This window comes from uncultured Streptococcus sp. (assembly GCF_901875575.1).
Classification (GTDB): domain Bacteria; phylum Bacillota; class Bacilli; order Lactobacillales; family Streptococcaceae; genus Streptococcus.
The window spans coordinates 1-57671 of sequence record NZ_CABFMF010000002.1; the positions used below are offsets into that span (position 1 = coordinate 1).

Here is a 57671-nt window from a genome sequence, read left to right on the forward strand (position 1 = left end):
CACCATAGTCCGTACGGGATTCGAACCCGTGTTACCGCCGTGAAAAGGCGGTGTCTTAACCCCTTGACCAACGGACCCTAGAGTTGTTTTCAACTCTTTCTATTATACCCACTTTTTCTTCCTTGTCAACTACTTTTTTTATCTTTTTTCAAATATAAGTAAAAAGAGCCAGAATTATACTGACTCTTCTATTGATTATTAAACTTAGAAGCACGTTCTTCTCCCCACCAATATGGGATTAGTTCTGCTACTTTCACTGTCTTTCTCGTATCGTAGTCCATCATGAATTCTGCATCTTTATTTTCAGCGTTCAACTCCAAGAGAAATTCTCTGCAAGCTCCACAAGGCATGGCTGAACTTCCACCATAAGGTGGTTTGTTTCGAAAAGCTATTACTTTCTTAACCTTAGTTTGTCCTGAAAATTGGTACATATTGAAGAGTGCCGCCCGTTCTGCACAGAGATGGAACACACCACAGGTTCCCTCCATACAGAATCCTGTAAATACTTGTCCATTTTCTGCTTCTACTGCGGCTACAACATGGTTGGCATAGACAAAGTCTGATACTTCATGTGGATTATATAGTTTCTGTGCTTCTTCGTACATCTTTTCCCATATGTCCATTGTTGCATCCTTCTTATTTAGAGATTTCTTTTAACATATTTTCAATATGCTGGATTGATTTTTCACGGCCTAACAAAAAGATAGTATCTGGCAATTCTGGTCCATGCATTTCACCTGAAACTGCGATACGAATAGGCATGAAAAGATTTTTCCCTTTAATACCTATTTCTTTTTGAACAGCTTTGATTTGTGGGAAGATATTTTCTGTTACAAATTCATCATCTGTCATCGCTTCGAGTTTTGCTTTGAAGGCTTCAAGAACTGTTGGGACTGTTTCACCCGCCATGACTTCACGCTCTGCTTCTGTCAATTCTGGAAAATCTGAGAAGAAAAGGTCTGTCAATGGAACGATTTCGTCAACTGACTTCATTTGTGGTTTGTATAATTCAACTAATTTTTCAGCCTTATCAGTCAATCGACCTGCTTCCTCTAAGAATGGTTTTGCCATTTCAAAGATAGTTTTTAGGTCTGCATTCTTGATATAATCATTGCTCATCCAGTCGAGTTTCTTCTGATCAAAGGCTGCTGGAGACTTGCTGAGGCGGTTTTCATCAAAAAGTTTAATGAGTTCTTCACGAGAGAAGATTTCATCTTCGCCACCTGGGTTCCAACCAAGAAGAGCAATAAAGTTAAAGACTGCTTCTGGTAAATAACCTTTTTTACGGTAGTCTTCAATAAACTGGAGGGTGTTGGTATCGCGTTTAGACAATTTTTTCCCGGTTTCAGAGTTGATGATTAAGGTCATGTGACCGAACTCTGGGGCTTCCCAACCAAGTGCTTCATAGACCATAAGCTGTTTTGGTGTATTAGCAATGTGGTCGTCTCCACGGATTACGTGAGAAATTTGCATATCATGGTCATCGATGACAACGGCAAAGTTGTAAGTTGGGTAACCGTCTTTCTTTTGAATAACCCAGTCACCACCAATATTGCCACCTTCAAATTCGATATCGCCTTTGACCATATCATGCCACTTGTAGATACCTGACTCATTGACAGCCAAGCGCACAGTTGGGATAATTCCTGCTGCTTCACGTTCTGCGATGTAAGCCGCTTTTTCCTCTTCACTCATACCTAGGTATTCATTTACGTAGCGAGGGGTTTCACCAGCTGCTTCTTGGCGTTCGCGTTCAGATGCCAGCTCTTCTTCTGTAACGTAAGATTTATAGGCTTTTCCTTCAGCTAATAGTTGGTCAATGTATTTTTGATACAAGTCCAAACGTTCAGACTGGCGGTAATTTTCATGTGTTTCTGGGCTTTCATCCCAATCCATACCTAACCAACGAAGGTTTTCAAGTTGTGAACGTTCACCATCCTCAACATGACGTTTACGGTCAGTATCTTCGATACGAATGATAAAAGTTCCACCATGATGACGTGCGTAAAGGTAGTTGAACAATGCTGTACGGGCATTCCCGATGTGTAGTAGTCCTGTTGGACTTGGTGCGTAACGTACGCGGATATCTTTTGACATAGTTTCTCCTATAAAGTCTCTAGGCGTCTGCCTTTTTGCTTTCTATATTATATCACAAGTCTTGGCTGAGTCCAATCTCTATGAATAAAGAGAGTAAAAAGAGTGGACAAACCACTCTTTTCTTCTATTATAGACGTGCGTTAAGTTCTTTGCTCAATTCTTCAAATCCTGGTTTTCCAAGAAGGGCGAACATGTTACGTTTGTAATCTTCAACACCTGGTTGGTCAAATGGGTTGATGGCATTCAAGTAACCAGAAAGGGCAATTGCCAATTCGAAGAAGTAGATAGTGTAACCAAGAGTGAAAGCGTCTTGCTCTGGAAGAGTCACATACATGTTTGGTACATCACCATCTGTATGGGCAAGAAGAACACCGTCAGTCGCTTTTTTGTTTACAAAGTCAACGTCTTTTCCTTGAAGGTAACCAAGGCCGTCAAGGTCTTCTTCCAAAGTAGGAATAATCACATTCTTGCGCGGTTTGTCAACACGGACAACTGTTTCAAACATGATACGAGTTCCTTCTTGGATAAATTGACCAAGTGAGTGCAAGTCAGTTGAGAAGTTGGCTGAAGTTGGGTAGATACCTTTTTGGTCTTTTCCTTCTGATTCACCAGCCAATTGTTTCCACCATTCTGAGAAGTATTGAAGTGATGGCTCGTAGTTTACCAAGATTTCAGTTGCATAGCCTTTACGGTAAAGAATGTTACGAACAGCTGCGTATTGGTAAGCTTCGTTTTCAGAGATTTTATCTGAAGTGTAGTCTTTTCGAGCTGCATTCGCACCTTCCATAAGAGCTTTAATGTCAGCTCCTGATGCAGCGATTGGAAGCAAACCGACTGCTGTCAATACTGAGAAGCGTCCACCGATATCATCTGGAACAACAAATGTTTCCCAACCGTTAGCGTCTGCTTCAACCTTAACAGCACCTTTTTGGCGGTCAGTTGTTGCATAGATACGTTTGTTGGCTTCTTCTTGACCGTATTTCTTAACCAAGAGTTCTTTGAAGACACGGAAAGCGATAGCTGGTTCAGTTGTTGTACCTGATTTAGAAATCACGTTTACTGAGAAGTCTTTGTCAGCTACATACTCTACCAAGTCAGCAAGGTAAGTAGATGAGATTGAGTTTCCTGCGTAAAGGATTTGTGGAGCTTTGCGTTCTTCTTTTGTTTGCAAGTTTGCAAAGTGGTGGTTCAAGAAGTCGATTGCTGCTTTAGCACCAAGGTAAGATCCACCGATACCGATAACAACCAAAACATCGCTGTCTGACTTGATTTGCTCAGCAGCTTTCAAGATGCGGTCAAATTCTTCGCGGTCGTAGTTTTCAGGAAGGTCCAACCAGCCCAAGAAGTCGCTACCAGCACCAGTCCCTTTACGAATCATTTCGTCAGCAGCTGTAACTTGTGCTTGCATGTATTCCACTTCGTGTGGTGCAACAAATTTGTCTAAAACTTTTGAATAATCAAATTTAATATGTGACATGTTATTCCTCCAATATTTTTTCTTTTCTATCATAACGCTTGCCTTCGTTTTTTTCAAGTTTTTTTGTCGAATTTCTCCAATTTTTATCAGAATTCAAACGTTTGCGTAAAAACACAACATTCTAAAAATTTTGAAATAATAAAAGAAAGAACGACCAGATACACCAGTCGTTACAATTCATTCAATAAATACTCAAATAGTTCTAAATTGCCATCTTCTTCATTAACCAGAAATTCTGGATGCCACTGTAAACCGATAATGCGGTGTTCGTCGATAGACTCAATCGCTTCGATGGTTTGGTCTCTTGGATCAATAGCAGTTACACGGAAATTAGGTGCCAAATCTTTAATGCTTTGACGATGGACGGAATTGACCTGACTTTCTTTTCCAAATAGCTTAGCTACTACGCTTCCTTCTACCGTCTCAATAGAGTGAGATGTTCCGAAAGGTAGACCTTGCCAATGACCTTCAATTTCTTGATTGAGGGTTCCACCAAAGGCAACATTGACAAGTTGAACACCGCGACAGATTGCCATAATTGGTTTATTCTGACGGAGCGCTTCCTTCAAGAGTGCCAATTCAAATTCGTCACGGACTAGATTATAGTCATCGCTCTCAATGGTTTTTTTCTCTCCGTAAAATTGGGGATGAACATTTTGCCCACCTGTCAAGATGAGTTTGTCAATCATTTCTACATAATCGCGCACGACTGACTCATCACCAACAGGAATGACTAAAGGGAGACCACCGACTTGACGAATGCTCTCTGCGAATCTACAAGATACAGATGAATGAATGTTTTTGCCCTCTGCGTCTACGGGACATAGATTTGCAGCAACTCCTACAACCGTTCTAGGCATGATGTCTCTCCTTTCGAATGTTAATACTCTTCGAAAATCTCTTCAAACCACGTCAGCGTCGCCTTACCGTATATATGTTACTGACTTCGTCAGTTCTACCTACAACCTCAAAGCAGTGCTTTGAGCAACCTACGGCTAGCTTCCTAGTTTACTCTTTGATTTTCATTGAGTGATATGATAGTCCTATCATATCACTCAAGACACCTTTCGTCTAATATGTTTTTTTTAAGACTGTGATAAATATTTTTTATGGACAAGAAAAAGCTGCCCAAGAGGACAACTTCTTTCTTATTCAAAAACAAATTGATTGTGATAGAGTTCTGAGTAGAATCCACCTAGTTTTAGGAGTTCATGGTGGTTACCGCGTTCAATGACTTCTCCATCTTTAAGGACAATAATCTGATCTGCATCGAGAATGGTTTTCAAGCGATGGGCAATGACGAAACTGGTTCTACCTGCTACAACTGCCTCCATGGCATGCTGAATCTTGCTTTCGGTTACCGTATCTACATTTGAAGTGGCTTCATCGAGAATGAGAACTTCTGGATCTGTCATCAGGGTTCGAGCGATAGAAATCAATTGCTTTTGTCCTGTCGAGAAGATGCTCTGGTCATCATCTATAAGAGTATCGTACTTATCAGGTAAACTTTCGATATAGTCGTGAATGTGGGTTGCCTTGGCTGCTGCCTCAACCATTTCTTGACTAGCATCTGGCACACCGAAACGGATATTGTCTCGAATGGTTCCGCTAAAAAGAACGGAATCTTGCAAGACAATCCCCACCTTGCTTCTAAGACTATCTAAGTCATAGTCACGAATATCTTTACCATCAAAATAAATACCACCAGCATCAACATCATAAAAGCGATTGATAAGATTCATAATAGTCGTTTTCCCTGACCCAGTCGGACCAACAACCGCTATCATCTGTCCTTTTGGAGCAGAAATGCTGACATCTTTCAAAATAGGTTTATCAGGCAAGTATGAAAAATCGATATGACGGATTTCGACACCTTCTTGCAACTTAGTAAAGGTCGGAGCCTTTTCAGGTCGGATTTCTTCCTCTGCGTCAAACATTTCCTGAATCCTCTCAGCACCTGTAAAGGCCAACTGAAGGCTTCCCCAACTAGCTGCAACTTGGATAATAGGCTGGTAGTAGTGCTGTGAAAATTGGGCAAACATAACAATCAAACCTAGGGCTGTACTTGTTTCGATAGACTTATCATTCAAAAGTACAGCTGAACCAGCAAAGATGACGATGGCTGTATTAACCAGACTCATCCCATTCATGACAGGGAAAAGAATTCCTGAGAACATTCTTCCTTTAAAGGTTGCCTTGCGCACGCGCTCATTTTGTTCAAGAAATCCTGCCATCATATCCTCTTGAATCCCTTGCACAATCACGACTTTTTGACCTGAGATACTCTCATCCATATAGGCGTTGAGCTTCCCTACCTCTTTCTGCTGGAGGTTGGTGTATTTGCGTGCCATTTTCACGATGAAAATTAGCATGAGGAAGGCCACTGGTGTGCTGGCAATGGTGATGAGCGCCAGTGTCACATTTCTCGAAAACATGACAAAAATCAGACCAATGTATAAAACAATATTGCTCATGACCTGAACCAAGCTTTCGTTAAAGGCTTGGAGGATATTATCTAAATCACTAGTAAAACGAGACAGGATATCGCCATCTTGTCGGCGGTCAAAGAAAGAAACCGTCAACCGAGCAAGCTTACCGAAGAGGCCTTTGCGCATCTCGTTGGTCGATTCTGCAATCACACGCGTCATAAGACACATGTATATCACACTGGAGATAAATAAAACCAAAACTAGCAGGCCAAGATTGACCATGATTCCTGATAGGCTCTGCCAAACAAGTTCTGGATCGCCATTTTGATAAGCTTGAACTAAATTGGCTAGCTCTGTTACCGCTTGTCCAGAAAAAACCGGAAAGAGGGCTTGGGCAAGAGTTGATAGAACCAGCATCAAGATAACAACCACAAATGAGAACTTATAGACCTTAAAGTAATGCCAAAAAAATTGAACTGTCTTCATTTTACTCCTCCTTTCCTTTCTGTGTTTCATAAATTTCACGATAAACGGCATTATTGGCAACCAAGTCTGCATGCGTGCCTTGGCCAATCAATCGTCCTTGATCTAGAACCAAAATCTTGTCTGCATGGACAACCGAGCTAATTTTTTGAGCAATAATAATGGTTGTCGTCCCTTTCAAGTCCTTATTCAGGGCTTCTTGGACCAAGCGCTCTGACTTGGCATCCAAGGCTGAGGTCGAATCGTCAAAAATCAGAATACGTGGATTGCTGACAATCCCTCGAGCAATCGACATCCGTTGCTTTTGCCCACCAGAGAAATTGGTTCCCCGTTCCTCAACTGGACTTTCAAAGCTTTTCCCCATACGATGAATGAATTCACTAGCCTGGGCAATATTGGCTGCGCGCTCCATTTCAAATAGAGTAGCATCTCCCTTACCCTGTCTCAAGTTATCTGCAATCGTTCCACTAAAGAGAATGGCACGTTGAAGAACGATAGAAACAGTTTTGCGCAGGGTTCCTCCACTCACTTCTCGAATATCCTTGCCTCCGATTTTGATAGCCCCTTCCTGCGGGTCAAAGAGACGTGGAATCAATTGAGCCAAGGTTGATTTTCCTGCACCAGTCGCTCCAACTACACCAACCATTTGACCAGGTTCAATAGTAAAGCTCACATCTTTCAGCATCGGTTCCTTGTCCATTGGATAGGTAAAGGTCACATTTTCAAAGCTAAGACTTCCGACCAACTCTTCATCTTGGACATCCTTAAAGGTCATGGCCGGCTCTGCGTCCAGAATTTCTCGAATACGACGCATGGAAATCACGGCACGACTGACAGAATTTCCCAAAAATCCAACCATAACAATAGTAAAGATAATCTGGCTTAGGTAATTGACAAAGGAAGCAATGGACCCAACAACTGACGGTTCCGACTGAACCATCCCCGTAACTAGCCAAATAGAGAGGAAGACCGCCCCGTAGCCGACCAACATCATAAAGGGTTCCACTACTGAAAAGGCATAACCGATGTAAAGATTTTGATCGAGAAGCTCGTCTGAAACCTCCGTAAACTTAGCAAACTGCTCTTTTTCTTGGACAAAGGACTTGACTACACGAACACCACGAAGATTCTCCTTAGCAATAGCATTGATGCGCTCAAGAAGGGTTTGAAACTTGGCAAAACGAGGTCCCATCATCCCCATCATAACAGCAGTCAAACCAAAAATTAAGACTACCATGAGAACAATTACCCACCACAGAGAAGGTAAGGTTTGAATCGCCAGGATAAACGAACCGATGAACAAAAGGGGAAGTCTGAAAAGGATTTGGAAGGCCATCATGACCACGTTCTGAATCTGGTTGATATCATTTGTCATGCGAACGACTAGATTTCCCGCATTAAATTGTTCAATATTGGCATAAGAAAAGGTTTGTATTTTACGGAAGGCATCCTCCCGAAGGTCAGATGAAACTCCTTGGGCAATATAGGCTGCAAGGACAACATTGAGCCCACCAGCAACCAGACCGACCAAGGCCACACCAATTAACCAAACCCCGATACTATAAATGGCTTCATATTTACCAGCAAGGAGTGCATCTAACACTTCCTGCAGGTAACGCGGTTGCAAAAGTGAACTAGCAACCATCAAGCCTGTCATCAGGAGCGAAGCCAAGGCCTGCCACTTGTAGGTTTTTATTTTCTGAATCAGCATACTTTCTCCTTAAAAAATAGACAAAAGGGAGCGACAATGCGTCAGCTCCTTTTCATTCTGTTTGTGTGATGCTATTCTAGCAAAAAAGTGGGGACTTGTCAAAGAAGTATCCTTGATACAGCTAGAATGATCAGCAATTCTTGGATTTATAGTTTCTGTTTTAACTCAACCAAAACATTCATAGCCTGCATAGGTGTCATATTGTAAACATCCAGTTTAGCTAATTCTGCTAGGATAGGATGCTCTTCTGCCATATCAAAGAGTGAAATCTGTTCAGTGACGGCACTTGTTTGCCTCACGGGAGCAGGACTTTCTGTCTCTTGATTCTCTAACTGAGTCAAAATCTTATCCGCCCTTGCTAAAAGGTCTGCTGGCAAGCCAGCAATCTTGGCAACATGGATACCGTAGGATTTATCAGCTGGTCCTGGTTCGATCTTGTGAAGGAAGGTGACCTGCCCATCCTGCTCCAAGGTTGCCACGTGGACATTGACCAAGTGTTCCAGACTAGACTCCAGACTAGTCAACTCATGGTAGTGGGTCGCAAATAGGGTCTTGGCTCCGATATGCTCATGGATGTATTCGATGATGGACTGGGCAAGAGCCATTCCGTCATAAGTTGCCGTTCCCCGTCCCAATTCATCAAAGAGAATGAGGGAATTCTTGGTTGCATGAGAGATGGCATTGTTGGCTTCCATCATTTCTACCATAAAGGTCGACTGACCCGAAACTAAATCATCTGCCGCTCCGATACGGGTAAAGATTGCATCAAAAATCGGTAAATAGGCGCTTTCTGCCGGTACATAGGAACCCATCTGGGCCATAATCGCCGTCATGGCTAACTGACGCATGTAGGTTGACTTCCCGCTCATGTTGGGTCCTGTAATCAGTTGAATACTGGTATCTTCTGCCATCTGAATCGTATTTGGAATATAGGTCTGAGCTCCCATGACCTTTTCAACGACAGCATGGCGTCCTTTCTGGATATCGATTTGTGAGTCATCGCCAAACTCAGGTCGAATCAGATGCTGAGTTTCAGCCACAACCGCCAGGCTCTGTAAGACATCAACCGTCGCAATTCCTTGGGCTAGAGCTTGTAAACGCTGGATGTACTTGCCGACCTCTTCACGAATGCACATAAAAATTTCGTACTCTAAGTTGGCTGACTTCTCACGTGCCTCTAGCATATCTCCTTCTATACGGGCTAATTCTTCGGTTCCAAAGCGTTCTGAGTTTTTCAGCGTTGCCTTGCGGAAAAAGTGGACAGGCACATTTCCCAGTTGCGAATTGGTCACATGGAAATAATAGCCATCCTTTTTATTGTATTCAATCTTGAGCGTACTGATACCAGATTTTTCTCGCTCCTTAGCCTCAATCTCAGCAATCCAACCAGTTCCTTCTCTGAGAACGCGACGGTACTTGTCTAAGGTCTCATCAAATCCAGTCCGTATAATACCACCTTCCGTAATCACATGAGGCGCTTCAGGAGCAATCGCTGCGCTAATCAAGTTCTCCAACTCAGGGATTCCATCCAGTTGTTCGATGAAATAGGCTAGAGCGGATTGCTCCATTCCTTCTAAAATCGCTCGAATCCGTGGTACACTAGATAAGGTGGTCGCCAACTGCAAGAGATCCTTTGGATTGATTTTGCCAAAAGAAACCCGACTAGCCAAGCGCTCAATGTCATAAACACCCTTGAGACTGTCTGTTAAATCACTACGCTCAAAGAAATGGTCAAGAAAGACCTGCACCACTTCTTGACGTTGGATGATTCGCTCCTTGTCAATCAAAGGACGATGAATCCAAGAACGTAACAGACGCATCCCCATAGCCGTCTTGGTTTCATCCAAAAGCCAGAAAAGACTACCTTGCTTCTTGCCTGAACGAGCATTCTCAACCAAATCCAAACTAGCCTTAGTCGCATAATCCATCTGCAAGAAATCCTTGATTTCATAGCGGATAACAGGTTTGAGGTGGTTCAATTCCCTCATCTGGGTCCGATGAACATACTGGAGCAGCTTACTAGATGCCGCTTGTTCTACGCTTACCAAACGCGAATCCAGTAGATGGACATCCTCAAAAGATTCTTTTTCATAGGAAAGAACTAGACTCATCTGACAGCTGAGAACTTGCTCTTCTTCCTCAGACAAGTCATAGCCTAACACCACTTCCCGTGCTTTCAAGTTACGAATTTCCCCACAGACCAACGTGAAATCCAGAAGCCCTGTTACATAAAAATCACCTGTCACCAAGTCCATATAAGCCAAGCCAAAGTGATTACCTTCACGGTCTAAAGCGACCAAAAAGTTATTTTGACTATCTGGTTTACTGCTATCGACCACTGTTCCAGGAGTAATGACCTGAACGACCTCTCGTTTAACAACCCCAACTGCTTGTTTAGGATCTTCCATCTGCTCCGCAATAGCAACCTTATATCCTTGCTCAATCAAGACATCAATGTACTGTTGGGCAGAATGGTGAGGAACGCCAGCCATGGGAATCGGATTGTCTGCATTCTTATTACGGCTAGTTAAGGAAATTTCTAGAATCTGCGCAGCATTAACCGCGTCTTCATAAAATAATTCATAAAAATCACCCATTCGAAAAAGCAAAAACGCATCTGGATATTGTTTCTTAATATCCACATACTGTTGCATGCCAGGTGATAGCTTTTCTGACGCCATATGCCGTCTCTCCTTGTCAAAAATAAGTCTTGAGAATAACTCCCAAGACCTTACTTATCTTTCATCAAATCTAGCAAACGATCTTCCATTAATTTGGCAACGTGCTGGTCTCGACAAATGACCAATAAGGTATTTGCACCAGCAACTGTTCCTAAAATCCATTCATCCTTGTTTGCGTCTACAATATTTGCTAAAACAGAGGCTTCTCCAAGTCTTGTATGAAGAACCAAAGTAAACTCTGCTCTCGCAACACCTTCTAAATGATGAGACAAAAACTCAACCAAATCGATTTTTTCTGTCTCATTTGCTAGTACATAGTACACCATACCATTTTTCTTGACCTTGGTCAAGCCGATTTCACGCAAATCACGTGATAAAGTTGTCTGAGTAACAAATACATTGTGCATTTCTAACCTATCTTGGATCTCTTTTTGTGTACCCAATTTCTCTTCAGTGATCATTTTTATAATTAACTGATGACGATCTCTTTTCCTCATAAAATCCTCTTATATGTATATTTATTAAAAATTTATAACTTTATTATACCAAAAAAATAGGAGATTTCAAATTTTTTATTTTCTTTCTTTGAATTTATGATAAAATAGTAGAAAAGTCCAAAAAGGAGCCTGTAATGAATACAAAAGAACTGATTGCTAGCGAGTTGGCTAGTGTCATTGATAGCCTAGACCAAGAGGCTATTTTAAATTTACTGGAAACCCCTAAAAACTCAGAAATGGGAGATATTGCATTTCCTGCTTTTTCACTTGCAAAAGTCGAACGTAAAGCACCTCAAATGATTGCGGCTGAACTGGCTGAAAAAATTAACAGTCAATCCTTTGAAAAGATTGTCGCAACAGGACCTTACGTCAACTTTTTCCTTGATAAAAATGCTATTTCTGCTCAAGTATTGCAAGCTGTTATCACTGAAAAAGAACACTATGCTGATCAACATATTGGTAAACAAGAAAATGTTGTTATCGACATGTCTAGTCCGAATATTGCTAAACCATTCTCTATTGGTCACTTGCGCTCAACTGTTATCGGAGATAGCTTGTCACATATTTTCCAAAAAATCGGTTATCAAACAGTTAAGGTCAACCATTTGGGAGACTGGGGTAAACAGTTTGGAATGCTGATTGTTGCCTATAAAAAATGGGGGAATGAAGAGGCTGTCAAAGCACATCCAATCGATGAACTTCTTAAACTCTACGTTCGTATCAACGCTGAAGCCGAAAATGATCCTAGCTTGGATGAAGAAGCACGCGAATGGTTCCGTAAACTTGAAAATGGAGATGAGGAAGCTCTTGCACTTTGGCAATGGTTCCGTGATGAAAGTTTGGTGGAATTTAACCGCCTTTACAATGAATTGAAAGTTGAATTTGACAGCTATAACGGAGAAGCCTTCTACAACGATAAGATGGATGCAGTTGTAGATATTCTTTCTGAAAAAGGCCTTCTTGTTGAATCAGAAGGGGCTCAAGTTGTCAATCTTGAGAAATATGGCATTGAACATCCAGCCCTTATCAAGAAATCTGATGGCGCAACTCTTTATATCACACGTGACTTGGCTGCAGCCCTTTACCGTAAAAAGGAATACCAATTTGCCAAATCTATCTACGTCGTTGGTCAAGAGCAATCTGCCCACTTTAAACAACTCAAAGCTGTCTTGCAAGAGATGGGCTACGACTGGAGTGACGACATTACTCACGTTCCTTGTGGTTTGGTTACAAAAGAAGGGAAAAAACTCTCTACTCGTAAAGGGAATGTCATCTTGCTAGAACCTACTATTGCAGAGGCTGTTAGTCGTGCCAAGGCCCAAATCGAGGCTAAAAATCCTGAACTAGAAAACAAAGACCAGGTGGCGCATGCTGTTGGGGTTGGAGCCATTAAATTCTATGACCTCAAGACCGACCGTACAAATGGATACGACTTCGACCTAGAGGCTATGGTATCCTTCGAGGGGGAAACTGGTCCTTATGTACAATATGCCTATGCTCGTATCCAATCTATCTTACGTAAAGCAGACTTCAAACCAAAAACAGAAGCTAATTACAGTTTAAATGATGCTGAAAGTTGGGAAATCATCAAACTCATCCAAGATTTCCCACGAATCATTAACCGTGCAGCTGATAATTTTGAACCTTCTATCATTGCAAAATTTGCTATTAATTTGGCTCAAGCCTTCAACAAATACTATGCACATACACGTATCTTGGATGAAAGCCCAGAACGTGACAGCCGTCTAGCCCTTAGCTACGCAACAGCCGTCGTTCTCAAAGAAGCTCTCCGTTTGTTAGGTGTAGAGGCTCCAGAGAAGATGTAAATCGTTACAAGAGACTGGAACTAAAGTTCCTAGTCTCTTGACGGCAATCGCTATATGGCGAATTGCCTAAACGCTTCACTAATTCACCAAACCGAATAATATCGATTTGATTAGGCTCATGTCGCAATCTTCAAGTTACTTGATTGCGAAGAAATCTAAGTAACTAACGCCAAATCCTATTCGGACTTTGGCTAGGCGCTTCACTAGTTTTAGGACATAAATATGATCGATTTATATTTCTTTACGTCGTAACCAGAGATACTTACCTAAACACTTGACTAGTCTTCAAATTACTTGATTGATAAGTAATCTAAGTACTTAAGCTAAATCTTGTACGGAATTTGACTTGGTATGATACTATTCTACCTAAACTATCCTTTCACTACTTCTTCACTATCCAAGGAGATATTCTATGAGTCAATATGCTTATATCCTCGTTGTTATTAGCTTGGTCTTCCTTTTTCTTCTCAACAAGTATGAAAAAGAGAGACTTCAGAAACTCTATCAAGAACAACTTTTAAAGGATGAAACATTCAGGGCTGACATCAAAGAGAAAATTCAAACGACTGAAAATATCAATGATGTCATTGCTTACATTAATAAAACTTACCATTTAGGAATGTTATTATCAAAAGACATCACCGATCAATTGAAATAAGAGATCTCACTTCTTCCAGAATCAGTCTCTTTTAGTTGATCAAATGGATATACTTAAACTTTTCAATAAAATAGACAAATGAGACTAAAGCTTTCTTTATTTAGTCTCATTTTTTATTTTTGATACAAGCTAAAAAGATTCATCTAACCAGCAACTCAAATGCAAAATTACACGGAATATGATAAAATGGTAAAAAGCGCTCTATAAAAAGGAGGGAAACATGGAAAAACAAACCATCGCCGTCTTGGGGCCTGGTTCGTGGGGAACTGCTCTTTCACAAGTCTTAAATGACAATGGACACGAGGTACGTATTTGGGGAAATATTCCCGAACAAATCAATGAAATTAATACACACCATACTAATAAGCACTACTTTAAAGATGTCGTTCTAGATAAAAATATCAGTGCCTACACTGACTTAGCAGAGGCACTGAAAGACGTAGATGCTATTTTATTCGTGGTCCCAACAAAAGTAACTCGTCTAGTTGCCCAACAAGTCGCACAGACATTAAATCACAAGGTTGTCATCATGCACGCTTCAAAGGGATTAGAACCCGATAGCCACAAACGCTTATCAACTATCCTTGAAGAAGAAATCCCAGAGCACCTCCGAAGCGAAATCGTTGTCGTCTCAGGTCCTAGTCATGCTGAGGAAACAATCGTTCGCGACCTCACCTTAATCACGGCTGCTTCTAAAGATTTACAAACAGCTCAATACGTGCAAGAACTCTTTAGTAATCATTACTTCCGCCTTTATACCAATACGGATGTTATCGGGGTAGAGACTGCTGGTGCACTTAAAAATATTATTGCGGTAGGCGCTGGTGCTTTACATGGTCTGGGATTTGGTGACAATGCCAAGGCAGCCATTATCGCTCGAGGTTTGGCAGAAATTACTCGCCTAGGGGTAGCACTCGGGGCTAGTCCACTGACCTATAGTGGCTTATCTGGTGTGGGAGATTTGATTGTAACGGGAACCTCCATCCACTCTCGGAACTGGAGAGCTGGCGATGCCCTTGGTCGCGGAGAATCCCTAACTGATATAGAAGCTAATATGGGCATGATCATCGAAGGAATCTCAACGACTAAAGCAGCCTATGAACTAGCGCAAGAACTTGGAGTCTATATGCCGATTACACAAGCCATTTACCAAGTTATTTACCACGGAACCAATATCAAAGATGCCATTTATGACATCATGAGCAATGAATTTAAAGCAGAAAATGAGTGGTCTTGACACTCTATAGAAAGGATTACTATGGCATCTAAAGTTAGAAAAGCAGTCATTCCTGCCGCTGGACTAGGGACTCGTTTCCTTCCAGCAACAAAGGCTCTTGCCAAAGAAATGTTGCCTATTGTAGACAAACCAACTATCCAATTCATCGTAGAAGAAGCCCTTAAATCCGGCATAGAAGATATTCTTGTTGTCACTGGTAAGTCAAAACGTTCTATTGAGGACCACTTCGACTCAAATTTTGAGCTTGAATACAACCTCAAAGAAAAAGGAAAACATGATTTATTAAAATTGGTAGATGAAACAACTGGAATTCGTCTTCATTTTATCCGTCAAAGTCATCCTCGTGGTCTAGGTGATGCTGTCTTACAAGCCAAAGCCTTTGTTGGAAATGAGCCTTTTATGGTCATGCTTGGAGATGATCTTATGGATATCACAGATGAAGATGCTATCCCTTTGACAAGACAATTGATGAATGATTATGAAAACACCCATGCATCAACCATTGCTGTTATGCCTGTACCTCATGATGAAGTATCTGCCTACGGAGTCATTGCTCCTCAAGGAGAAGGAATCAACGGACTCTATAGTGTAGAAACCTTCGTTGAAAAACCAGCTCCTGAAGATGCTCCAAGTGATTTAGCTATTATCGGGCGCTATCTTCTCACACCTGAAATTTTTGATATCTTAGAAAATCAAGCTCCTGGTGCTGGAAATGAAATCCAACTCACTGATGCCATTGATACTTTAAACAAAACACAACGCGTTTTCGCCCGTGAATTTAAAGGAGCTCGTTACGATGTAGGAGATAAGTTTGGCTTCATGAAAACATCCATTGACTATGCTCTCAAACACCCACAAGTCAAGGATGACTTGAAAAACTACCTCATCGAACTCGGAAAAGAGTTGGCTGGGGGAGAATAAATTTAAAAAGATAAGGTTCAAATAAAGTGATCTTATCTTTTTTATTATCTCAACTTTGCTTCTAACATCTGGTCATCTCATACCCTTATAGAGAAGTAAAATAGACAGACCTATAAAAAGCACTGCTGCTCCTAGTCGCTGAACCGGGTTATACATCTGTCTCTCACTTCTGACTGGAAAGAGTATTGCTAAAAAGGCTCCTCCCACTGCTCCTCCAATGTGGCCTGCGAGGCTGATCCCCGGAATTAAAATACTGCCAATAAGATTTACTATAAAAAGCGTCATATAGGATTGCCCCAACTGCTGAATATAAGGATTACGCGATGCATAGCGCAAAACAATAATGGCAGCAAATAGACCATAAAGAGCAGTCGATGCACCTGCAGCTAAAGCTCTAGGTGTATAAGCGAAGACAAATAGATTACCCAGCATCCCTGACAGAAGATAAAGAAAGAAAAACTGCTTAGAACCAAAAATCTCTTCGACTTGCCGTCCAAGAAAATAGAGAGAGAACATATTGACAATGAAATGTTCCCAACCAATATGGACAAAAATTGCAGAAAAGAGTCGCCAAATCTGACTAGGAACCAATCGAATAGCCGGACTATACATAGCCCCAAATCGAAATAGAGTATCTGCCCGATCAAAGTTCCCACCTGTAGTCAGTAACATTAAAGCAAAGACTAGAGCTGTTACTAGGAGAAAAAAACTCGTTACAGGGTAACGTTTATCAAAGATTTCCTTCATACATTAGAACCTCCTGAACAGGAATATCGTGATCATCAGGAATAAATTCCTGAATTTGAAACGGATAGAGAGTGCTTATCGTATGGCCTTTATATCCGATCAAATAGCGATCATAATAACCTCCACCGTAGCCAATCCGGTAACCCTCCGTCGTAAACACCAAACCAGGAACATGAATCACATCAATTTGACAACTATCAATCACTGTCAACTCTCCCTCTGGTTCCAATAAACCAAAGGAAGTTTTTACCAACTGCTGCGGATCATAGACTACAAACTCCATCCTTCCTCTGGGATAGGTTTTAGGGATCAGAACCTTCTTGCCGTCCTTTAGCGCCTGCTCGATGAGTTCCTGCGTTTGAAATTCGTGAGGAAAAGAGAGATAGGTTGCAATGCTCTGGGCTTCTTGGTACAAGGGATGATTCAAAAATCGCTCTGTTAAAGCTCGATCCATAGCCTGTTTTTGTTCTTGAGATAAAGCCTTCATTTCTTGCAAGACTTGCTTACGTAATTCTGCTTTCATACCTTTACTCTGATGCTTTCTTTTTTAGGAAACTAGAAACCGCATCAACACCAATGGCTAGAGCTTCTTCTCTAGGACTCATCTGAGGATGATGAAGGGCGTAGGGGCTATCAATACCTAGCCAAAACATAACACCGTCCACCTTGGATAGAAGATAACCAAAGTCCTCACCAGTCATAGCAGGTTCGATATCAATCAACTCAATTCCGTCTTTTTCTTCAAAGAAGGTCATCAACTCACGCGCCAAGGTTGGATCATTCTCAACTGGTAAATATCCCCCTTGTTTGAGTTCTACTTCGACTTCCATACCAAAGGCAGCTGCAACGCCTTCTGCAACTGTTTTGACCCGCTTTTGCACCAAGAGACTCATGTCCTGTGTCAAAGCCCGGATAGTCCCATGCAAAAAGGCTGTGTCTGTGATAACATTGTTGGTGGTTCCAGCTTGGAAAACTCCAAAAGTCACTACTGCTCCCTCAATCGGATTGACATTCCTACTGACCACAGACTGCACTTGAGTCACAAAATAGCTAGCAGCCACCAAGGCGTCATTTGCTTCATGTGGAAAGGCAGCGTGACCACCTTTCCCTTTAAAACGAATCTTGACCTCACAAGTCCCTGCAAAGAGAGTGTGGGTATTAGTCGCAATCTGCCCAACCTTCAAATCTGGTCGAACATGAAGACCATAAAATTGGTCTGGTAGCCAATCTCCAAAAGCCCCGTCCTCATACATGAGCATACCACCTGCTTCATTTTCTTCAGCAGGCTGAAACAGAAAGAGCAGATTGTTCTTGGGTTGCTGCTCAAGGGCGCTCTCAAGACAGCCTAAGGCAATGGTCATATGAAAATCATGACCACAGGCGTGCATACGACCTTGATGCTGGGAAGCGAAAGACAGTCCTGTTTGTTCGACGATAGGCAGACCGTCAATATCTGTTCTCCAACCAATGGTACGCTCAGGCTGACTTCCCTGCAAATAAACTAAGATACCTGTCCGCCATGTACGAATCTGAATAAAATCCTTGCCAGTAGTTAACTTCTCAATGGCATCTAACAAGTAAGCCTGTGTCTTGAACTCTTCCAAGCCAATTTCAGGAATCTGGTGTAAATCTCGTCTTGTTTGAATTAAATCTAACATCTATCTATCCTCCTAGTATATAAGAAAGAGGCTGGAAAAAAGGTTCCGCCTCTTTTTAACAATTACAAGGTACGAAGGGCATCTTCTAACGCTGTTTTCTGTTGGGTTTTTTCGTCAATCTCTTTGATGACGCGAGCTGGAACTCCTGCTACTACTACATTTTCTGGAACATCTTGAGTAACGATTGCTCCTGCAGCTACAACCGAACCACTACCGATTTGAACACCTTCGATTACCACTGCATTGGCACCGATGAGAACATTGTCCCCAACACGTACAGGATCTGCGCTAGCTGGCTCAATCACACCTGCAAGAACTGCGCCTGCACCAACGTGGCTGTTTTTCCCAACAATAGCACGGCCACCAAGGATAGCCCCCATGTCAATCATAGTCCCTGCGCCAATTTCTGCACCAATATTGATAACTGCTCCCATCATGATAACAGCATTGTCACCAATTTCGACCTGATCACGGATAATAGCACCTGGTTCGATACGAGCATTGATTGCACGTTTGTCTAGCAAAGGAACTGCAGAGTTACGGGCATCTTGTTCTACGACATAATCTTTATTTTCTACTAGGCCATCTAAAAGTGGAGCAACGTCCTTCCAATCACCAAAGAGAACATTTCCTAGTTTCACAACAGATCTAGGAACTGCAGAAGCTAGTTCTCCCTCAAAAGTAACCTTTACACTGGTTTTCTTTTCAGCATTAGCAATAAATTGGATGATTTCTTGAGCATTCATTTTTGTGGCAGTCATAGGCGCCTCCTAATTCGTTATAATGATAACTATTCTACCAAAAAAAACTCCAAATTTGAAGCTTTTTTATCTCTTTTTAGGATATAAGACTACACCTATTACCAATAAAATAAAATTTACTCTAATAAAAGCTTGAAATCTTTGTAGTCATCCTCTCAGCAATTCTTACTATTCAAGTATCATAATTGTTTTACAGTTAGAAAAACAATTTTAGTTGCTCCCCTTCGCTTCTTCTATGGATAAGAAAATCATTGGTGAAATAATCAAAATCATGGCTAAAACTAAAGACCAGTCTAATACCAAACCTAAAAATAATACACTCAACAGAGCAGAAGATAAGGGTTCACTAGCACTGACAACCGAAACCACCAAGGGAGAAACCAAAGAGACCGCCTTCATAGAGATAAAAAATGCAAAAGCTGTCCCAAAGAAGGCAATAATAAGACAAATCAAGACGCTCCAGATATCCACCACAAAGGAAATCTGATAAACCGGAGAGAGCATATTACTAAACAAACCTGCTAGAATCATTCCCCAGCCTACTGTAGGCACAAAGCCATAACGCTTAGCAAACGGTTGTGGCAAAATAACATTAAACATCACACCCATAGCACTCAACAAACCTGTGATAAGAGCTAGTAGTGTCATGGATAGCTGAGATACATCTCCCTTGGTCGCCATCAAAAACACTCCTAACATAGCAATTAAAACATAGAAAATAGCGCTTAGGGAAGCCTTTTTCTTATAAATGATTCGATTGTAGAGTAAGATAAAAATAGGACTGATAAACTGTAAAATAGTAGCAGTTGTAGCATTAGAATATTCAACACAGAGGTAAAAGAAAAATTGCACAGAAAAAATACCTAAAATAGCATAGGCAAAAAAAGGGAGATAATTTTTCTTATCTCGCCAGAGATCAAGCACTTGAGATTTGAGCTGTACAGAGGAGTATATCAAAACCAGACTACCAGCTAAACTTAAACGCATAGAAGTAATCCAGCCAGACGAAACCTGATAATGGGTAAAAAAATACTCTCCTAAAATTCCACAAATACCCCAGATTAAACCGGACAATAAGGAATAAATGGTTCCCTTTACAATTTTTTTCTGATACTGATTCATACCTTTTATTGTAACACGAAAAATTAAAAGAAAAAAGTGGCAATCAATTGATTAGCCACTTTATTTAGTTTCATGTTAAAAATATTATCTTCTTGACCTTGAGGAAGATGGTCTAGTCTCACTCGAATTGCTACTATCATTAGAATCACTTCTTGAGTCGCTACTTGAATCACTGCCTGAATCGCTACTTGAATCACTGTCTGAATCGCTACTTGAGCTCGATTCAGTTGGAAGATTGCCAATGATACTAGCCCAAGCATGTTGATAATCTGAGTCACTTCCTCCAATCGCAAAGTGATAGCTAGTAATAGGAGCGCCAGCTTTATTAGCCCAATAGCTAGTCACCGTATCCCCTGAAAGATCAACCTCTGCACCTTCAAAAGAAACTCTACCTATTTGTTGACCAGTAGACTTCAAAACTTGGGATTTCACTACACTAGAATCTAGTGAAAAACGATCATTCCCCCAAATAGTTGGGTTAGCTTGCTGAATGGCATTCACAAGTTGAGCCATGTATTTAGAATTGTTTTCATAACCCGCTAAACGCGATAGAGAATGATTGTCATCATGTCCAATCCACCCCCCTAATGTTAATTTCGGAGTAGAAACCATGAGCCACATATTTTCACTTTCATTCGTAGTTCCAGTCTTCCCAATCCAATCTGCATTTGCCAAACTAGGATTTAAAGAAGAAAGATTGTTCTTGAAAGTCGTTGTTATACGAGATGATAACACCTCTCTCAAAAGTCCCTGCATAATGGTCGCTGCCGCTTTAGAATAAACTTGAACCGGTTTATCTTGATACTCATAGATTACATTTCCTTCTCTAGATTCAATTTTAGAAATCATGTGTTTCTTATGATAAATACCATTATTTGCTAAGGTCTGATAACCGTTGGTATGTTGAGCTACCGTTACTTCAATACCACCACCCATCGGAAGACTCTCAATACTATAATCTGGAATTTCGTAACCCATTTTCTCCATATAAGACTTAACATCAACTCCTTTTTCACGGAGCATACGATAAGTCCAATAAGCCGGGATATTCCACGAATGGTTAAGAGCCTCTCCTAAGGTCATCATACCTGTACCCTTATTACCAGAATACAAAATGGGAGTTCCATTAGAAAATGTTGTAGGATAGTTAGACAATATACTAGCGCTTCCCATTAATCCCTGATCAATAGCAATGCCATAAGCTAACAATGGTTTTGTAGTAGATGCCGGTGATCGTTTCGTGTCAAAAGCATGATTATTTTGGTTTTCTTGATAATTTCTACCACCAACAAAACCTAGAATAGCACCCGTTTGATTATCCATTAAAACATTTCCGACTTCTACTTTACCAGTTCCATCATCTAACAGAGAACCATAGTTAGCAACTGCGCTTTGCATAGCAGAATGAATTTTCTCATCAATCGTAGTTGTAATTTTATAACCACCATTTTCAAGTTCTTTGACCGCCAAATCACGATAAAACTTCTGAGTTGCTTCATTTTTTAACTCTGCCGCTGATACATTATCTCGCTGTACCAAATACTCATACATATGTTCCTGAGTCTCAGCTAAGGCTGTATAGTATAAAAATCCTCTTGAAACACTTGTAACTGCACCTGAAGGTAGAAAGTCTTGTTTTAAATCGTAATCTTTATATTGATCATATTCGTCCTTGGTCAAAGTGCCCATACGGTACATATTATATAGGACAGCCTTGGCGCGTTTCAATCCAAGTTCTAACTCTTCATCACTTTTTATGACCCCCGTATTTTCATATGGAGAATAAACAATGGGACTCTGAGGTAAGCCTGCCAAAAAGGCAGCTTGAGGCACACTTAAGTTTCCGGCATTCACACCGAAAATTCCTTCTGCAGCTTGTTGAACTCCTGCAATATTTTGCCCTCTATTGTTACGACCAAAAGGTGCAACATTCAAATAAGCTGTCAAAATATCATCCTTACTCATGGCTCTCTCTAGAGCAAGGGCATCAACAATTTCAGTCGCCTTACGAGCCAAGGTAGGTGCATCTCCAACCACCTGTTGCTTAATCAACTGTTGAGTCAAGGTAGAGCCTCCACTAGAAGATCCAAGACCTAAAAAGTTCCCTAATGTTGCACGAATAACAGCCTTAGGAACCACACCTTTGTGCTCTTCAAAATGCTCATCCTCAGTTGCGATAATAGCCTTTTTTAAATTTTCTGCAATCTGCTCTGACGATACAGATGTTCTCAATAAGTCACTTTCTATAGAAGAAATGACAGTACCGTCCGCATAGGTCAATTCAGAAATAGATGAAATATCCTTAACCTGATGTACTAATTCTTCTGTTTGAGGCAAGCGAACCTTGTCAAACAAGGCAACCCCATAACCAAGTACTAGACCAGTCCCAAATAACCCCCCGATAAAAGCTAAAATAAAGAGAGTATTCAAAATCCCCTTGAAGACAGATAAAGAAGTCCCTAGGAGATGTAAAAATCCTTTCCTTCCCCCATCTGTTTTATCTTGTTCAGAGTGGTTCTGTGCTTTTTTTTGATTAAAGGTTAATCCTACTTGCTGGAAAATGTCCATCATTTTTCTTTTTAAATCATTTATTTTATTTTGCATGAATTTCCTCACTCTATCTATTATACCACAAAAGGTAAACTTTCAATAAAATAGCCACTTTCTTCCCTATTACACTAGGCTATTGCTCGAGTTTGTGATACAATAGGTAGAAACAATATTTTATAAAGGAGAAAAGACACATGCACATTTTTGATGAGCTAAAAGAGCGTGGTTTGATTTTTCAAACGACTGATGAAGAAGCTTTGCGTAAAGCCCTAGAAGAAGGTCAAGTTTCTTATTATACTGGCTACGATCCAACTGCTGACAGCCTTCACCTAGGCCACCTTGTCGCAATCTTAACAAGTCGTCGCCTGCAACTAGCAGGTCACAAACCTTATGCGCTCGTTGGCGGTGCTACAGGTCTCATCGGAGATCCGTCCTTCAAAGATGCTGAACGTAGTCTCCAAACAAAAGACACAGTGGATGGCTGGGTCAAGTCTATCCAAGGACAACTTTCTCGTTTTCTTGACTTTGAAAATGGCGAAAACAAGGCTGTCATGGTCAACAACTACGACTGGTTTGGCAGCATCAGCTTCATTGACTTCCTCCGTGATATCGGAAAATACTTTACTGTCAACTACATGATGAGTAAGGAATCTGTGAAAAAACGGATCGAAACAGGAATTTCATACACTGAGTTTGCTTACCAAATCATGCAAGGTTACGACTTCTTCGTTCTTAACCAAGACCACAACGTAACGCTACAAATCGGTGGTTCTGACCAGTGGGGAAATATGACAGCTGGTACTGAATTGCTTCGTCGTAAAGCTGACAAGACTGGCCACGTAATCACTGTTCCACTGATTACCGATGCAACTGGTAAGAAATTTGGTAAATCAGAAGGAAACGCAGTTTGGCTCAATCCTGAAAAGACTTCTCCATACGAAATGTACCAATTCTGGATGAACGTTATGGATGCTGACGCTGTTCGTTTCTTGAAAATCTTTACTTTCTTGTCACTTAATGAGATTGAAGACATCCGCAAACAATTTGAAGTGGCTCCACACGAACGCTTGGCCCAAAAAGTCTTGGCTCGTGAAGTCGTTACACTTGTTCACGGCGAAGAAGCTTACAAAGAAGCCCTCAATATCACTGAGCAACTCTTTGCAGGAAATATCAAAAATCTTTCTGTTAAAGAGCTCAAACAAGGACTTCGTGGAGTGCCAAACTACCACGTTCAAGCAGATGAAAACCACAATATCGTGGAACTGCTCGTATCAGCTGGTGTAGTTAACTCAAAACGCCAAGCCCGTGAAGACGTCCAAAACGGAGCTATCTACGTAAACGGTGACCGCATCCAAGACCTTGACTATGTCTTGAGTGACGCAGATAAGCTTGAGAACGAACTGACTGTTATCCGCCGTGGGAAGAAAAAATACTTTGTATTGACTTACTAAACTGTTCAACATTGATCTATAAAAAAAGGAGTTAACCTCTAGAAAGGTAACTCCTTTTTGTTGTTTAACCACATCTATCTAGCCTTAATAGACAGGCTACGCAGGACTATGCGTAAGGTTGTCAGATTATGTAAGATAGAGAGGTTTGAAGGGCTGAGCCAGTTAAACAAGCCAAAGCCAATTAAACTACTATTTACGACAACGGTATCTTGAATATTCTTCTTGATGAGTGTTTGCAAAGATGATGATAGCAAATCCAATTCTTGGAAGAAATCCAAGCGATTATCTAACAATAAGATATCACTCATCTGCTTAGAAATATCTGCACTCTCATTCATCACCACACCGATATCTGATAGGGTTAGAGCAGCTGAGTCATTCAATCCATCTCCAACCATCAAAATAGTATGACCTGCTTTCTGCAGTTTCTCTACTAACTCAAATTTCCCATCAGGTTTCAAGTCTGTATAGACTTGATCAAAGGGCAAATCTTTGACTAATTCCTCTGTCCTAACCAAGGTGTCCCCTGTTGCTAGAATCAATTTCTTCCCTTGTGCCTTAAGTTTCTCCAAGGCTGCTTTTGCTTCTTTTCTCAAAGGAGTATGGATGCAGAACATTCCAATTAATTCATTCTGATAAGCCAAGAATAAGAGATTATAGTGACTCTTGTACTCTTCAATTAAGGCATTTTGTTCCGAACTGATATGAATCTGCTCATCCTGCATCAAGACATAATTTCCAATAACAACTGGTTCGCCATCGATATGGGACTTAATCCCCTTGCTTGCAATATATTGGAGTTTCCCATGCATTTCCTCATGTTCAATCCCCTCTATCTCAGCTTGCTTAACAATGGCATTAGCAATAGGGTGATAAATGTGTTCCTCAAGACAGGCACTGATTCTGAGAATATCTTCCTCACTATAGTCTCCAAAAGGTAACACCTTTTCAACTATAGGATAGCTAGTTGTAATTGTTCCCGTCTTATCAAACAAGAAAGTATCGACTTCCAGATATTTCTCCAGAACATCCCCATCCTTAATCACCATTTCACGATTCAAACCCTCCTTGATAGCTGTTAAATAAGCTACAGGAGTAGAGATTTTCAAAGCGCAGGAGAAATCGACCAATAGAAAAGAAATAGCCTTAGAAAAAGAACCTGTTAATAGGTAAGTCAGACCAGCACCCAAGAAATTATATTTGACAACCTTGTCCGCCATCTTGATGAAATAGCGTTGTTTCGTTTTCTTGTTTTCTTCAGATTTCTTCATCAACTCAATCAGTTGTAAAATACGGCTGTTCATCTGATTATCGGTTACACGAATACGCAACTCTCCAGTTTCTAATACTGTATTTGCACAAACTAAATCAGACTCTCTTTTTTCAACTGGAAAACTCTCTCCCGTCAAGGAACTTTCGTTGACCATACCTAAACCTGAAACTACTTGTCCATCAAACAGAATTTCATTTCCTTGAGATAAAACCAAGACATCTCCTATTTGAACATCGGAACTCTTGATACTAACGACCGTATCGCCCTGTACTAAGAATACATCGCTCTCTTTTGCAAGAAGACTTTGTTCTAAATCTGTTGCAGTTTTTTTCAAGGACCACTGATCTAAATGATTCCCCAAATCAAGCATAAACATGATATTACTTGCCGTCTTGGATTGATTCATAAACAAAGATAATAAAATCGCCGAACAGTCCAAGACCTCCATCGTTAGTTCCTTACGCGCTAGGGTCTGATAGGCTTCTCTAACATAATCCAAAGCCTGATAACAAGTCCATATATAACGTATAGGAGACGGTACAAGACTACGAAAAAGCACACGCTTAATCGCTGCACCTGAAACAATAGAATAAGCACTATCTTCTCTACGAATGGGAAGAGTCATCAACTCCGAAACTTTCCCTTTATCAATTCTTTTTAAAAAGGCTTCTGCATTATCTAATACAGAGAAGCCTTCTTTTATACGTAGAGTAAAGTGCTGTTGATCCATGTAAAACTGGATAGATTCAATCCCCTTTTCATCTCTCGCCAAGGAACGAAGATAATCTTGAATATCCAAGGTGAGCGAGAAAGATGATGATAGTCGGATATGTTGGTATCCTCTATGTAGCACTTTAAAAGACATGTTATTCCCCTATAAGGCTATCTAATTGCTCTGCTTTTTTCTCTTGCTCATACAAATATTTGGCATCTTGCAAGACATCGTCTCCATGTTGCTTCACAACAGAAACAGATGCATCTAGCTCGTCTTTCAACTTGTAAGCCTTAGCCAAAGCTTTAGAATAACCTTTTTTAGCTTCCTTACTTGCTAAGATTTTCAAACCAAGGGTACCGAATGCAACACCACCCAAAAAGAGTGATGATTTTTTCGCAACTTTTGCGACGCTCAATACTTCTTTTAACATACTTATTTCCTCCTATCTATTATTATATATTAATTTATATATAAAAGCAATTTAATTTTAGTACTCTAAAAAGTAATTATACTACTATTTAATTCTATTATAAATCATCCTAAAGTTGCTTTCATTTACCTCTTTTGATACACTTAAACTATGAATACAAACCTCAAACCCAAACTCCAACGCTTTGCTTCTGCGACTGCCTTTGCCTGCCCTATCTGTCGAGAAAATCTGACCTTGGTAGAATCTAGTCTTAAATGTGAGAATCGGCATTCTTTTGACCTAGCAAAATTCGGCTATGTCAATCTAGCACCTCAAATCAAGCAATCTGCTAACTACGACAAGGAAAATTTTCAAAACCGCCAACAAATCCTAGAAGCTGGCTTTTATCAGGCTATTTTAGAAGCTGTATCGGACTTACTAGCAGCTAATCCATCTGCAAAAACTGTCTTAGATATTGGTTGTGGCGAAGGTTTCTATTCTCGCAAACTCCAAGAAAGCTACTCCGACAAGACCTTCTATGCCTTTGACATTTCAAAAGATTCCGTCCAAATCGCTGCCAAGAGTGAACCCAACTGGGCAGTCAATTGGTTTGTAGGCGACTTGGCACGACTTCCTATAAAAGACGCCAGTATGGATATCCTGCTTGATATCTTTTCGCCTGCCAACTATGGAGAATTTCGTCGCGTTTTATCCAAAGACGGCATCTTGATAAAGGTTATCCCAACTGAAAATCACCTCAAAGAAATCCGCCAGAAGGTACAAGACCAGCTGACAAACAAGGACTATTCCAACCAAGATATCAAAAATCATTTCCAAGAACACTTTACCATCCTATCTAGCCAAACAGCCTCTCTGACTAAGACTATCACAACAGAGCAACTCCAAGCCCTACTCAGCATGACTCCCTTACTCTTTCACGTTGATCAGAGCAAAATTGACTGGAGCCAACTAACAGAGATTACCATCGAAGCAGAGATACTTGTTGGGCAAGCACTATAATTGACACAAAAACCGCATTTCAAGAAGATATGCGGTTTTAAATTTCAATTTTTAAACTATCTATCCGAAAAATTTAGGAAATTTACCAATTCTAAGTTCTAATCTTTATTTTCGATTCGAGATAACAAACTTATCAATAAATAGTAAGTGATATAATGCAAGTGTAATTCCAAATAAGCACCCATGATAAGAGATTTCTTGATGAGTAAGCGGAAAAAGAGTATCATTACCCATCAAGAGGCATGTCAAAATAACAAATAGAATCCAAAATAAATCCGTCCATTTATATTTTGAAAAATATTTTTTCCACATAAGAACACCTTCTTTCCTATAATCATATTATAATACTTTATGTAAGCGAATACAAGCAATATGAGGTAAGCAACTCCAAAGAAACATGAGGCTGAAAGACAGTAAAAACCAGCATTTTAAGCGCTGGTTTATTGTTTTAAACTAGGTTTCTTACAAGCTTACTAACACTTAGCTTTTAAAAAAGTTAGTTTTTGAAGCGCTTGGATAAATAGAATCTAGAAAACAGAAAAAACTAAAAAGAATGTAGGGAAGTAAACCCTACATTCTTAAAATAACTTAGTACATAAATGATAATGCTGTCGCCGCCATCAATATTGCAAGAACTATTTTCCAAATTTTTTTATTTTTTCCAAAAATCTTATCAGGTAACAAGCTTATTACAAGAAAGGTAATAAACAACACCAATTTAAGTGTATATATCATAAAAACACCTTCTTTCCTATAATCATATTATAATACTTTATGTAAGCGAATTCAAGAGATTTGAGGTGTTCTAATCATGAGTATGAAAGAGCGTAAAAACCAGCATTTAAGCGCTGGTTTATTGTTTTAAACTAGGTTCCTTACAAAGCTTACTAACACTAATCTTTAAAAAAAGTTAGTTTTTGAAGTTGATTAATTGTTAGTTTCCCAAACTGTACTCTTTTTTTATTTTTTAAACCCCAATAACTAAGGGCAAGTAATGCTACAACCCAAGCAAAAGTGATTCCCAAACTGTCAAAATTCAACTTGAAATCTGGTTTATTAAAGAAATCTACATAAACTCCTAAGAAGGTTGTATCCATAAATTTCTTGATTTCTGAGCTAACTTGAGAAAACATCGGCAAGAATGAGAGACCAAGCATTGGAATCAAACCATAAACCTGAGCCTGAGTTTGTGTCTCTGAAATAGCTCCAATCACTAGATTTAAGAGGATTGTACATAATGCTACCAGAGAAGCTACTACAAGGTATACAGGATAATCTTTTGCGAAATCCACTTCAACCATAATAGGGAAGGAAATAACTGAAGCCAAAGCAAAGATTACAGGATAAAACAACACGGAAACAAGATATTCTCCACGGCGAACCCCACTTAAAATGAGAGTTTTAAAAATTCTTTTTTCTTTTTCCTCTGCAATAGAGTTTGAAATCATTGAACCAGAAGAAAATGAGAATGCCATTGTTAAAGAACTAAACAATAGTGTTTTCCCTTGAGTGCCATCTGTATTCATAAAACTTTGGAAGAGTAGAACCATAAAGAATGGGAATACTACCTGTACCAAAGTGTTTTTGTTTGTTAATAATACTTGTGTCCTCAACCAGATAAGGGCTAAAATTCTCTTAAACATCTAATTTTTCTCCTGTCAATTTAATAAAAATATCTTCTAAAGTTGGTTCACATGAGTGAATCGTCATCATTTTTTTATAATCTTCTTGCTGCAAATCTTCAAAGCGCACTACCTTTTTAGTAGAATCACTATAAGTTACTGCAACCTTTTTTTCCGTGTTGTATTTTTGGATAATTTCGCTTGGGCTTCCTTGTTCAATAAGATCACCTTTATTCAAAAGAGCTAGGTTATCACATAATAAAGTCGCCTCATTCATATCATGAGTAGTTAAGAAAATGGTTGTTCCTCTTTCCTTTAACTCCTGTAGTAATTTGTGAATCTTCTTTGAGGTGGTGGGATCTAACCCACTTGTAGGTTCATCTAAAAATAGAACTTTAGGATAATTGATCAAAGCACGAGCTAAAAGCATTCGTTGACGCATTCCTGTAGAAAGTTTCTCAGCTGGAGTGTCTTTACTATCATACAGACCAACTTGTTTTAGAATTTCTTCAATTCGAGATTTTGAAACTCCGTATAGTCTTGCAAATAGCAACAAGTTATTGTACAAACTTAATTTTTCGTAATAACCACTTGTGTCACCTACTAAACCTAACTCTTCAAAATCTGACGGAAGTAATTTTTGAGAATCTTTCCCTAATAATTCTGTCTTTCCGCTGTTAGCCTGTAGCTGTCCTGTCAGAATATTGATCATTGTTGTCTTTCCTGAACCAGATGGACCTAGGAATCCAAAAATTTCTCCTTCGTTTATTGAAAAACTAATTTGATTTAAAGCAATATTATCTCCAAATCGCTTTGTAACTCTTTCTACCTTAATCATTTTATTACCTCTTTCTAATGATAAATTGTGTTTTAGAAACTTCACTCACTCCCATCGGTTATGTCAACAACTCTAATTCTAGGCTTTAAGTTGGAGTCCATTTTGATTTCTCTCATTTCATTTGGAAGCAAGAGAACTAATTTTAGCAACTTCTCATCAAGTGTTACTTTACATAGGCGTCTGCTATCTAGACTATTTTTGATAATCAGATAGTCCTTCTTGACAAATTTTTCATCCATATAATAGTCAATTGTTTTTACCATATTTTCCTCCCGCCTGCTAATCTACACCCCTTTTAAATAGTAATGTTTCTAGCACTGCGTTCTGCTTAACTTATTTACAATAACAGTATATCCCTTATGAGAGTAAAAAAAACAGGACATTTATGTCCACTGACATTTATGTCCTGTTTTTAAATTGAAATTATGGAAAATCCTTATTTTTTTCTTCTATCACTCTATCCCTAAATGATTTATCATTTAATAATTCCGATCCGTTTATTGCTTTATTATAGTAGTCCAAAGCAAGATCTTTATTCTGATTAGTATGAATATAATATTTGGCTTCAAAAAAATCTACTGTAGGTAGTAAAGCAAAATCTTGGACTTCATCTATTATTTCTCGTACAGCACTTAGCGTTTGAGGCATTAAATCATAATATTCAATATTAAAGTGATATAAAACAATTGATACAATAACCCTTTGAATCAAATGAATATTGTTGGCATCAGAGAAATTAGTTTGCTCCAAGATGTTAGAATAGATATTTTCAAATACATTATCAATTGGCTTAGCATTCAAAGTACACTTTAAGAAATACAAGTGTAAAATTAATAAATCATTAGTATCATAATTTGTTTTTAAAAGTAACTGCTCAAAATACTCCTCAATCAATCCCTCTCCAAAGTCAGAGTTTTCAGAAACATACACATCATCAATAGCTTGTAAAACTTCAACTGCTACTTGCTCATCTTCAGGCAGTTGGTCATAAAAGCGTTCCTGAATTTCTTCAAAGATAGCCTCACGTTGGCGGATTTTTTCTTCATCTCCATGAATAGATTGACGAATCAATTTTGTTTTTAGTTTTAAATACTCTTTAGGAACAATTAACAATCCCTCGTCAATTAACTGAGATATTGGAACTCCCAATACTTTGGCTATATAGTCTAGTTTCGCTAAACTGGGCAAATTATTTCCAGTTTCAATTCGGCCCAACTGACGAACAGTAAGCTCTTTTTCATCTCCACAAAAGGCCTCTCTACTCAATCCTTTTTCAGTCCGTAAGGTACGAATCCGTTTTCCTATTTCTAAATTTTTCATCTCATTCCTCTATAAATAGACTTTTGCACACAAAAATAAAAGTACTTATCTATTTGTTAATATCTATTATTTCAAATATATTAAATTCTTACTAACAAAGCTCCCCATGTTGCCTATCAGCATCCCTTCATAATGAACAAAGAGTTTTTTTACATATCAGGAAACTCTTCTTTCATCTCTTCTATCACTCGATTTTTGAAATTTATATCATTAAAAAATTCTGCTCCACTGATAGCTTTTTCATAGTATTGTAGGGCTTTTTCTTTATCTTTTTCCCCGTATAGGTAATATTTGGCTTCTAAGTAGTCTACCGTTGGTTTTAAGTTTGAATCTTGAATTTCCATCATAATTTCTCTTAGAAAACTAAAAATGACAGAGATATCTTCGTAGTATTCGTTTCTCAATTGATACAACAGTATTGCAATTAATACTCTTTGTAACAGATGCATGTAAGTGTTATCTGAACAGTCAATTATGGTCACGATGTTATTTCTTACTTTTTTTAAAACGTCATCATTTCGTTTAAAACTAATAGCATTTGATAAAAAATATAAATATAAGATCAATAAATCATTTACAGAATACTCCGTTTGTAGCAAAGTTTGATTGAAATATTCCTCAATCAAGCCCTCTCCAAATTCGGCATTTTCAGAAACATATACATCATCAATAGCTTGTAGAACCTCAACTGATACTTGTTCATCCTCAGGCAGTTGGTCATAAAAGCGTTCCTGAATTTCTTCAAAGATAGCTTCACGTTGGTGGATTTTTTCTTCATCGCCATGAATAGATTGACGAATCAATTTCGTTTTTAGTTTTAAATACTCTTTAGGAACAATTAACAAGCCCTCGTCAATTAACTGAGACATCGGAACCCCTAACACTTCTGCTATATAGTCCAGTTTCGCTAAGCTAGGTAAGTTATTTCCAGTTTCAATTCGGCCCAACTGACGAACAGTAAGTTCTTTTTCATCTCCACAAAAGGCTTCTCTACTCAGTCCTTTTTCAGTTCGTAAGGTGCGAATTCGTTTCCCTATTTCTAAATTTTTCATCTCATTCCTCTATAAATAGACTTTTGCACACAAAAATAAAAGTACTTATGCTATTTGTTATCATCTATGATTTCAAATATATTAAATTCTTACTAACAAAGCTCCCCATATTGCCTATCAGCATCCCTTCATAATGAACAAAGAGTTTTTTTTACATATCAGGAAACTCTTCTTTCATCTCCTCTATCACTTGATTTTTGAAATTTATATCATTTAAAAACTCTGCTCCCATAATAGCTTTGTCGTAATACTGTAGGGCTTTTTCTTCATTTCCTTTACCATAGAGGTAATACTTTGCTTCTAAATAATCAACTGTGGGTTTTAAACTAGTGTCTCCTATTTCAATCATAATTTCTCTTAACATACTCAATATTTCAGGAATAAATTCATGATAATCAATATCGATTTGATAAAGAACTAATCCTATAAGTACCCTTTGCAATAGATGAGTATAACTGGCATCTTCGTAATTTGTTTGAGATACAATATTTAGACAAACTTTTTTTAAAGTTATTTCATCTCGTTCTGAATTAACAGCTAGAGATAAAAAATATAAGTACAATATCAGTAGATCATTTGTCGAATATTCTGTTCGTAACATTGTTTGTTCAAAATATTCCTCAATTAAACCCTCTCCAAATTCAACATTTTCGGAAACATATACATCGTCAATAGCTTGTAGAACCTCAACTGATACTTGTTCATCCTCAGGCAGTTGGTCATAAAAGCGTTCCTGAATTTCTTCAAAGATAGCTTCACGTTGGTGGATTTTTTCTTCATCGCCATGAATAGATTGACGAATCAATTTCGTTTTTAGTTTTAAATACTCTTTAGGAACAATTAACAAGCCCTCGTCAATTAACTGAGACATCGGAACCCCTAACACTTCTGCTATATAGTCCAGTTTCGCTAAGCTAGGTAAGTTATTTCCAGTTTCAATTCGGCCCAACTGACGAACAGTAAGTTCTTTTTCATCTCCACAAAAGGCCTCTCTACTCAACCCTTTTTCAGTTCGTAAGGTGCGAATCCGTTTCCCAATTTCCAAATTACTCATAATGACCTCTTTAAATTCTAATTTGATATCCAAATAACCAATTGTATACGTTCTCATTTTAACACACTTTCTTACAATTTTCAGAAAAAATAATGATAAGGAATAGTTTTTAAGCCACTACACTATATAAGTGACCCATTTCAGTATAGTATCTGAGGTCTATTTCCGCTCAAGTATTCAAAAAAGCGAATTTCATTCGAAACTCGCTTTTTTACAAAATGTATTAAGTATAAATTTGTATCTTATACTCAATGAAAATCAAAGAGCAAACTAGGAAGCTAGCCGCAGGCTGTACTTGAGTACGGCAAGGCAACGCTGACGTGGTTTGAAGAGATTTTCGAAGAGTATTAGTTCAAGTGCCAGATATCTTCGTTATACTGAGCGATTGTACGGTCAGATGAGAAGAATCCTGCTTTAGAAATGTTAACGATAACTTTATCCAACCATGCGTCACGGTCTTCGTAGTCAGCCAACATTTGCTCTTTGACTTTGATGTAGTCTTCTAAGTCAAGAAGAGTCATGAACCAGTCTTTGTTGATCAATTCATTGTAAAGACGTTCCAAGCGCTCTTTGTTTCCAGCTGCAAGAACTGCATCGCTAACGATGAAGTCAACCAATGGTTTGATAGCTTGACGAGCGTAGAATTCGCTTGATTTGTATGCTGCTTTTGCGTAAAGGTCGATAACAGTTTCTGAATCTTCACCAAAGATGTAGATATTTTCGTCTCCAACCAACTCAGCGATTTCCACGTTAGCTCCGTCCATAGTACCAAGAGTCAAAGCTCCGTTCAACATGAATTTCATGTTACCAGTACCTGAAGCTTCTTTAGAAGCAAGTGAGATTTGTTCTGAGATATCACATGCTGGGATAAGGAAGCTTGCTGCAGTAACGTTGTAGTTTTCAACCATAACTACTTGCAAATGTGGAGCTACCGCTGGATCGTTAGCAATCACTTCTGACATGCAAAGGATCAAGTGGATGATGTCTTGAGCGATTGTATAGGCTGGAGCTGCTTTACCACCAAAGAAGATTGTGATTGGGCGAGCAGGGATGTTACCAGCTTTGATGTCAAGGTATTTGTGGATCACATACAAAGCGTTCATTTGTTGGCGTTTGTACTCGTGAAGACGTTTGATTTGGATATCAAAGATAGAATTTGGATTGATTTCCACACCTTGGTGCTCTTTCAAGTGACGAGCCAATTTACGTTTGTTGTGAGCCTTGATATCTTCAAGTTTAGCTTTAAGGGCTGCTTTATCTTCGAATGATAAAAGTTTTTCAAGCTCATCTGCTTCATGGTGCCAACCGTCTCCAAGAATCTCGTCTAAGTAGTGAGACAAGCTTGGATTAGCATGCATGAGCCAACGACGGAAAGTGATACCGTTTGTTTTGTTGTTGAATTTTTCTGGGTAAAGGTCGTAGAAAGCTTTCAACTCAGAATTTTTCAAGATTTCAGTGTGAAGTGCTGCTACCCCGTTAACGCTGTATCCGTAGTGGATATCCATGTGGGCCATGTGAACACGTCCGCTCTCATCGATAATTTGAACAGCTGGATCTTTCACTTCTGCTTTCACACGACGGTCCAATTCTTCGATGATTGGTACCAAGTGAGGAACCACTTCTTGCAAGAATTCAAGAGGCCATTTTTCAAGGGCTTCAGCAAGGATTGTGTGGTTAGTGTAGGCAGTCATACTACGAACGATTGAGATTGCTTCGTCAAGCTCGATACCACGTGCAGTCAAAAGACGGAGCAATTCAGGAATCACCATTGATGGGTGAGTATCGTTGATTTGGACAACTGCGTAGTCAGCAAGGTCATGCAAGTTGCTTCCTTTTTCGATTGCTTCGTCGATGATCAATTGCGCACCGTTTGAAACCATGAAGTATTGTTGGAAGATACGGAGCAATTCACCTTGCTTGTCGCTATCGTCTGGGTAAAGGAAGAGAGTCAAGTTGCGAGCGATGTCTGTCTTGTCAAAGTTGATACCATCTTTGATGATAGAAGAATCAACTGAATCCAAGTCAAACAAACGCAAGCGGTTCTTCGTTTCTGTCTTGTAACCAGGAACATCAATATCATAAAGAGTTGATGTCAAAGTAAAGTGAGCAAATGGTACTTGGTAGCTACGGCTTGAGCGAACCAACCAGTTTTGCTCTGTCAACCATGCATTTGGAATTGTTTCTTGTTGGTTGTTTTTAAGAACTTGTTGGAAAAGACCATAGTGGTAGTTCAAACCAACACCGTCACCATTCAAACCAAGAGTCGCAATTGAGTCGATAAAGCAGGCAGCCAAACGTCCCAAACCACCATTACCAAGAGATGGTTCCAATTCAACTTCTTCGACTTCGATCAAGTCTTTACCTGCAGCAGCAAGTTCTTTTTTAACATCGTCGTAAAGTCCAAGGTTGATTAAGTTGTTTGACAAAAGTTTACCAATCAAGAACTCAGCTGAGATGTAGTAAACTTTCTTTTTACCAGTATTAACTGGTTTTTTGCTACTTGCAAGCTTGCTATAGTTAAGAAGCGCAAGGTAAAGCTCTTCGTTACTACACTCTGAAATGGTTTTATTGTAACAGTTTTGTACAAATTCTTGTAGTGATAACATGTTTAAGTGTCTCCTGATATTATCTTATTTCTTTAATTCTACCAAATTTTCGTTGATTCGGCGATAAATTGTCGTCAAGTCAAGCAAAGTTTCTTCGACAGCTGGTGTCAATTGATCTTCAGTCATACGCCAAGACCAGTTTCCACCAAGAGTAGATGGGAAGTTCATACGAGCTACCTCATCCAATTCTAGCAAATCTTGCATAGTTGCAATTGCCATAAAGCTAACTGATGAAAAGACTGTACGAAGCATAGCGTGTGGCACTGTTTCGTATTCTTTACGGTTAGTATAGCGAGCCATGTACTCACGAGTCGCATCATCGATTTCGTTACGGTACCAACCAAGGACCGTATTGTTATCGTGTGTTCCTGTGTACATAACTGAGTTAGCAGGTGCCAAGTGTGGGCTATCAATGCTTTCGTCTTCTGGGTTGAAGGCAAATTGAAGAATCTTCATCCCTGGGAAGCCAGTACGTTCACGCAATTCGATAACTTCATCTGTCATGAAACCAAGGTCTTCTGCAATGATGTTTAACTCACCAAGTTCTTCCTTAACGGCTGCAAAAAGCTTGTAGCCAGGACCTTTGACCCACTCACCAGGTGCTGCTGTATCGGAACCAGCAGGGATTTCCCAGTAAGATTCGAAACCACGGAAGTGGTCGATACGAACGATGTCGTAGATTTTGAAGCTTTCACGCAAGCGTTCAATCCACCATTTGTAACCATCTTTATCCATTGCTTCCCAGTCATAGATTGGGTTCCCCCAAAGCTGACCAGTTGCAGAAAACTCATCTGGTGGGCATCCTGCGATGCACGTCGCCTTACCGTTGACATCTGTCTTGAAGAGATGTGGATTTGCCCACATATCGCTTGAATCTTCCGCTACGTAGATTGGCATGTCCCCAACGATTTCAATATGGTTGTCGTTAGCGTAAGCTTTCAATTTTAACCATTGTTGGAAGAAGAAGTATTGAGTCACACGGTGGTAAACCAACTTGTCTGCTAATTGCTCACGGTAGCTTTCAAGTGCTGAAGCTTTACGAGCACGAGCATCAGCATCTGGCCATTCAGTCCAAGCAAGATTGTCAAAATGCTCTTTGATAGCCATATACTCTGCAAAGAGTTCAAGCCATGATTGGTTGTCTTGAGCAAATTTCTCAAAATCTTTAACATCTCCTACTTCCAAGAAACGTTTTACCGCTTTTTCTAAAAGAGGACGACGTGCATAGTAGATTTTCGCATAATCAACTTCAGACGCATCACTACCAAAGTCAACCCCTTCAAGGTCACTTGCTTGCAACAAGCCTTGTTCCACCAAGATATCTAAATCGATAAAATGAGTGTTCCCTGCAAAGGCTGAGAAAGATTGGTAAGGAGAGTCTCCGTAACTAGTTGTTCCTAGCGGAAGGATTTGCCAGTAACGTTGTTTTGTGCGAACCAAGAAATCAACGAAGTCGTAAGCACTTTTACCAAATGATCCGATTCCGTATGCCCCTGGAAGAGAAGAAATGTGCATCAACACACCACTTTGACGTTTTTTCATAATGAGCACCTCATGTGTTTATAGTTATATTATTACATTTTTACGAACGCAAACGTTTGCGCTATTATTAGTATAGCTCATTTTCTTGATAAATGCAAGCGGTTTTAAAAAACTTTTTTGGTTATTTTTTTAAAAGTTTTTTCTTCATACTTGTATATATTCTTTATAAAAAAATAAAATCCTCTAGATAATTTCTCTTGCTCCATCTAAAAAAACAGTAAGCCTATTTTCCATATATGGATCAAGCAATCGTTTTCTCTCTATTTGAATTATTCATAGGGGAAAAACATTTTATAATCTTTCTTCTATTATACGCCGTTTAAATGCCGTTTAAGCGTTTACCTTTCTGCCAAATTTTTTAAAATTTTTCAAAAAAATGCTTGCAACCGTTTTCTATTTGTGTTATACTAGTGCCATAAAGGAAAACGTTTGCGTTTACCTCATTAATAAATTTTGTTATTCTTTAGGAGGAATACACTATGTCATCTAAATTCATGAAGAGCGCTGCTGTTCTTGGAACTGTTACACTTGCTAGCTTGCTCTTGGTAGCTTGCGGAAGCAAACCAGCTGAAAAAGCTGCTGATTCTGGCTCATCTGCAGGAAAAGAAATCACTCTTTACGTTGAAGACCAATACAAAGCTTACGCTGAAACAGTTGCTAAAGCTTATGAAAAAGAATCAGGAACAAAAGTTAACATCAAATCTGGTGACCAACTTGGTGGACTTGACAAACTTGCTCTTGACAACCAATCAGGTCAAGCTGCTGACGTTATGATGGCACCATACGACCGCGTAGGTAGCCTTGGAACTGACGGACAACTTTCAGAAGTTAAAGTAAGCGACGGCGCTAAAGCAGATGATAAAACTAAATCTCTTGTAACAGCTGCTGACGGTAAAGTTTACGGTGCTCCTGCCGTTATCGAGTCACTTGTGATGTACTACAACAAAGACTTGGTAAAAGAAGCTCCAAAAACTTTTGCTGACTTAGAAAATCTTGCTAAAGATAGCAAATATGCCTTCGCTGGAGAAGATGGAAAAACTTCTGCTTTCCTAGCTGACTGGACAAACTTCTACTATGCATACGGTCTTCTTGCTGGTAACGGTGCTTACGTATTTGGACAAAACGGTAAAGACGCTAAAGACATCGGTCTTGCAAACGACGGTTCTATTGCAGGTATCAACTACGCTAAATCTTGGTATGAAAAATGGCCTAAAGGTATGCAAGATGGTACAGCTGCTGGAAACTTAATCCAAACTCAATTCCAAGAAGGTAAAACAGCTGCTATCATTGATGGACCTTGGAAAGCTAAAGCCTTCAAAGACGCTAAAGTAAACTACGGTGTTGCAACTATCCCAACTCTTCCAAACGGAAAAGACTACGCAGCATTCGGTGGTGGTAAAGCTTGGATCATCCCATCAAGCACTAAGAACCTTGAAGCTGCACAAAAATTTGTAGACTTCCTTGTTTCAACTGAACAACAAAAAGCCTTCTACGATGCAACTAACGAAATCCCAGCGAACACTGAAGCTCGTTCATACGCTGAAGGTAAAAATGATGAGTTGACAACAGCTGTTATCAAACAGTTCAAGAACGCTCAACCAATGCCAAACATCTCTCAAATGTCTGCAGTTTGGGAACCAGCTGCTAACATGCTCTTTGACTCAGTAAGCGGTAAGAAAGACGCTAAAACAGCTGCTAACGATGCTGTAACATTGATCAAAGAAACAATCAAACAAAAATTTGGTGAATAAAAAATTTGTTCAAGGGGGGTGGAAATCAAATCCCCCTTTGAATTTATCAATAGAAAAACATATATAGTTTAGGTTTTTGATTAGAAACCAGTATCCTATGAAAGGAGTTATTATGGAAAAGCAACAACCTAGTAAAGCAGCCCTGCTGTCTATCATTCCTGGGTTAGGACAGATTTACAATAAACAAAAAGCCAAAGGTTTTATCTTCCTTGGTGTCACTCTTGTTTTTGTCCTTTATTTCCTAGCACTTGCAGCCCCTGAATTGAGCAATTTAATTACTCTTGGTGACAAACCTGGTCGTGATAATTCCCTCTTTATGCTGATTCGTGGTGCCTTCCATTTAATCTTTGTAGTCGTTTATGTGCTCTTTTATTTCTCAAATATTAAAGATGCACATACAACTGCCAAACACATTAACAATGGCATACCAGTAGCACTTACCTTTAAAGAAATGGTCAAAGGAATCTATGAAAATGGCTTCCCTTACCTCTTGATTATCCCATCATATGTAGCTATGACATTTGCAATCATCTTCCCAGTTATTGTAACCTTGATGATTGCCTTTACAAACTACGACTTCCAACACTTACCTCCTAACAAATTGTTGGACTGGGTTGGTTTGACCAACTTTACGAACATCTGGAGCTTGAGTACCTTCCGTTCTGCCTTTGGTGCCGTTCTTTCTTGGACTATCATCTGGGCTTTGGCTGCCTCAACTTTACAGATCGTCATCGGTATCTTCACAGCTATCATTGCTAACCAACCATTTATCAAAGGAAAACGTATCTTTGGTGTTATTTTCCTTCTTCCTTGGGCTGTCCCAGCCTTCATCACTATCTTGACATTCTCAAACATGTTTAATGATAGTGTTGGTGCTATCAACACTCAAGTATTGCCAATCTTGGCTAAATTCCTTCCTTTCCTTGATGGTACTCTTATTCCTTGGAAAACAGACCCAACTTGGACTAAGATTGCCTTGATTATGATGCAAGGTTGGCTTGGATTCCCATACATTTACGTTTTAACTTTGGGTATCTTGCAATCTATTCCAAATGATCTTTACGAAGCAGCTTATATTGACGGTGCCAATGCTTGGCAAAAATTCCGCAACATCACTTTCCCAATGATTTTGGCTGTTGCGGCACCTACATTGATTAGCCAATACACCTTCAACTTTAACAACTTCTCTATCATGTACCTCTTCAATGCTGGTGGACCTGGTAGTGTCGGAGGTGGAGCTGGTTCAACTGACATCTTGATCTCATGGATTTACCGTTTGACTACAGGTACATCTCCTCAATACTCTATGGCGGCAGCTGTTACCTTGATTATCTCTATCATTGTTATCTCTATTTCTATGATTGCATTCAAGAAACTACACGCATTTGATATGGAGGATGTCTAAGATGAATAACTCAATCAAACTCAAACGTAGACTGACTCAAGCCCTTACTTACTTCTACTTGATCGGACTATCAATCGTGATTATCTATCCACTTTTGATTACCATTATGTCTGCTTTCAAGACTGGTAATGTGGTAGCCTTTAAGTTAGATAGCAACGTTGACTTTAGCTTTGCTAACTTCCAAGGACTCTTCTCTGAAACACTATACGGCACTTGGTACCTCAACACTTTGATTATTGCCTTGGTAACCATGGCTGTTCAAACAAGTATCATCGTCCTTGCTGGTTATGCATATAGCCGCTACAACTTCATCGCTCGTAAACAAAGTTTGGTCTTCTTCTTGATCATTCAAATGGTACCTACTATGGCTGCCTTAACTGCCTTCTTTGTTATGGCCCTTATGTTGAACGCTCTTAACCACAGTTGGTTCCTTATCTTCCTGTATGTAGGTGGAGGTATTCCGATGAATGCCTGGCTTATGAAAGGCTACTTTGATACAGTTCCAATGTCTCTCGACGAATCTGCAAAACTAGATGGTGCAGGACACTTCCGTCGATTCTGGCAGATCGTTCTACCTCTTGTTCGCCCAATGGTAGCTGTACAAGCTCTCTGGGCCTTCATGGGACCTTTCGGGGATTACATCCTCTCTAGTTTCTTGCTTCGTGAGAAAGAATACTTTACTGTTGCCGTTGGTCTCCAAACCTTCGTTAACAATGCAAAAAACATGAAGATTGCCTACTTCTCAGCAGGTGCTATCCTCATTGCCCTTCCAATCTGTATTCTCTTCTTCTTCCTACAAAAGAACTTTGTTTCAGGACTTACAAGTGGTGGCGACAAGGGATAATTTATCCCCGCCACCCTTTTTCTTTTAGAACTGCAGCATACTATTATGCTATAAAAAAGGAGCTTTCGCACAAGCAATTTGTCTCCTAGACTTGAAATAAAGCACATTTCTCTATATAATAATACTCATATAGAAAACACCTTTTAGAAAGATACAAATGCTTCCATATCCATTTTCATATTTTTCAAGTATTTGGGGATTTCGTAAGCCCCTTACCAAACGTTTTGGGCTTAACTGGTTTCAACTAATATTTACCAGTATCTTCCTCATTAGCTTGTCTATGGTTCCAATTGCCATTCAAAACAGCTCACAGGAAACCTATCCACTAGATACCTTTATTGACAATGTATACGCACCATTAACCGATGAAGCAATCAAGGATTTATCAGAACATGTAGAAATCGTGGAGGGGAAACTGACCTATTCGGGGGCTAAAAACAAGCAGCCTTCTCTCTTGATTGACTCTAGTCAAAGCAAGGAATTGCCAAAAGACTTACAACTGCATTTTGGTCCGGAGGAGCTTGTTATCAGTAAAGAAGGAAAAGAACTCACCCGCATTCGTTACCAGGCTATTCAAACTGAGAGCTTTAAAAGTAAGGAAAGCTTGACCCAAGCTATTTCTAAAGACTGGTACCAGCAAAATAGAGTCTATATCAGTCTCTTTCTCGTTCTTGGTGCTAGCTTCCTATTCGGACTCAACTTTTTTATCGTCTCTCTTGGAGCCAGTCTTCTTCTTTACATCACAAAAAAATCACGCCTCTTTTCATTTAGGACCTTTAAAGAGTGCTACCATTTTATCTTGAACTGTTTAGGATTACCAACTCTGATTACCCTTGTTTTAGGGTTATTTGGTCAAAATATGACAACCCTCATCACTGTACAAAACATTCTTTTTGTTCTTTATCTGGTCACTATTTTTTATAAAACCTACTTCCGTGATCCAGATTACCATAAATAGGAGATTTTTATGCCCGTTACGATTAAAGATGTGGCTAAGGCTGCAGGTGTTTCACCTTCAACCGTAACCCGTGTTATTCAAAACAAATCAACCATTAGCGACGAAACGAAAAAACGCGTTCGCAAGGCTATGAAGGAACTCAACTACCACCCCAACCTCAATGCTCGTAGCTTAGTGAGCAGCTATACTCAAGTTATCGGCTTGGTGCTTCCTGACGACTCAGATGCCTTCTATCAAAATCCTTTCTTCCCATCTGTCCTCCGTGGTATTGCCCAAGTCGCCTCTGAAAACCACTACGCCATTCAGATTGCGACAGGTAAAGATGCAAAAGAGCGTCTTAAAGCTATTTCTCAGATGGTCTATGGTAAGCGTGTAGATGGGTTGATTTTCCTTTATGCTGAAGAGGACGATCCCTTGGTCAAACTGGTTGCTGATGAGCAGTTCCCCTTCCTCATCTTAGGAAAATCTATTTCACCTTTTATTCCTCTTGTCGATAATGACAATGTCCAAGCTGGTTTGGATGCAACCGAATATTTCATCAAAAAAGGCTGCAAACGAATTGCCTTTATCGGAGGTTCTAAGAAACTCTTCGTTACACAAGACCGTCTAACTGGTTACGAATCCGCACTCAAGCAATACAAACTGCCTCTTGATGACAATCTGACCTACTTTGCAACTGAGTTCCTAGAAGAAAAAGGGTATCAATTTAGTCAACTCCTCTTTCAGCATGACCCGCAGATTGATGCGATCATTACAACCGATAGTCTCCTAGCCGAAGGGGTCTGTGACTATATTGCTAAGCACCAACTGGATGTCCCTGTTCTCAGCTTTGACTCGGTAAATCCCAAGCTCAACTTGGCGGCCTATGTTGATATCAATAGCTTAGAACTTGGTCGTGTTTCTCTTGAAACTATCCTCCAGATTATTAATGATAACAAAAACAATAAACAAATTTGTTACCGCCAGTTGATTGGACATAAAATTGTTGAAAAATAAAAACCAGCTCGCGCTGGTTTTTTTAGTTACTAATTGTCTGTTTCAACGAACCGTCCCAAAATATGAACATTCTCCGAGACAGAGACAAAGGCGCTTGGATCCACCTGTTTCATAATCTGTTTAAATTCATTAAACTCTGCACGTGTAATGACAGTAATTAAAACTGCCTTTCTCTCGTGATTATAGGTTCCTTCTGCATCGTGGATCATGGTTGCGCCACGGTGCAATTTTTTATGGATTTTCTCAATTACTTTATCTGGATGATTGGTCACAATCATGGCCTGCATGCGTTTTTGCTTGGTAAAGACAGCGTCTGTCACACGGCTAGAGACAAAGATGGTAATCATAGAGTAAAGAGCGTATTTCCAACCAAAGGTCAAACCTGCTATCAGCATGATTGTCCCATTTACCAAGAAAGAAATACTACCGACATTCTTACCCGTTTTCTTGCGAATAGTCAGACTGACAATATCCGTCCCACCACTGGAGATATTGTTGCGAAGAGCAAAACCAATCCCCAAGCCCATGACAACACCCCCAAAAAGGGCATTGATAATAGGATCCTCCGTCAAGGTCGCCACAGGGACAAACTGGATAAAGAAGGAACTCATGGATACCGTGATAAAGGTAAAGACGGTAAACTTATGCCCTATCTGATACCAAGCCAAGACCATCAAAGGAAAATTAATCGCGTAGAAAGCCAATGAAATCGGAATATGAAAACCAAACCAGTGATTACTTAAGGCAGAGATAATCTGTGCCAAACCTGTCGCACCACTCGAATACACATGTCCTGGTTGGAAAAAGAAATTGACCGCTACTGCTGATAAAAAACCATATACCAAAGAGGCCGAAATCTTCTCATCATACTTTTCGCGAGAGATGCTTTGTAAGACACGTAAAATTTTTATCTGATAAGCAAAGCGGCGCAGATAATAGCGCCACCGCTTAATTCGTTTTGCTTGTTTCATCTTCTTCTACTTGTAAGCTGAGTTCCTCTAGTTGTTTGAGAGCGACGGTTGAAGGAGCTTGTGTCATTGGGTCACTTGCCTTATTGTTCTTAGGAAAGGCAATAACTTCACGGATATTTTCTTCTCCTGCTAAGAGCATGACAAATCGATCAAGCCCGATAGCCAGACCACCGTGTGGTGGGAAACCATAGTCCATGGCTTCAAGAAGGAAACCAAACTGGTCATTTGCTTCTTCGGCTGAGAAACCAAGAGCCTTGAACATGCGTTCTTGAAGGTCTTTTTGGTTGATACGAAGACTACCACCACCAAGCTCATAACCGTTCAAGACGATATCGTAAGCAATGGCACGAACCTTAGCCAAATCACCTTCTAATTCGTGAGCAGTCTCTTCCTGTGGAAGTGTGAATGGATGGTGGGCGCTCATGTAACGGCCTTCTTCTTCAGACCATTCAAACATTGGCCAGTCAATCACCCAAAGGAAGTTAAATTTATCGTTATCAATCAAGCCAAGCTCTTTGGCAATACGTCCACGAAGGGCACCGAGCGTTGCATTGGCCACTTCAAGCGTATCTGCCACAAAGAGAACCAAATCCTTATCCTCAAGCGCAAGTGCTGCTGTCAATTCTGCTTGGATGCCAGTCAAGAACTTGGCAACTGGTCCGTTTAATTCTCCATCAACAACCTTGACCCAAGCAAGACCTTTGGCACCGTACTGCTTGGCTACTTCAGTCATCTTATCAATGTCTTTACGTGAATAGTTGTCCGCAGCTCCTTTGACCACAATGGCTTTTACAGCTGGTGCTTCTGAAAAGACTTTAAAGTCTACACCTTTGACCACTGCTGTCAAATCCTGAAGCAACATGTCAAAACGAGTATCAGGTTTATCAGAACCGTAAAGAGCCATAGCGTCATCGTATTTCATACGAGGGAAAGGCAAAGTGACTTCAATGCCTTTTGTTTCCTTCATGACACGCGCAATCAAGCCTTCTGTGATATCTTGGATTTCTTGCTCAGTAAGGAAGGATGTTTCCAAGTCGACCTGGGTAAACTCAGGTTGGCGATCTCCACGCAGGTCCTCATCACGGAAACATTTAACGATTTGGTAGTAACGGTCAAAACCAGCATTCATCAAGAGCTGTTTCGTGATTTGTGGACTTTGAGGGAGAGCATAGAAATGCCCTTTATTAACACGAGATGGCACCAAATAGTCACGCGCTCCTTCTGGTGTTGACTTAGAAAGGAATGGTGTCTCTACGTCGATAAATTCCAACTCATCCAAGTAATTTCGGATAGAGTGGGTCACCTTAGCACGAAGTTTAAGATTTTCCAACATTTCTGGACGACGAAGGTCAAGGTAACGGTAACGCAAACGCGTATCGTCATTTGCCTCAATCCCATCCTTAATCTCGAATGGGGTTGTCTTAGCTGTATTAAGCACAGTCAAAGCTGTCACGTTTAACTCAACTGCACCAGTTGGCAACTTATCATTGGCTTGCTCACGCGCAGCGACCTGACCAGTTACCTCGATAACAAATTCGCTACGAAGGCTTTCAGCTGTTGCCATGACCTCTGCAGAGACTTTTTCAGGGTTGATAACCAACTGCATGATTCCTTCACGGTCACGAAGGTCGATAAAGATCAAACCACCAAGGTCACGACGACGGCCAACCCATCCTTTCAAGGTCATTTCTTGTCCGATGTGTTCCTCACGAACACGACCAGCATACATACTACGTTTCATTGTTTCTCTCCTCTTTTATTCTGTTACTATTTTACCATAAAAGCGCAGGCTCTTCATGAAAATCAGCAGAAAAGTTTGCCAGTCTTTAAAAATCAAGTGAAGACTCTAAAAATTAGCGCTAATACAAAAATCCGATGAAGTTCACCGGACTCTTTTATTTTGAATTTTTGCCTGCTTTACGTTTTTCAGCAATTTCAGCTGCCTTTCGAGGCAAGACAATTTCCGTTGTGTAAGCTGTTCCAAAACGCCAGATACCGGCAATAGGGGCAAAGACCACTGCTAGATGGCTGTAGAAGAAATCACCTTTGAAGGCGTACGCTAGCGCTCCAATGATGAAAAATAGAACGACTGCTTGAATCACTGCTAATAAAATTACTCGTTTCATGTGACCTCCTGACTCTATTATAGCATGAGAATCATCAAAAAGCTGACTAAATTATTCAAAGCATGTAGAGAAATACTGTAGAGCAGACCTTTTCTGCTAATATAAGCCAAGCCCAAGCTAAAACCAAGACTAGCATAAACTAAAAACTGTTGCAAAGTTCCTGGAGAATGAATCAAGGCAAACAGAACACTCGATACCAGAAGGAAAAGCAGAGTTTGTTTACTATTGTCCTGCTTAGGAAAGAGATAGCGTGCTAACATCCCTCTAAAGATGAGTTCTTCCGTCAAAGGAGCAAAAATATTAATAGCAAAGAATGAGAAAAGTGGCTGAGCCAAGGTCAGGTCTGTCGCTGTTTGCTGATTTACCGAAGGATCATTTGGTAGGAAAAATTGAACGACAAGAGATAAGAACCAAACCAAGGCAGGGAGCCAAATAAATCGGTTAAAACTACTCTTCTCAATATGGACAGGAGCTTTCTGGTACCATTTATAAATGACGTACACATATACTCCAGCCAAGGCCACATAGAGCAAGGTAGTAGCATAGGGTGAAGCGCCTAGATTCAAAGCTTCTACAGCCCCACTCTGAACGGTACCATAGATAAACACAAAGGATAGAATGGCTAGAAGAAACCAGCCAAGGTTTTTAAGTAGTTTCATAAAGGTCTCCTATCTTGCTTTATAGCTGTTTTTCAATACAATGAGGTTTGCTATCCCTAACACAAGTACCCAGGCAAGTAACATGCCGATATTAGAAAAGGATATTTCTCCACCTTTTTTATTTAAAAGATTTACAATAGGACCGATGAACGAATAATCCAACACTTTTTGAGCCGTATCATTTTGAAGAGCAATCATGGGTAAAAAAGAGACGATAAACACAGGAAACATACTATAAACTTGCGCTTTAGACTGAGTATCTGACACTGCACCGATTAGAAGGTTGAGAAAAATAACACTAATAGCTGCTAAGACCAAATAGATAACATAGGCCAATAAGTAACCTGATACATCCACTTTAAAATAGATTGGTAGTAAAATCATTCCAAGCAACATAATCAACAGAGGGAGAATGAGCATACTGAAAGTATATTCTGTTGCTGTCACACCACTTAGGATGAGTGATTTAAGATTGCGCTTTTCCTTATCTTCTGCCATCATAATCGATACCATATAACCACTTCCCATACTCAAGACCATCGTCAAACTCATAGAAAGGAAATACGTACTCAATTCTCCACTCTTGTTTAAGAACTCATTATATAGAACAGCCAGTCCAAAAGGCAACAATAGAGTCGCCAACAAAGTTGAATTGCTGATAAGAACTTGTAATCTTAACCATAGTAGGGCATTTAATTTTCTAAACATCTAACTTTTCTCCTGTCAATCTGATAAAGATTTCTTCTAAAGTTGGCTCACAAGAGTGAACCATCATCAAATCTGTCGTGTCTAAATGTGGCAATTCTTCAAATGGAACTATCTGTTCTCGTCCATCATTATAAACCACACGTACTTTCTTATCCACATGGTACTTCTGGATGATATCTTGCGGACTTCCATACTCTATTAAGTTTCCCTTATTCAAAAGAGATAAGCGATCACAAAGCAGAGTTGCCTCATTCATATCATGCGTGGTCAGAAAGATAGTTGTCCCCGCTTGCTTTAATTCTTGAAGTAGGGTATGAATCATCTTAGATGTTGTAGGGTCTAAGCCACTAGTTGGCTCATCTAGGAAGAGAATCTTAGGAGCATTTAGAAGGGCACGAGCCAAGAACATTCGTTGTTTCATTCCTGTAGATAGTTTTTCTGCGATAATATCTTTAGCATCTGCCAATCCAACCTGTTGGAGTACCTGATTTACTCTATCTGACTTGAGACCATATAACTTAGCGTAAATGAGCAGATTTTTGTAAAGACTCATCTTTTCATAAAAACCACTGCCATCACTAACAATACCGATTTGTTCCAAATCGTTTGAGGTTAAATCTTGAGAATTCTTGCCTAACAAAACTGTTTCACCTTGATCTGCAGGCAACTGACCCGTCAAGACGTTGATCATGGTTGTTTTACCTGAGCCAGAAGGTCCAAGAAAACCAAAGATTTCACCTTCCTTAATCTCAAAAGAAATCTGATGAAGAGCTTTTTTGCTCCCAAAACTTTTACTTACATTTTCAACACGAATCATAGAAACTCCTTTATTTGAAATAGCGTGTCACCATAGGTAACTGCATCACATTGATATAAATATGGATAGCTCCGACAAGCAATAAGGCGAGTAACTGAATCTCTCCTGTCAGTAAGGAAAAGAGATCAATTAGAATGTAGAGACCTGGCAAGACATAGTTATTTAATTGGAATAAAATCCGAAAACTCTGTTCAAAATTAGCTTGGCGCTCCCCTTCATCGTAAGAATTGATATAGTCCAAGACATCCTTTGGTGTAGAGAAAAATGCCAAATCAAACTGACGAACAATCGAAATGGTTTTATAAAGATATTTTTGAACATTGAAAACCAACACTAATGCCAAAAAAGAAAGAGATAAGGTTAGATTGCTTCTATTTAGTACAATCTGTTCACTTGCTGAAATGAAGAGAGCCAATAAAATCGCTACACTTGCAATATTAAAAGCAATGGTTCCAAACTCGAGATTCCGATACATTTGCACATAATAGCTTTCATTCAGATCATCATCCATTTCCTCTTGATATAAGGAGTGAAATTTTCTGCTTTTCTTTAGGAAATTGAATGTCAAAAGAAGACTAATGAGACCTATCAGTAAACAAATAGCTGATATCCATGGTATCAAGACTTTCACATCTAAAATGATTCCGTGGGATTCGGAAACAGCCTTAAACATCCCTACAAAACTGCCCAAGAAACCTCCCAAGACAACAGACATTAAAAATAACAATCCACGTTTCTTTTTCTTTTCCATATTCATTCTCCTTCTAAATTAAACCAATCCAACTAACCACTGACCAAAGACTTTACCTGATTCATAAATTGCTGTCAAGCCCTCTGTTCCAAGTGATACTAAAATCAAACAAACAGCAAACAAGAGAATAGCTTGATTTCTTGCTTTTTTCGCCCCTTCTCCTAAAGGGTCTCTCCCAAGCCAACCTGCTAGATAAGCATATAGGATGACTGTTAAAATCCCAAACTCCGTTGACCAAAGAAACAACAAAATGGCTACTAAACGGATGACGTTAGTCTTGATATTAAAATAATTTCCTAAACCTGCACAGACACCTGCAAGTTCTTTTTGTTCTGTATCTACTTGAAATCCTGCTAAAAACTCTTTCATATTCATTCTCCTTTTTCATTTGCTAAATTGTTTGCTTTCTTTTCAATCCAGTCAACAACTGGGATAAGAGCAAAGTAGGCCCAGATAAATTGGTCGCTGTAATAGAGATCAAACCATCCTAGATTTGTTCCAATTAGTAGACACATGCTGACTAATAGAGCTATGGCTACTACATAATAGATCACTTTATACTTTTTCATCATTTTTCTCCTTTTTCTCTAACCGATTGAAAATGGATAAGAGGACTAAATTAATCCAAAACAAATACTTACTTTCAACAAAATAGAACCACCCCAGTAATGTTCCAACCATAGCGAAAGCATTCACAATGAGGACAAGAACGCTCATATAATAAAACACTTTATACTTGTTCATCACTCGTCCTCCTCCAAGCGAAATACCGATTCGACTGTTTCGTTGAAAATGTGAGATATTTTGAGGGCAATGATAATGGATGGGGTGTACTCATCCCGTTCTAGTAGACTAACGGTCTGTCTGGAAACCCCTGCCCGCTTGGCTAGGTCGGTTTGATTGAGACCATCGCGAGCCCGAAGCTCTTTTAGACGATTTTTTAGTTGCATGTTACACACCTACTCTCCATCAAATTCAACGGTTTGGATATCCTCAATACGTTGCAACTTGAATTTTTCTTTCCCCTTTTTATCAACGCTACGTAGTTTGACCCATTCCTCGTCAACATCCACAACTTCCCAGTTATCTGGCCCAATATACACTCCCGTTATAATTGGTTTCTTTCCAATCATTTCTTGCAATAATCTTGACATTTCTATATTTCCTTTCTCTTTTCGCTCAAGCTTTTTGATTTTATTCTCTAGTTTCTTGATTTTTTTAGAATTATTAGAATAAAAGAAAATCATAAATAGTATAAATACTACTACCCACATCATAGCTCCTTTCTGCTTCCTATTTCTTAACTTGAATTTATTGTAACACATCTTTTTCTTTTTGACAAGCATATTTGTCAAAAAGTTTATAATTTTTGTCATTTTGCAAAAGAAAACGGTCAGGAGTGGGTTCCTGACCAATTTTTCTACTATTAATACTCTTCGAAAATCAAATTCAAACCACGTCAGCTTCACCTTGCCGTAGATATGGTTACTGACTTTGTCAGTTCTATCCACAACCTCAAAACACTGTTTTGAGCAACCTGCGGCTAGCTTTCTAGTTTGCTCTTTGATTTTCATTGAGTATAAAATCCTAGTTTTTCAAAGATTTCTGAGAAGTTTTGGCTGATTGTCTCAAGTGACACTTGCACTTCTTCTCGGGTTTGATTGTTCTTGACCGTCACTTGTCCGCTTTCGACTTCGCTCTCGCCTAGGGTGATGAGAGTCTTAGCCGCAAAGACATCGGCTGACTTGAACTGAGCTTTGAGCTTACGGTTGAGGTAATCACGCTCTGCTTTGAAACCTTGTTGGCGAAGAACTTGTACCAACTCCAAAGCCTTGACATTTGCTCCTTGACCCAAGACTACGATATAGACATCTAGGGCATTTTCGATAGGGAGAGCCACACCTTGCTTTTCAAGAATGAGAAGCAGACGCTCTACACCAAGTCCAAAACCAAATCCAGCAGTTTCAGGGCCTCCAAAATAAGAAACCAAACCATCGTAACGACCACCCGCACAGACTGTCAGGTCATTGCCCTCAATCTCAGTGATAAACTCGAAAATGGTGTGGTTGTAGTAGTCTAGACCACGCACCATATTGGTATCGATGATATAGTCTACTCCAAGATTCTCCAACATCTGACGCACAGCATCAAAATGAGCTTGGCTTTCTTCATCAAGGAAGTCCAAGATAGACGGCGCATTCTCCACTGCCACCTTGTCTTCTTTTTCCTTAGAGTCCAAGACACGGAGAGGATTTTCCTCCAAACGGCGTTGGCTATCCTTAGACAAGGTCTCCTTGAGCGGTGTCAAATAGTCAATCAAGGCTTGGCGGTAGGCTGCACGGCTCTCAGGATTTCCAAGAGTATTGAGGTGCAATTTGACACCTTGGATACCGATTTCTTTCAAGAAATGGGCTGCCATCGCGATAGTTTCCACATCGGTAGCTGGATTGCTAGATCCAAAACACTCAACACCAATCTGGTGGAATTGGCGCAAACGCCCTGCCTGTGGACGCTCATAACGGAACATAGGTCCCATGTAGTAGAACTTACTTGGCTTTTGCACTTCTGGTGCGAAAAGTTTATTTTCCACATAGGAACGGACAACTGGCGCAGTTCCTTCTGGACGGAGGGTAATATGGCGGTCACCCTTGTCATAGAAATCATACATTTCCTTAGTTACGATATCCGTTGTATCGCCGACAGAGCGACTGATGACCTCGTAGTGCTCAAAAATAGGCGTGCGCACTTCTGCATAGTTGTAGCGCTTGAAAATTTTACGGGCAAAGCCCTCAACGTACTGCCATTTGGCAGACTCAGCAGGTAAAATATCCTGCGTTCCTTTTGGTTTTTGCAATTTCATAGGGAATCCTCTTTAAACTTAATAGTCCTATTTTACCATAAATAAAGGGATTAAAACAGTGAGAAAAAAATTAGGATTTAGATATCATTTTTGAGATTAATAACTGTCAAAAGAATAGCTATCAAGGAAAGACCAACAAATAGCATCCAAGTCAACTGTATATTCCATACAGCTACAAGTGAAAAACAGGCTGTTCCCACAGGTATGGATAAGGTAAACAATAAACCTAAAAAATTACTGGTACGAGCTAGAACCTCTGGAGCTAGATTTTTCAGGAGCATGGCACTAATCTTTGGTTGAACTTTACCAGACACATACAGAGTTGAACAGAGAAATAGTAAACCAAGTACGACTTGATTGAATAAATTAGCTAGACCAACTAGACTGAGTCCTACGGTCACCCACATCATCAATCTAGGCAAGGACTGCTTCCCAAAATAATCATTGCCCGTAAGGCTACTGATGATGATTGCTAGCAAAGCACAGAATTGACTGATAAATAATGCCTCTGTGTAAGAAAAGTCCAAAAGAGAATGGCTCAAAAAGAAGATGTTATAGATGCTTCCTAAAGCGCCACCCAAGGCATTGATAAGCAAGACAGCACAGAGCATAAAACCAAAGTTTTTCTGCCCACCTTTAAGAAAAACGAGACGTAAATTTCGATAAATCGTTAGGAACTGCTCTTTAATCGGAAGCTTCTCATTTTTTAGAATTTCACCATCAGCAGATGACATTGACAGGCTCAATTTGCTTTTTCCTAAAAAGAGGATGACGGCTGATACTAGGAAGAAACAGGCATTGATTCCCGCAACGAGGGAAAAATTGTTGACCGATAGACCTAAGAGCCAGACTCCAAAAGCTTGACCACCAATAGCTGAAATATAGGTGATGAACTGGGAAAAAGAATAAGCCTCCATCAAATCATCTTCAGCTACTTTTTCCTTAATGAGAGGCATGCGCAAGCCACCTGCAAAATCACTGATGACATCACTAATGACATTGATTAAACACAGGCTAGAAAAGGCAAAGAGACTAGCTTGCTGGACAACTAGGGCTGCTAGAAAAAATAAAACCGCCTGAAACAAACCACTATAGACCATCCATTTGACCTTGGCCCTCGTATAATCTGCCCGAATCCCTACAAAAACTGTAAAGAAAGTCGGAAGAATCATGACAATATTCGCCATAGCAACCGCAAAAGATGCTTGTGGCAGGGTCGATGCATAGACGATAAAGACCAGATTAAAAATCGAAGCACCAAAAGCATTGAAGAAGCGTGACAAAGTCAAGAGTCGATAAGCTTGATTTCTAAACAATAGTTTCATAGGTAATCTCCCTTCTTGTTCGAATACTCAATGAAAATCAAGGAGCAAACCAGGAAGCTAGCCGCAGGTTGCTCAAAGCACAGCTTTGAGGTTGGGGATAGAACTGACGAAGTCAGCTCAAAGTACTGCTTTGAGGTTGTAGATAAGACTGACGAAGTCAGCTCAAAGTACTGCTTTGAGGTTGTAGATAAGACTGACGAAGTCAGTAACCATACCTACGGCAAGGTGAGGCTGACGTGGTTTGAAGAGATTTTCGAAGAGTATAAGTTCTATGTGAAGTATGACTATAGTATAGCACTTAGAAATTTTAGAGGAAAAACTTTTGAATATATGCAACAAATAAAATGAGCAAAAAGAAACGATAGAATTTCTCCAGTGACACGAGAGAGCCCAACAGTTCTATCGCTTCAAATTTCAAATGATTTTCTTGGTTTGCAGATATTCAAGAATCGGTCGTTTTTCTATAGTATTCGGCCGATTTATTACAGCCAAGCATCTCAAAAATATGGACAGCATCCTCCATCTTTTTCTGACCTTCCTTGACTCTTCCCTGCTTGCTATCAAGGAGACCCTCTGCCCACAAATAGACAGTTCGGAAATAGGTTTCATTTTCATTGTAGAAATGCTCTTCAATGACACGTTTAAAATAATGGGCATTAGTAAATTCTTCACACTCAATGCTGGCTAAAAAACCATTCAATAGCATGGTGTGAAACAGGTTTCGATTACCAGACATTTCCATTAGAAAGTCAGATTTGCGGACCATTTCTCGTACATATCTAGTAAAAAGAGAAGCAGATAAAAAGGGAGAACTGACTGAAAATAAATTGAGTTCATAGATTCCCCAAATTTCAGTAGAAAACAAGTAGTCATGAAGGACTCTCCCTTCCTCTGCCGTTAACTCTACCGTATCATCCATGCCCTTCATATAAGACTTGATAATAATGGCATTTAGAATATGTTTCTGTTTGTTGTGAAAATGGGCATGCTTTTGATACTCCCTACGATACAAGTCCTCAAGCGGAGCTATGTTCTTTGGATCCAAGACATCTATGATTTCTTTTCTCAACTCAGAATCTGTATCATGCTGAAAACCTCTCGCCAGAAAGAGGATTTCCTCCACACTGGCAGATATATTTTCTAGGGCGAATAGAAACTTTTCCACCGAAAGCTCACTCTGACCCGTTTCAAAGCGAGATAACATAGACGGCGAAAATTGTCCCCCAGTTGCTTGTCTCAGCGAGATATTTCTTGACTCTCGTAATTGTCTAAAGACTTTTCCAATCTGCTCCATAGACTTCCCCCTGATTCTATATTTTCTTTATATTATCATATTTTTTCAGAAAATTCATCAAAAACTTGCCAAATTGTCAGAATTATGAGAAAATAGAGGATATTTATCACGTGGAGGGACTGCTATGAGAGACGATATCAAAATCAATGACCGTGCTTTGGCCTTGCAAGACCAAATTATCGAAAAACTAGAGAAGGTTTTTGATACAGATGTGGAATTGGATGTTTACAATCTAGGACTGATTTATGAAATCAATCTGGATGAAACAGGCCTCTGCAAGATTGTCATGACCTTCACTGACACTGCCTGTGATTGCGCCGAAAGCCTGCCTATCGAAATCGTCGCAGGTCTGAAACAAATCGAGGGTATCGAAGATGTCAAGGTTGAAGTTACCTGGTCGCCTGCTTGGAAAATCACACGAATCAGTCGCTACGGCCGCATTGCCCTTGGACTACCACCTCGTTAATACTCTTCAAACCACGTCAGCATCGGCTTGTCGTAGATATATGTTACTGACTTCGTCAGTTCTATCTACAACCTCAAAGCAGTGCTTTGAGCTGACTTCGTCAGTCTTATCTACAACCTCAAAGCAGTACTTTGAGCTGACTTCGTCAGTTCTATCCACAACCTCAAAACAGTGTTTTGAGCAACCTGCGCCTAGCTTTCTAGTTTGCTCTTTGATTTTTATTGAGTATAAGCAGGCAAATCACTTTTGAAGATGAAAAGAAGCAAGCCGAGATTGGCTTGCTTTTTAAGTTTATTTTTTACCTGACTTGTCCATATTCCAGAAGTCTGTCACGGCTCCACGAGAAGCAGATGATACGATATGGGCATATTTACCGAGGACACCACGACTGTAAAGTGGTGGCAAGGTTGTTTCTGCCTTGCGTTTTTCAAGTTCTTCTTCGGATACGGCCATGGAAATTTCTTTGGTATCTTGGTCAACCGTAACGATATCGCCTGTACGAAGGTAGGCAATTGGTCCACCATCCTGAGCTTCAGGAGCGATATGTCCAACAACCAGACCATAAGTCCCACCAGAGAAACGGCCATCCGTCAAGAGGGCAACCTTGTCTCCTTGACCTTTACCAACGATCATGGATGAAAGTGACAGCATCTCAGGCATACCAGGACCACCCTTAGGTCCAACGAAACGGACAACAACTACATCGCCATCAACGATTTCATCTGTCAGAACAGCCTGAATGGCATCTTCTTCTGAATCAAAGACCTTAGCTGGACCAACGTGACGACGCACTTTCACACCTGATACCTTGGCAACCGCACCGTCTGGTGCAAGGTTCCCGTTCAAGATGATAAGCGGACCATCTGCACGTTTTGGATTTTCAAGAGGCATGATAACTTTTTGACCTGGTGTCAGATCTGCAAAGTCAGCCAAGTTCTCAGCAACTGTCTTACCAGTACATGTGATGCGGTCTCCATGAAGGAAACCATTTGCCAAGAGATATTTCATAACCGCAGGCACACCACCGACTTCGTAGAGATCTTGGAAGACATACTGACCAGATGGTTTCAAGTCAGCCAAGTGAGGCACACGCTCTTGGATGGTATTGAAGTCCTCAAGTGACAAATCAACATTGGCAGCATGGGCAATGGCAAGCAAGTGAAGAGTGGCGTTTGTAGAACCACCGAGAGCCATGGTTACAGTAATGGCGTCTTCAAAGGCTTCACGAGTCAAGATATCTGACGGTTTGAGACCAAGCTCCAGCATATTGACAACAGCACGTCCTGCTGCTTCGATGTCTTCTTTCTTATCAGCTGATTCAGCTGGGTGAGATGAAGAGCCTGGCAAACTCATACCTAGAACTTCAATAGCAGTCGCCATGGTATTAGCAGTATACATACCACCACAGCCACCAGGTCCAGGGCAGGCATTACATTCAAGACGTTTCACGTCCTCAGCCGTCATATCACCGTGGTTCCATTTTCCGATACCCTCAAAAACAGAAACCAAATCGATATCTTTGCCATCAAGATTTCCCGGTGCAATAGTTCCACCATAAGCGAAAATTGCTGGAATATCCATATTAGCAATAGCAATCATAGATCCAGGCATGTTCTTGTCACAGCCACCGATAGCGACGAAGGCATCGACATTGTGGCCACCCATAGCCGCCTCGATTGAGTCTGCAATGATATCACGAGATGTCAAAGAGAAACGCATACCAGGCGTTCCCATGGCAATCCCATCCGCTACAGTAATAGTTCCAAACTGCACAGGCCAAGCACCTGCAGATTTGACACCTTCTTTAGCCAATTTCCCAAAATCATGCAAGTGGATATTACATGGTGTATTTTCCGCCCAAGTCGAAATCACTCCCACAATCGGTGTTTCAAAGTCCTTATCTGTCATACCAGTCGCACGAAGCATAGCACGGTTTGGTGATTTTACCATACTGTCATAAATGCTACTGCGGTGACGTTTATC

General features: G+C 39.9%; 55 protein-coding genes and 1 tRNA gene (1 of these 56 running past the window's edge). 13 read left to right on the forward strand and 43 right to left on the reverse strand.

Annotation, left to right across the window (positions count from 1 at the left end):
* Positions 1-5: 5 nt before the first annotated feature.
* From QZ114_RS00250 to argR, 9 genes are all read right to left on the reverse strand, one after another.
* A tRNA-Glu gene (locus QZ114_RS00250) sits at positions 6-77 on the reverse strand.
* A 111-nt stretch (positions 78-188) separates the two neighbouring features.
* Positions 189-623 (reverse strand): cytidine deaminase, encoded by a 435-nt coding sequence (locus QZ114_RS00255; protein ID WP_295498214.1) that lies wholly within the window; start codon positions 621-623, stop codon positions 189-191.
* 13 nt (positions 624-636) lie between these two features.
* Positions 637-2097 carry a glutamate--tRNA ligase gene (gene gltX, locus QZ114_RS00260; protein ID WP_295498218.1) on the reverse strand — a complete coding sequence of 487 codons (1461 nt, stop codon included), beginning with the start codon at positions 2095-2097 and terminating at the stop codon, positions 637-639.
* 127 nt (positions 2098-2224) lie between these two features.
* On the reverse strand, positions 2225-3574 hold the full coding sequence (locus QZ114_RS00265) for a glucose-6-phosphate isomerase (RefSeq protein ID WP_295498221.1): 1350 nt from the start codon (positions 3572-3574) through the stop codon (positions 2225-2227).
* Between the two features lie 170 nt (positions 3575-3744).
* The gene (locus QZ114_RS00270) at positions 3745-4434 is read right to left on the reverse strand and encodes a gamma-glutamyl-gamma-aminobutyrate hydrolase family protein (RefSeq protein ID WP_001138351.1); all 690 of its coding nucleotides are present in this window, start codon (positions 4432-4434) and stop codon (positions 3745-3747) included.
* Positions 4435-4722: 288 nt separating this feature from the next.
* Positions 4723-6489, reverse strand: a complete 1767-nt coding sequence (gene patB, locus QZ114_RS00275) for a multidrug efflux ABC transporter subunit PatB (protein ID WP_295498226.1) — start codon at positions 6487-6489, stop codon at positions 4723-4725.
* Position 6490: 1 nt separating this feature from the next.
* The gene (gene patA, locus QZ114_RS00280) at positions 6491-8197 is read right to left on the reverse strand and encodes a multidrug efflux ABC transporter subunit PatA (RefSeq protein WP_295498229.1); all 1707 of its coding nucleotides are present in this window, start codon (positions 8195-8197) and stop codon (positions 6491-6493) included.
* A gap of 146 nt (positions 8198-8343) precedes the next feature.
* Positions 8344-10878, reverse strand: coding sequence for a DNA mismatch repair protein MutS (mutS, locus tag QZ114_RS00285; RefSeq protein WP_295498232.1), 2535 nt, complete (start codon positions 10876-10878; stop codon positions 8344-8346).
* 50 nt (positions 10879-10928) lie between these two features.
* Positions 10929-11375 carry an arginine repressor gene (gene argR, locus QZ114_RS00290; protein WP_007557440.1) on the reverse strand — a complete coding sequence of 149 codons (447 nt, stop codon included), beginning with the start codon at positions 11373-11375 and terminating at the stop codon, positions 10929-10931.
* 134 nt (positions 11376-11509) lie between these two features.
* Here argR and argS point away from each other — a divergent pair, with 134 nt between their 5' ends.
* The 4 genes from argS (at position 11510) to galU (ending at position 16017) form a co-directional block, all read left to right on the forward strand.
* The gene (gene argS, locus QZ114_RS00295; RefSeq protein WP_295498238.1) at positions 11510-13201 is read left to right on the forward strand and encodes an arginine--tRNA ligase; all 1692 of its coding nucleotides are present in this window, start codon (positions 11510-11512) and stop codon (positions 13199-13201) included.
* Between the two features lie 412 nt (positions 13202-13613).
* The gene (locus tag QZ114_RS00300; RefSeq protein ID WP_033682430.1) at positions 13614-13859 is read left to right on the forward strand and encodes a hypothetical protein; all 246 of its coding nucleotides are present in this window, start codon (positions 13614-13616) and stop codon (positions 13857-13859) included.
* Positions 13860-14079: 220 nt separating this feature from the next.
* Positions 14080-15096, forward strand: coding sequence for an NAD(P)H-dependent glycerol-3-phosphate dehydrogenase (locus tag QZ114_RS00305; RefSeq protein WP_295498243.1), 1017 nt, complete (start codon positions 14080-14082; stop codon positions 15094-15096).
* 21 nt (positions 15097-15117) lie between these two features.
* Entirely contained in the window at positions 15118-16017 is a 900-nt protein-coding gene (gene galU / locus QZ114_RS00310; protein WP_295498246.1) for a UTP--glucose-1-phosphate uridylyltransferase GalU, read from the forward strand.
* A 72-nt stretch (positions 16018-16089) separates the two neighbouring features.
* Here galU and QZ114_RS00315 read toward each other — a convergent pair whose 3' ends face one another.
* The 6 genes from QZ114_RS00315 to pbp1b form a co-directional block, all read right to left on the reverse strand.
* Entirely contained in the window at positions 16090-16764 is a 675-nt protein-coding gene (locus tag QZ114_RS00315) for a rhomboid family intramembrane serine protease (protein WP_295498249.1), read from the reverse strand.
* A complete protein-coding gene (locus QZ114_RS00320) occupies positions 16748-17287 on the reverse strand; it encodes a 5-formyltetrahydrofolate cyclo-ligase (RefSeq protein WP_295498252.1) in 540 nt (179 codons plus the stop codon). Before QZ114_RS00320 ends, QZ114_RS00315 begins: the two co-directional genes overlap by 17 nt.
* A 4-nt stretch (positions 17288-17291) precedes the next feature.
* Positions 17292-18422, reverse strand: a complete 1131-nt coding sequence (locus tag QZ114_RS00325; RefSeq protein WP_295498255.1) for an N-acetyldiaminopimelate deacetylase — start codon at positions 18420-18422, stop codon at positions 17292-17294.
* Positions 18423-18484: 62 nt separating this feature from the next.
* On the reverse strand, positions 18485-19183 hold the full coding sequence (gene dapD / locus QZ114_RS00330) for a 2,3,4,5-tetrahydropyridine-2,6-dicarboxylate N-acetyltransferase (protein ID WP_295498258.1): 699 nt from the start codon (positions 19181-19183) through the stop codon (positions 18485-18487).
* A gap of 210 nt (positions 19184-19393) precedes the next feature.
* Positions 19394-20305 carry a DMT family transporter gene (locus tag QZ114_RS00335; RefSeq protein ID WP_295498261.1) on the reverse strand — a complete coding sequence of 304 codons (912 nt, stop codon included), beginning with the start codon at positions 20303-20305 and terminating at the stop codon, positions 19394-19396.
* 84 nt (positions 20306-20389) lie between these two features.
* On the reverse strand, positions 20390-22909 hold the full coding sequence (gene pbp1b / locus QZ114_RS00340) for a penicillin-binding protein PBP1B (RefSeq protein ID WP_295498264.1): 2520 nt from the start codon (positions 22907-22909) through the stop codon (positions 20390-20392).
* Between the two features lie 140 nt (positions 22910-23049).
* Between pbp1b and tyrS the strand changes: the two genes are divergently transcribed.
* Positions 23050-24306 (forward strand): tyrosine--tRNA ligase, encoded by a 1257-nt coding sequence (gene tyrS, locus QZ114_RS00345; protein WP_295498267.1) that lies wholly within the window; start codon positions 23050-23052, stop codon positions 24304-24306.
* A 74-nt stretch (positions 24307-24380) separates the two neighbouring features.
* Here tyrS and QZ114_RS00350 read toward each other — a convergent pair whose 3' ends face one another.
* Entirely contained in the window at positions 24381-26444 is a 2064-nt protein-coding gene (locus QZ114_RS00350) for a heavy metal translocating P-type ATPase (protein WP_295498269.1), read from the reverse strand.
* A 1-nt stretch (position 26445) separates the two neighbouring features.
* On the reverse strand, positions 26446-26724 hold the full coding sequence (locus tag QZ114_RS00355) for a DUF6110 family protein (RefSeq protein WP_261063977.1): 279 nt from the start codon (positions 26722-26724) through the stop codon (positions 26446-26448).
* A 150-nt stretch (positions 26725-26874) separates the two neighbouring features.
* On the opposite strand from QZ114_RS00355, the gene QZ114_RS00360 reads away from it, so the two are divergent.
* On the forward strand, positions 26875-27723 hold the full coding sequence (locus QZ114_RS00360; protein WP_295498275.1) for a putative RNA methyltransferase: 849 nt from the start codon (positions 26875-26877) through the stop codon (positions 27721-27723).
* 105 nt (positions 27724-27828) lie between these two features.
* Here QZ114_RS00360 and QZ114_RS00365 read toward each other — a convergent pair whose 3' ends face one another.
* The 9 genes from QZ114_RS00365 to malQ form a co-directional block, all read right to left on the reverse strand.
* Positions 27829-28035: a hypothetical protein gene (locus QZ114_RS00365; protein ID WP_000265677.1), complete on the reverse strand. Its 207-nt coding sequence runs from the start codon at positions 28033-28035 to the stop codon at positions 27829-27831.
* A gap of 581 nt (positions 28036-28616) precedes the next feature.
* Positions 28617-29366 carry an ABC transporter permease gene (locus QZ114_RS00370; RefSeq protein WP_295498280.1) on the reverse strand — a complete coding sequence of 250 codons (750 nt, stop codon included), beginning with the start codon at positions 29364-29366 and terminating at the stop codon, positions 28617-28619.
* Positions 29359-30183 (reverse strand): ABC transporter ATP-binding protein, encoded by an 825-nt coding sequence (locus tag QZ114_RS00375; protein ID WP_070657025.1) that lies wholly within the window; start codon positions 30181-30183, stop codon positions 29359-29361. The genes QZ114_RS00370 and QZ114_RS00375 overlap by 8 nt, the downstream gene beginning before the upstream one ends.
* A 41-nt stretch (positions 30184-30224) precedes the next feature.
* Entirely contained in the window at positions 30225-30446 is a 222-nt protein-coding gene (locus QZ114_RS00380; protein WP_033679542.1) for a hypothetical protein, read from the reverse strand.
* A gap of 160 nt (positions 30447-30606) precedes the next feature.
* Positions 30607-31503 (reverse strand): XRE family transcriptional regulator, encoded by an 897-nt coding sequence (locus QZ114_RS00385; RefSeq protein ID WP_295498288.1) that lies wholly within the window; start codon positions 31501-31503, stop codon positions 30607-30609.
* A 149-nt stretch (positions 31504-31652) separates the two neighbouring features.
* Entirely contained in the window at positions 31653-32555 is a 903-nt protein-coding gene (locus tag QZ114_RS00390) for an XRE family transcriptional regulator (protein ID WP_295498291.1), read from the reverse strand.
* 151 nt (positions 32556-32706) lie between these two features.
* On the reverse strand, positions 32707-33609 hold the full coding sequence (locus tag QZ114_RS00395) for an XRE family transcriptional regulator (RefSeq protein WP_295498294.1): 903 nt from the start codon (positions 33607-33609) through the stop codon (positions 32707-32709).
* Positions 33610-33956: 347 nt separating this feature from the next.
* On the reverse strand, positions 33957-36215 hold the full coding sequence (gene glgP, locus QZ114_RS00400; RefSeq protein WP_295498297.1) for a glycogen/starch/alpha-glucan family phosphorylase: 2259 nt from the start codon (positions 36213-36215) through the stop codon (positions 33957-33959).
* Positions 36216-36239: 24 nt separating this feature from the next.
* Positions 36240-37757: a 4-alpha-glucanotransferase gene (malQ, locus tag QZ114_RS00405; protein ID WP_295498303.1), complete on the reverse strand. Its 1518-nt coding sequence runs from the start codon at positions 37755-37757 to the stop codon at positions 36240-36242.
* Positions 37758-38236: 479 nt separating this feature from the next.
* Between malQ and QZ114_RS00410 the strand changes: the two genes are divergently transcribed.
* The 5 genes from QZ114_RS00410 to QZ114_RS00430 all read left to right on the forward strand — a co-directional run bounded on the left by QZ114_RS00410 (position 38237) and on the right by QZ114_RS00430 (position 43711).
* Positions 38237-39508, forward strand: coding sequence for an extracellular solute-binding protein (locus tag QZ114_RS00410; protein WP_295498306.1), 1272 nt, complete (start codon positions 38237-38239; stop codon positions 39506-39508).
* A gap of 112 nt (positions 39509-39620) precedes the next feature.
* Positions 39621-40913: a carbohydrate ABC transporter permease gene (locus tag QZ114_RS00415; RefSeq protein ID WP_295498309.1), complete on the forward strand. Its 1293-nt coding sequence runs from the start codon at positions 39621-39623 to the stop codon at positions 40911-40913.
* Between the two features lies 1 nt (position 40914).
* Positions 40915-41757 carry a sugar ABC transporter permease gene (locus tag QZ114_RS00420; protein ID WP_295498312.1) on the forward strand — a complete coding sequence of 281 codons (843 nt, stop codon included), beginning with the start codon at positions 40915-40917 and terminating at the stop codon, positions 41755-41757.
* Between the two features lie 157 nt (positions 41758-41914).
* On the forward strand, positions 41915-42715 hold the full coding sequence (locus tag QZ114_RS00425) for a DUF1189 domain-containing protein (RefSeq protein WP_295498315.1): 801 nt from the start codon (positions 41915-41917) through the stop codon (positions 42713-42715).
* A 9-nt stretch (positions 42716-42724) separates the two neighbouring features.
* Positions 42725-43711 carry a LacI family DNA-binding transcriptional regulator gene (locus QZ114_RS00430; protein WP_295498318.1) on the forward strand — a complete coding sequence of 329 codons (987 nt, stop codon included), beginning with the start codon at positions 42725-42727 and terminating at the stop codon, positions 43709-43711.
* A gap of 29 nt (positions 43712-43740) precedes the next feature.
* Here the strand turns inward: QZ114_RS00430 and QZ114_RS00435 are convergent, their stop codons facing one another.
* The 14 genes from QZ114_RS00435 to QZ114_RS00500 all read right to left on the reverse strand — a co-directional run bounded on the left by QZ114_RS00435 (position 43741) and on the right by QZ114_RS00500 (position 53928).
* Positions 43741-44682 (reverse strand): YitT family protein, encoded by a 942-nt coding sequence (locus QZ114_RS00435; RefSeq protein ID WP_033682919.1) that lies wholly within the window; start codon positions 44680-44682, stop codon positions 43741-43743.
* Complete coding sequence (gene aspS, locus QZ114_RS00440; RefSeq protein ID WP_295498322.1) at positions 44660-46423, reverse strand: aspartate--tRNA ligase; 1764 nt, start codon at positions 46421-46423, stop codon at positions 44660-44662. The genes QZ114_RS00435 and aspS overlap by 23 nt, the downstream gene beginning before the upstream one ends.
* 154 nt (positions 46424-46577) lie before the next feature.
* On the reverse strand, positions 46578-46808 hold the full coding sequence (locus QZ114_RS00445) for a hypothetical protein (protein WP_033682917.1): 231 nt from the start codon (positions 46806-46808) through the stop codon (positions 46578-46580).
* A 17-nt stretch (positions 46809-46825) separates the two neighbouring features.
* Positions 46826-47467 carry a CPBP family intramembrane glutamic endopeptidase gene (locus tag QZ114_RS00450; RefSeq protein ID WP_295498326.1) on the reverse strand — a complete coding sequence of 214 codons (642 nt, stop codon included), beginning with the start codon at positions 47465-47467 and terminating at the stop codon, positions 46826-46828.
* A 9-nt stretch (positions 47468-47476) separates the two neighbouring features.
* Positions 47477-48175: an ABC transporter permease gene (locus tag QZ114_RS00455; RefSeq protein ID WP_295498327.1), complete on the reverse strand. Its 699-nt coding sequence runs from the start codon at positions 48173-48175 to the stop codon at positions 47477-47479.
* Complete coding sequence (locus tag QZ114_RS00460; protein ID WP_295498330.1) at positions 48168-48992, reverse strand: ABC transporter ATP-binding protein; 825 nt, start codon at positions 48990-48992, stop codon at positions 48168-48170. The genes QZ114_RS00455 and QZ114_RS00460 overlap by 8 nt, the downstream gene beginning before the upstream one ends.
* Positions 48993-49002: 10 nt before the next feature.
* Complete coding sequence (locus QZ114_RS00465) at positions 49003-49743, reverse strand: DUF3169 family protein (protein ID WP_295498332.1); 741 nt, start codon at positions 49741-49743, stop codon at positions 49003-49005.
* A gap of 18 nt (positions 49744-49761) precedes the next feature.
* Positions 49762-50112: a PspC domain-containing protein gene (locus tag QZ114_RS00470; protein WP_295498334.1), complete on the reverse strand. Its 351-nt coding sequence runs from the start codon at positions 50110-50112 to the stop codon at positions 49762-49764.
* A gap of 2 nt (positions 50113-50114) precedes the next feature.
* Positions 50115-50312 (reverse strand): hypothetical protein, encoded by a 198-nt coding sequence (locus QZ114_RS00475; RefSeq protein WP_295498336.1) that lies wholly within the window; start codon positions 50310-50312, stop codon positions 50115-50117.
* Complete coding sequence (locus QZ114_RS00480) at positions 50299-50487, reverse strand: hypothetical protein (RefSeq protein ID WP_295498339.1); 189 nt, start codon at positions 50485-50487, stop codon at positions 50299-50301. The genes QZ114_RS00475 and QZ114_RS00480 overlap by 14 nt, the downstream gene beginning before the upstream one ends.
* A complete protein-coding gene (locus QZ114_RS00485; protein ID WP_295498397.1) occupies positions 50487-50693 on the reverse strand; it encodes a helix-turn-helix transcriptional regulator in 207 nt (68 codons plus the stop codon). The genes QZ114_RS00480 and QZ114_RS00485 overlap by 1 nt, the downstream gene beginning before the upstream one ends.
* A gap of 9 nt (positions 50694-50702) precedes the next feature.
* Positions 50703-51170 (reverse strand): hypothetical protein, encoded by a 468-nt coding sequence (locus QZ114_RS00490; protein ID WP_366926332.1) that lies wholly within the window; start codon positions 51168-51170, stop codon positions 50703-50705.
* 143 nt (positions 51171-51313) lie between these two features.
* Positions 51314-52603, reverse strand: a complete 1290-nt coding sequence (gene hisS, locus QZ114_RS00495; protein ID WP_295498341.1) for a histidine--tRNA ligase — start codon at positions 52601-52603, stop codon at positions 51314-51316.
* A gap of 77 nt (positions 52604-52680) precedes the next feature.
* The gene (locus QZ114_RS00500; RefSeq protein WP_295498344.1) at positions 52681-53928 is read right to left on the reverse strand and encodes a transporter; all 1248 of its coding nucleotides are present in this window, start codon (positions 53926-53928) and stop codon (positions 52681-52683) included.
* A gap of 30 nt (positions 53929-53958) precedes the next feature.
* On the opposite strand from QZ114_RS00500, the gene QZ114_RS00505 reads away from it, so the two are divergent.
* The gene (locus QZ114_RS00505) at positions 53959-54276 is read left to right on the forward strand and encodes a hypothetical protein (RefSeq protein ID WP_295498347.1); all 318 of its coding nucleotides are present in this window, start codon (positions 53959-53961) and stop codon (positions 54274-54276) included.
* Positions 54277-54370: 94 nt separating this feature from the next.
* Here the strand turns inward: QZ114_RS00505 and QZ114_RS00510 are convergent, their stop codons facing one another.
* Positions 54371-55222 carry a helix-turn-helix domain-containing protein gene (locus tag QZ114_RS00510; protein ID WP_295498350.1) on the reverse strand — a complete coding sequence of 284 codons (852 nt, stop codon included), beginning with the start codon at positions 55220-55222 and terminating at the stop codon, positions 54371-54373.
* A gap of 124 nt (positions 55223-55346) precedes the next feature.
* Here QZ114_RS00510 and QZ114_RS00515 point away from each other — a divergent pair, with 124 nt between their 5' ends.
* Positions 55347-55688: a metal-sulfur cluster assembly factor gene (locus QZ114_RS00515; RefSeq protein WP_001204052.1), complete on the forward strand. Its 342-nt coding sequence runs from the start codon at positions 55347-55349 to the stop codon at positions 55686-55688.
* A 6-nt stretch (positions 55689-55694) separates the two neighbouring features.
* Here the strand turns inward: QZ114_RS00515 and QZ114_RS00520 are convergent, their stop codons facing one another.
* Together QZ114_RS00520 and ilvD are read right to left on the reverse strand one after the other, a co-directional pair.
* Entirely contained in the window at positions 55695-55847 is a 153-nt protein-coding gene (locus QZ114_RS00520; RefSeq protein ID WP_295498354.1) for a hypothetical protein, read from the reverse strand.
* A 132-nt stretch (positions 55848-55979) separates the two neighbouring features.
* Positions 55980-57671 carry the 3' portion of a dihydroxy-acid dehydratase gene (ilvD, locus tag QZ114_RS00525; RefSeq protein ID WP_295498357.1) on the reverse strand. 12 nt of this gene lie beyond the right edge of the window, so the window shows 1692 of its 1704 coding nt (coding positions 13-1704); the start codon falls outside the window, past its right edge — the gene reads right to left on this strand; its stop codon occupies positions 55980-55982.

Bases quoted from the DNA above. Each gene is read 5' to 3' on its own strand.
- QZ114_RS00415 (WP_295498309.1), top strand. From the start codon at position 39,621: ATGGAAAAGCAACAACCTAGTAAAGCAGCCCTGCTGTCTATCATTCCT.
- QZ114_RS00385 (WP_295498288.1), bottom strand. From the start codon at position 31,503: ATGAAAAATTTAGAAATAGGAAAACGGATTCGTACCTTACGGACTGAA.
- QZ114_RS00395 (WP_295498294.1), bottom strand. From the start codon at position 33,609: ATGAGTAATTTGGAAATTGGGAAACGGATTCGCACCTTACGAACTGAA.
- QZ114_RS00325 (WP_295498255.1), bottom strand. From the start codon at position 18,422: ATGTTAGATTTAATTCAAACAAGACGAGATTTACACCAGATTCCTGAA.
- QZ114_RS00380 (WP_033679542.1), bottom strand. From the start codon at position 30,446: ATGGTAAAAACAATTGACTATTATATGGATGAAAAATTTGTCAAGAAG.
- QZ114_RS00365 (WP_000265677.1), bottom strand. From the start codon at position 28,035: ATGTGGAAAAAATATTTTTCAAAATATAAATGGACGGATTTATTTTGG.
- QZ114_RS00390 (WP_295498291.1), bottom strand. From the start codon at position 32,555: ATGAAAAATTTAGAAATAGGGAAACGAATTCGCACCTTACGAACTGAA.
- QZ114_RS00350 (WP_295498269.1), bottom strand. From the start codon at position 26,444: ATGTCTTTTAAAGTGCTACATAGAGGATACCAACATATCCGACTATCA.
- QZ114_RS00460 (WP_295498330.1), bottom strand. From the start codon at position 48,992: ATGATTCGTGTTGAAAATGTAAGTAAAAGTTTTGGGAGCAAAAAAGCT.
- QZ114_RS00465 (WP_295498332.1), bottom strand. From the start codon at position 49,743: ATGGAAAAGAAAAAGAAACGTGGATTGTTATTTTTAATGTCTGTTGTC.
- QZ114_RS00360 (WP_295498275.1), top strand. From the start codon at position 26,875: ATGAATACAAACCTCAAACCCAAACTCCAACGCTTTGCTTCTGCGACT.
- QZ114_RS00320 (WP_295498252.1), bottom strand. From the start codon at position 17,287: ATGAAAGCAGAATTACGTAAGCAAGTCTTGCAAGAAATGAAGGCTTTA.
- QZ114_RS00305 (WP_295498243.1), top strand. From the start codon at position 14,080: ATGGAAAAACAAACCATCGCCGTCTTGGGGCCTGGTTCGTGGGGAACT.
- aspS (WP_295498322.1), bottom strand. From the start codon at position 46,423: ATGAAACGTAGTATGTATGCTGGTCGTGTTCGTGAGGAACACATCGGA.
- QZ114_RS00410 (WP_295498306.1), top strand. From the start codon at position 38,237: ATGTCATCTAAATTCATGAAGAGCGCTGCTGTTCTTGGAACTGTTACA.
- QZ114_RS00370 (WP_295498280.1), bottom strand. From the start codon at position 29,366: ATGTTTAAGAGAATTTTAGCCCTTATCTGGTTGAGGACACAAGTATTA.
- galU (WP_295498246.1), top strand. From the start codon at position 15,118: ATGGCATCTAAAGTTAGAAAAGCAGTCATTCCTGCCGCTGGACTAGGG.
- QZ114_RS00505 (WP_295498347.1), top strand. From the start codon at position 53,959: ATGAAAATCAAGGAGCAAACCAGGAAGCTAGCCGCAGGTTGCTCAAAG.
- pbp1b (WP_295498264.1), bottom strand. From the start codon at position 22,909: ATGCAAAATAAAATAAATGATTTAAAAAGAAAAATGATGGACATTTTC.
- QZ114_RS00420 (WP_295498312.1), top strand. From the start codon at position 40,915: ATGAATAACTCAATCAAACTCAAACGTAGACTGACTCAAGCCCTTACT.
- QZ114_RS00475 (WP_295498336.1), bottom strand. From the start codon at position 50,312: ATGAAAAAGTATAAAGTGATCTATTATGTAGTAGCCATAGCTCTATTA.
- mutS (WP_295498232.1), bottom strand. From the start codon at position 10,878: ATGGCGTCAGAAAAGCTATCACCTGGCATGCAACAGTATGTGGATATT.
- gltX (WP_295498218.1), bottom strand. From the start codon at position 2,097: ATGTCAAAAGATATCCGCGTACGTTACGCACCAAGTCCAACAGGACTA.
- hisS (WP_295498341.1), bottom strand. From the start codon at position 52,603: ATGAAATTGCAAAAACCAAAAGGAACGCAGGATATTTTACCTGCTGAG.
- QZ114_RS00500 (WP_295498344.1), bottom strand. From the start codon at position 53,928: ATGAAACTATTGTTTAGAAATCAAGCTTATCGACTCTTGACTTTGTCA.
- QZ114_RS00255 (WP_295498214.1), bottom strand. From the start codon at position 623: ATGGACATATGGGAAAAGATGTACGAAGAAGCACAGAAACTATATAAT.
- QZ114_RS00375 (WP_070657025.1), bottom strand. From the start codon at position 30,183: ATGATTAAGGTAGAAAGAGTTACAAAGCGATTTGGAGATAATATTGCT.
- QZ114_RS00445 (WP_033682917.1), bottom strand. From the start codon at position 46,808: ATGAAACGAGTAATTTTATTAGCAGTGATTCAAGCAGTCGTTCTATTT.
- QZ114_RS00425 (WP_295498315.1), top strand. From the start codon at position 41,915: ATGCTTCCATATCCATTTTCATATTTTTCAAGTATTTGGGGATTTCGT.
- patA (WP_295498229.1), bottom strand. From the start codon at position 8,197: ATGCTGATTCAGAAAATAAAAACCTACAAGTGGCAGGCCTTGGCTTCG.
- QZ114_RS00450 (WP_295498326.1), bottom strand. From the start codon at position 47,467: ATGAAACTACTTAAAAACCTTGGCTGGTTTCTTCTAGCCATTCTATCC.
- dapD (WP_295498258.1), bottom strand. From the start codon at position 19,183: ATGACTGCCACAAAAATGAATGCTCAAGAAATCATCCAATTTATTGCT.
- QZ114_RS00485 (WP_295498397.1), bottom strand. From the start codon at position 50,693: ATGCAACTAAAAAATCGTCTAAAAGAGCTTCGGGCTCGCGATGGTCTC.
- tyrS (WP_295498267.1), top strand. From the start codon at position 23,050: ATGCACATTTTTGATGAGCTAAAAGAGCGTGGTTTGATTTTTCAAACG.
- QZ114_RS00470 (WP_295498334.1), bottom strand. From the start codon at position 50,112: ATGAAAGAGTTTTTAGCAGGATTTCAAGTAGATACAGAACAAAAAGAA.
- QZ114_RS00265 (WP_295498221.1), bottom strand. From the start codon at position 3,574: ATGTCACATATTAAATTTGATTATTCAAAAGTTTTAGACAAATTTGTT.
- QZ114_RS00335 (WP_295498261.1), bottom strand. From the start codon at position 20,305: ATGAATCAGTATCAGAAAAAAATTGTAAAGGGAACCATTTATTCCTTA.
- QZ114_RS00515 (WP_001204052.1), top strand. From the start codon at position 55,347: ATGAGAGACGATATCAAAATCAATGACCGTGCTTTGGCCTTGCAAGAC.
- malQ (WP_295498303.1), bottom strand. From the start codon at position 37,757: ATGAAAAAACGTCAAAGTGGTGTGTTGATGCACATTTCTTCTCTTCCA.
- QZ114_RS00355 (WP_261063977.1), bottom strand. From the start codon at position 26,724: ATGTTAAAAGAAGTATTGAGCGTCGCAAAAGTTGCGAAAAAATCATCA.
- QZ114_RS00430 (WP_295498318.1), top strand. From the start codon at position 42,725: ATGCCCGTTACGATTAAAGATGTGGCTAAGGCTGCAGGTGTTTCACCT.
- argS (WP_295498238.1), top strand. From the start codon at position 11,510: ATGAATACAAAAGAACTGATTGCTAGCGAGTTGGCTAGTGTCATTGAT.
- QZ114_RS00455 (WP_295498327.1), bottom strand. From the start codon at position 48,175: ATGTTTAGAAAATTAAATGCCCTACTATGGTTAAGATTACAAGTTCTT.
- QZ114_RS00480 (WP_295498339.1), bottom strand. From the start codon at position 50,487: ATGAACAAGTATAAAGTGTTTTATTATATGAGCGTTCTTGTCCTCATT.
- QZ114_RS00510 (WP_295498350.1), bottom strand. From the start codon at position 55,222: ATGGAGCAGATTGGAAAAGTCTTTAGACAATTACGAGAGTCAAGAAAT.
- glgP (WP_295498297.1), bottom strand. From the start codon at position 36,215: ATGTTATCACTACAAGAATTTGTACAAAACTGTTACAATAAAACCATT.
- QZ114_RS00435 (WP_033682919.1), bottom strand. From the start codon at position 44,682: ATGAAACAAGCAAAACGAATTAAGCGGTGGCGCTATTATCTGCGCCGC.
- QZ114_RS00315 (WP_295498249.1), bottom strand. From the start codon at position 16,764: ATGAAGGAAATCTTTGATAAACGTTACCCTGTAACGAGTTTTTTTCTC.
- QZ114_RS00270 (WP_001138351.1), bottom strand. From the start codon at position 4,434: ATGCCTAGAACGGTTGTAGGAGTTGCTGCAAATCTATGTCCCGTAGAC.
- QZ114_RS00300 (WP_033682430.1), top strand. From the start codon at position 13,614: ATGAGTCAATATGCTTATATCCTCGTTGTTATTAGCTTGGTCTTCCTT.
- patB (WP_295498226.1), bottom strand. From the start codon at position 6,489: ATGAAGACAGTTCAATTTTTTTGGCATTACTTTAAGGTCTATAAGTTC.
- argR (WP_007557440.1), bottom strand. From the start codon at position 11,375: ATGAGGAAAAGAGATCGTCATCAGTTAATTATAAAAATGATCACTGAA.